The following is a 55158-nucleotide window of genomic DNA, read 5'->3' on the forward strand; positions in this document are numbered from 1 at the left end:
GCTGCGGCTGTACCGGTGCGGGTGTGGGGCGCCCTGACCGACTACGGCACCCCAAGCCCGAGCCGAACCACCCCCACCCCGGCCACGACACCCCGAACCCGAGCCGAACCACCCCCACCCCGGCTACGGCACCCGAGCCCGGGGCGGCCCGTCCAGTCCCGCCTGGGCGATCCGCACCCCCAACTGCGTACGGCTCGCCGCGCCCAGCGTCTCCGACAGCCGGGCGATATGGGCCCGGCAGGTGCGCACGCTGATCCCCAGCCGCTCGGCGATCACCGCGTCCTGGTGCCCCTCCGCCAGCAGCGCCGCGATGGACCGCTCCCGGTGCGAGATGCCCTCGATGCCGGTGTCGGGCAGCGGAGCGGTGATCGGCAGCGCCAGCCGCCACAGCCGTTCGAAGACGGTGACCAGGTACTCCACCAGCGCCGGGTGGCGCAGCTCCAGCGCCATCGTCCGCTCCGCGTTGGCCGGCACGAACGCCACCGTACGGTCGAAGAGGATCAGCCGGTCGATCACCTCGTCCAGCGTCCGCGCCTCCACCGCGTCGCCCATCAGCTCCATGTAGTGCAGCAGTCCCTGCCCGTGCCGGGCGACGTGCGTGTACAGGTCGCGCATCCGCACCCCGCGTCCGCGCAGCGCCAGCGCCCGGTGCAGCCCCTCGGAGAGCTCGTGCTCGCGCCGGATGCCGCCGGGCTGCACGGTCAGCACCTCCGTGGTGCACGCCTGGGTCGCCTCGTCCATCGCGGCCTGGATGCGGGCCAGCCCGTCCAGCACCCGGATCGCCGTGCCCTCGGCCCCCGCCGCAGGCCGCCGCTGTCCGCTGCCCCCGCCCAGGGCGGCGTACCGCTCGATGGCGGCCACCGCCGACCCCACCCGCCGCTGACCGGCGCTGACCTCGTCGTACACCTCGCGCAGCAGCCGGGTCACGACCTCCCGCGGAGCGGTCGGCACCAGCCAGTCCATGGCGTCGGGGTCGGGGTGCAGCAGCGCCAGGTCCAGCAGACAGGGCGCCGCCTCGGCCTCCCGGCGCTCCACCCGGCCGCGCCGCACGGCCCGGGAGTACACGCGGTCCCCGGCTTCGCACAGTCGGTCAGCACCGTGTGGATGCCCGTCCGTCCCGTGCCCGGCCATCGCCCAGCCCACCCCCGCATCCCGCCCGCTCTCCGCAGCGCCACTATGCGCGGGCCGGGACCGGCTGTGCAACAAGGGGCCTACTTCAGGCCGATCTCCGCGCACCGCGCCTCGTACGCGGCGGTGCAGATGTCGGAGATCTTGTGGATGCCGTCGGCGACGACGGTCTCCTCGATGTTCTTCTTGGTCAGGGCGGTGACGGAGACCAACTGGGCCGGGATGTCCTGGTGGGTGGGGCTGTCCACCCGGTCCGTGGTGAGCGCGTCGAACTGGATGTCCTTGCCCTGCACCCGGGCCACGGCCATCTCGGCCGCGTTCTCCGCCTCCTGCGGGTAGGACTTGTACACGCTCATGTACTGCTCCCCGGAGACGATCCGCTGCACCGCCTCCAGTTCCGCGTCCTGCCCGGTGACCGGCGGCAGCTCCGTGACACCGGCGGCCTTGAGCGCCTCGATGACGCCGCCCGCCATGCCGTCGTTGGCGGAGTAGACACCGGCGATCCGGTCCGCGCCGAGCTTCTGGATCGCCTCGGCCATGTTCTGCTCGGCGTTCTCCGGCTTCCAGTCCACGGTGTCGTACTCGGCGCCGACCCGCACGTTCCCGGCCAGTTCGGTCAGGGCTCCGGCCTTGAACTGGCGGGCGTTGGGGTCGGTGGAGGAGCCGTTCATCATGACGATGGTGTCGGTGGCGGCGTCACCGCCGAGCGCCTCCAGGAGGGAGCGGCCCTGGACCTCGCCCACCAGTTCGTTGTCGAAGGAGATGTAGGCGTCGATCGGGCCCTCGGCCAGCCGGTCGTACGCGATCACCGGGATACCGGCGTCCTTGGCCTTCTTCACACTGTCCGCGATGGCGTGCGAGTCGACCGCGTCCAGCACGATGACGTCGACCCCGTCGTCGACCATCTTCGCCATCTGCTGGGTCTGCTTGCTCGCGCTCGCCTCGGCGTTGGCGTACTGGACCATGCCCTGGCCGTCGGTCAGCGCGTCCACCTTCTTCGTGAAGATGGGCCGGTCGAACTCCTCGTAGCGGGTGTTGTCCCGCTCCGGGAGCAGCAGCCCCACCATGAGGTCGTCGCCCTTGGTCGGGCTCGCGTCGTCACTGCCGCCCGACACGTTCAGCGCTCCGCAGGCCGTCAGCGAAACGGTCATCGTGGACGCCGCCACGGATATGGCGATACGGCGCATGCAGGAGATCACTTCTGGTGCCTTCCGGACGCGGTGGCCGCTTTGCGACCCAGGTGACTGAAAAGACAACGCGCACACCCGCCCACCCGTCAAGCGATACCACTTAACGAGATCGCAACATCACGCTGCGCAGCCGACCTGAAGCACAGGCGGCCGGGCCCTCAACTTTCCTTCACACAACGGTCGTTGCATGATCACAGCCGGTTGCACAAGATCCGTACAACCAAGTCCAATCGTCACGAGTCGTGATCACGGAGGCCGCTCCCCGCCTCCGTTTTTTCGAGCAGAGGACCGAATGAACTCAGCCAGACGCACGACCACGGCCGTCGCCTCGACGGTCGTCGTGCTCGCCACCGCGGGCGGACTGCTCACCGTCGCCGCCGCGCCCGCCTCCGCAGCCGTGAGCTGCTCCTCGCCCGTCTTCAAGCGGCAGTTCTTCGCGAACACCACGTTCTCGGGGACACCGAAGAAGACCGACTGCGACTCCGCGATCGACCAGAACTGGGGCACCGGGGCACCGGCCACGGGACTGCCGGCGAACAACTTCGGCGTCCGCTGGTCCGTCACCCGCGACTTCGGCTCCGGCGGCCCGTTCTCCTTCGCCGCCTCCGCGCAGGACGGCATCCGCGTCTACCTCGACGGCACCCGCGAGGTCGACCTGTGGAAGAACGTGTCGTCGACCCGGAAGAAGACGGTCAACGTCACCGTCCCCAAGGGCAAGCACACCCTCCGCATCGACTTCGTCAACTGGACCGGCAAGGCGGACGTCAAGTTCTCCTACACACCGAGGACCTCCGCCTCCGTCGACAAGGTCAAGCCCCTCACCCCGGCCGGCATCGCCGTCGCCCACGACCCGGCCACCGGCAAGGCGAAGATCACCTGGTCCAAGAACAAGGAGATGGACCTCGCCGGCTACCGCGTCCACCGCCGCCTGAAGGGCACCTCGTACGCCGCCGAGCCGCTCGCCACGACCACCTCGACGTCGTACACGGACACCACCCTCCCGAAGACCGGCCAGACGTACTACTACGAGGTCCGCGCCTACGACAAGGCGGGCAACGAGTCGACGGGGACGGCCGACCAGGGCGTCACCACGGTGGACAAGACCCCGCCCGCCGCACCGTTCGTCGAGATGGACGCCTGCCCGGCCGACCAGCCCTACGCGGCCCCGGAACTGGTCACCACCGCGGCCAACGCCGCCGACATCGCCCTGTACGAGCTCCAGCGGCGGGACGCGGCCACCGGTGCCTGGACGACCGTCGCCACCGGAACCAAGGGCGCCTTCTGCGACACCGGCACACCGGCCGACGGCGCCAAGGTCACCTACCGCGGCCGGGCCCGCGACGCCGCCGGCAACTGGTCGCCGTATTCGGCCGCCGCCACCTTCACCACCTCCGACCGGACCCCGCCGTCCGCCGTCACCGACGCCCGCGTCGAGTACCGTTCCGGCGTCCCGCACCTGGTCTGGTCCCCCGTCGACGGCGCCACCGCCTACCAGGTCCTCCAGTACGACCCGGCGACCGGCGGCTGGCTCGACGCCCTGCCCGTACCGGGCACCACCGACGGCACCGACATCGTGCCGCGCCAACTGGCCGCCGTGAGCGGTTCCTACCGCTACGCCGTGCACGCGGTGGACGCCAAGGGCAACGCCGCCGCACCCACGGAGATCACCCTGGAGATGGCCGCCCGCCCGGAGGCCATCCCCGCCTTCCGCACCACCGCCGTGCCGTTCGGCGAGGGCGTGATGGTCGAGTGGAGCGGCACCGACCCGTGGGCGTACGACGGGAACGGCCCGCTGCCCACCTACCGCCTCGTCCGCACCGACCCGGCCACCGGCGAGAGCACCACCGTCGACCTGTGCAAGCCGAACAACGCGGTCGACCTGCCGCTGGAAGCGCCGCGGACGTACTGGACCTGGTCGGGCTCGGACGCTCCCGCGTACGCCGGCCGCAAGCAGGTCAACGGGGTCTGCTGGGACGTCTCCGGCAGGTCCGAGACCACCTACGAGTACCGGGTGGTGACGACCGGCCCCCAGGGACACGACTCGCGGCCCGGTCCGGCCGCCACCGCCACCACCCCGGACACCGAACGCCCGGCCCCGGTGGAGAACCTGACCGCCGAGACCATCCCGCTCGGCGTCCACCTGACCTGGACCCCGCCCGCCGACGACGACGTGCAGAAGTACCACGTCTGGCAGGGCGTCACCGACCCGGACACCGGGGAGACGGTCTGGGAGGAGAACTGCTGGACCGGCAGTTCCCTGACCGCCACCGAGATCTACTGCCCGACGGTGCCCGACGGCGCCGCCCACGTCTACCGGGTGGCCGCCTCGGACGGCTCCGGGCTCATCGACCCGTACGCCGGTCCCGCCGCGTACAACACGGCCGACATCACCGTCACCCTGCCCGACACCCGGCCGCCCGGCTGGACCGGCACCTCGGTCCGCGAGGACCAGTACCCGGAGCTGTACGTGGGCTGTTCCGAGTCCTCGGGCCTCGGTGACTGCGCCCGGTTCGCCGGTTACCGCGTGGAGCGCTGGGACCCGGCCACCGCCTCCTACACCGTCCTGACGCAGGGGACGGCGGGCGACGCCGCCTACTTCATGGACACCACGGTCAACGAGGACCGGCTGGGCCTCTACTACTACCGTGTCGTCCGCACCGACGCGTCCGGCGCCGACGCCGTCACCACGTCGCAGGCGTACGGCATCTGGGACTCCTGGCTCTGACCGGCCGCGCGGGCGGAGAAGCGCAGACAGAACGCGGCCGGGAAAGCACCGGCAGGAAACAGGAGAGGGGCCCGGACGTCTCCGGGCCCCTCTCTCCGTTCTCTCCGTGCGGACGCGGCGTCAGTCCGACGCCTGCCGCCCCTTCGGCCGCCACACCACCAGCGCGCTGGTCTGCTGGACCTCCTGGTACGGGACCAGGTCCCGGCGGTACGACGCGTGCACCGCCGCCTCGCGCTGGCGCATCGCCGCCGCCGCGCCGTCCAGGGCGGCCTCCATCTCGGCCACCCGGGCCTGCAACGCCGCGACCTGGTTCTCCAGTTCGATGATGCGCTTGATGCCGGCCAGGTTGATGCCCTCGTCCTGCGACAACTGCTGCACCGTACGGAGCAGTTCGATGTCCCGGGCCGAGTAGCGGCGCCCCCGGCCGGCGGTGCGGTCCGGGGAGACCAGGCCCAGACGGTCGTACTGACGCAGGGTCTGCGGGTGCAGACCGGACAGCTGGGCCGCCACCGAGATGACGTAGACCGGGGTGTCCTCGGTCAGTTCATACGGATTGCGTCGACGGCCGTCCATCCCCATCAAGCTCCCTTCGCGGCCTGGAACAGCTCCGCCCGCGGGTCCTCACCCGCGGTCGCCTCGCGATACGCCTCCAGCGCTTCACGAGCCTTCCCACTCAGATCCTTCGGAACACTCACCTCCACGGTGACCAACAGGTCCCCGCGGGTGCCGTCCTTGCGGACCGCGCCCTTGCCGCGGGCGCGCATGGTCCGCCCGTTGGGCGTGCCGGCCGGCAGCTTCAGCGTGACCGGCGGGCCGCCCAGGGTCGGGACCCGGACCTCCCCGCCGAGCGCCGCCTCCGCGTACGTCACCGGGACGGTGACCGTGAGGTTGTCGCCCTTGCGCCCGAAGACGGCGTGGTCCTTGACGTGCACGACCACGTACAGGTCGCCCGCCGGACCGCCCCGCTCGCCCGGCGTGCCCTTGCCGCGCAGCCGGATGCGCTGCCCGTCCGACACCCCGGCCGGGATGCGGACCTGCATGGTCCGCGACGACTTGGCACGCCCGGAGCCCTTGCAGACGTCGCAGGGGTCCTCCGCGATCAGACCGCGGCCCTTGCAGTCCGGGCAGGGGTCGGTCAGCGAGAACCCGCCGCCCGAGCCCCGCGTCACCTGGCCGGTGCCGACACAGGTCGGGCACACCCGCGGGGTGCCGTTCTTGTCGCCGGTGCCCGAACACGCCTTGCAGGGAGCCTGCGAGGACATCCTGAGCGGCACCGTGGCGCCCTCGATGGCCTCCGTGAAGCTCAGGGTGACCTCGGACTCGATGTCCTGGCCGCGCCTGGGCTGGGTCCGGGCGCCGCCCGCGGCACCGCGGTTGAACAGGCCCCCGAACACGTCACCGAGTCCGCCGCCGAAGCCGCCGGCTCCCTGTCCGCCGCCCTGGGCGCCCCCGAAGAGGTCGCCCAGGTCGAAGTTGAAGGTGCCGCCGCCCGCGCCGGGCCCGGGGCGGAAGCCCCCGTTGCCGAAGAGCGCGCGGGCGTCGTCGTACTCCTTGCGCTTCTTGGGGTCGCCGAGGACGTCGTTCGCCTCGGAGATCTCCTTGAAGCGCTCCTCCGCCTTGGCGTTGCCCTTGTTGGCGTCCGGGTGGTTCTCGCGGGCGAGCTTCCGGTACGCCTTCTTGATCTCGGCGTCGGTGGCGTCCTTGGGGACGCCGAGGACCTTGTAGTAGTCCTTCTCGATGAAGTCCTTGGTGCTCATCCCCGACGTCCCTCCTTCCTCCTGCTCACAAGCTCAGCCCTCGTCCGGGCCACCGCTCTCCTTGTCGTCGGCGGAGTCCGCGCCGGCCGCCTTCTCGCTCTCCTCGGCCGGCTTGACCGTCTGCGCCCCGGGCTGGGGCTCGGCCACGGCCACCCGCGCGGGGCGGATGGTGCGCTCGCCGATCCGGTACCCGGGCTGCAGGATCGCCACGCAGGTCGTCTCGGTGACGTCCGGCGCGTAACTGTGCATCAGGGCCTCGTGGATCGTCGGGTCGAAGGGCTCGCCCTCCTTGCCGAACTGCTGGAGGCCCAGCTTGGCCGCGACCGCCTCGGTCGACTCCGCCACCGACTTGAAGCCGCCGACGAGTTCGCCGTGTTCCCGGGCGCGGCCGATGTCGTCGAGCACCGGGAGCAGCTCGCTCAGGAGGTTCGCCACGGCGATCTCCTTCACGGCGACCCGGTCCCGCTCGACCCGGCGGCGGTAGTTCTGGTACTCGGCCTGGAGCCGCTGGAGGTCCGCGGTGCGCTCGTTGAGCGCGGTGCGCACCTGGTCCAGCTGGGCCACCAGACCCGCGTCCTGGCTCGCGTCCCCGGCCGGGGCCGCCCCCGCCTCCGAAGAGGAGGGGGCGGCCTTCGGCTCGGCGTCTTCGGGGGTGGCGCCGGAGGGGACGTCGGGCTTCTCGTCAAAACCCGGGGTCTCCTCCGTCACGCGGCACCGTCCTTGCGCTCGTCGTCGACGATCTCGGCGTCGACGACATCATCGTCGGCCTTGGACTGGCCGGCACCGGCACCCGCGCCCGGAGCCTCGCCGCCGGCGGCCTGCGCGCCCTGGGCGTCGGCGTACATGGCCTGGCCCAGCTTCTGCGAGACGGCGGCGACCTTCTCGGTGGCGGTGCGGATCTCGGCGATGTCCTCGCCCTTGAGCTTCTCCTTCAGCTCGCCGACGGCGGTCTCCACCTCCGTCTTCACGTCACCGGGGACCTTGTCCTCGTTGTCCTTGAGGAACTTCTCCGTCTGGTAGACGAGCTGCTCGCCCTGGTTGCGGGTCTCGGCGGCCTCGCGGCGGCGGTGGTCCTCCTCCGCGTACTGCTCGGCCTCCTGGCGCATCCGGTCGACCTCGTCCTTCGGCAGCGAGGAGCCGCCGGTGACGGTCATCTTCTGCTCCTTGCCCGTGCCCAGGTCCTTCGCGGTCACGTGCATGATGCCGTTGGCGTCGATGTCGAAGGAAACCTCGATCTGCGGGACGCCGCGGGGCGCCGGCGGCAGACCGGTCAGCTCGAACATCCCGAGCTTCTTGTTGTACGCCGCGATCTCGCGCTCGCCCTGGTAGACCTGGATCTGCACGGACGGCTGGTTGTCCTCGGCGGTGGTGAAGATCTCGGACCGCTTGGTCGGGATCGTCGTGTTCCGCTCGATCAGCTTGGTCATGATGCCGCCCTTGGTCTCGATGCCGAGGGACAGCGGGGTGACGTCGAGGAGCAGGACGTCCTTGACCTCGCCCTTGAGGACACCGGCCTGCAGGGCGGCGCCGATGGCGACGACCTCGTCCGGGTTGACGCCCTTGTTGGCGTCCTTGCCGCCGGTCAGCTCCTTGACCAGCTCGGCGACGGCCGGCATACGGGTCGAGCCACCGACGAGGACGACGTGGTCGATCTCGCTGAGCTGGATGCCCGCGTCCTTGATCACGTTGTGGAACGGCGTCTTGCAGCGCTCCAGGAGGTCCGCGGTCAGCTGCTGGAACTGGGCGCGGGTGAGCTTCTCGTCCAGGTGCAGCGGGCCCTCGGCGGAGGCCGTGATGTAGGGCAGGTTGATCGAGGTCTCGGTGGACGAGGACAGCTCGATCTTCGCCTTCTCGGCGGCCTCGCGCAGGCGCTGGAGCGCCATCTTGTCCTTGCTCAGGTCCACGCCGTGACCGGACTGGAACTGCTTCACCAGGTAGTCGACGACGCGCTGGTCCCAGTCGTCACCACCGAGGTGGTTGTCACCGTTGGTGGCCTTCACCTCGACGACGCCGTCGCCGATCTCCAGCAGCGAGACGTCGAACGTACCGCCACCGAGGTCGAAGACGAGGATCGTCTGGTCGTCCTTGTCGAGGCCGTACGCCAGGGCGGCGGCGGTCGGCTCGTTGACGATGCGGAGCACGTTCAGACCGGCGATCTCGCCGGCCTCCTTCGTGGCCTGCCGCTCGGAGTCGTTGAAGTACGCCGGGACGGTGATGACCGCGTCGGTCACCTTCTCACCCAGGTACGCCTCGGCGTCCCGCTTCAGCTTCTGCAGCACGAAGGCGCTGATCTGCTGGGGGTTGAAGTCCTTGCCGTCCAGGTTGATCTTCCAGTCGGTGCCCATGTGGCGCTTGACCGACCGGATGGTCCTGTCGACGTTCGTGACCGCCTGACGCTTGGCCACCTCGCCGACCAGCACCTCACCGTTCTTGGCGAAGGCGACGACGGACGGCGTGGTCCTGGCGCCCTCGGCGTTGGTGATGACGGTGGGCTCGCCGCCCTCCAGAACGCTGACGACGGAGTTAGTCGTGCCCAGGTCGATGCCGACCGCACGTGCCATGGTTGATTCCTCCAGCTGACTTGAGTGGAACAGGCTCAAGTGTGCACGACGGCTCCCGCTGGGTCAACAGACCTGAGTCCAGCAGACTCAACTCTTATCCGTTCCTTACGCGCAACAAGTCGCTGACCTGCACAGATGCCGTGCGGCGCGTCTGCCGCACCGGGAAATTCCCCACCCGCCAGGGCGCCCGGGATGCCTGTGGCGCGTCGAGCGGGGGTGCTTGCCGCGGCCCGTACGGGGGTGCCGGGCGCTTTTCGCGCGGGGCCGATACCTTCCCGGTCCCGTACGACGACAGCCTCCGCGCCCTGAAGGGCGACGGCAGCTTCCGGGTCTCGTACGGCCGCGGCGCCTTCTGGGTCTCGTACGGCTGCGACACCTTCCGGGTCCCGTACGGCTGCGGCATCTTCTGGGTCTCGTAGGGCCGCGACACCTTCTGGGTCTCATACGGCCGCGACACCTTCCGGGTCCCGTACGGCGACAACCGCCGCGCCCCGTACGGCGGCGACAGCTTCCGCGTCTTACGCAACGGCGCCGCCCGCTCCGTCCGGCAGGACGGCGGCGTCCGCTCCGCCCCGCAGGAGGGCGGCACCCGCCGCGCCCCGTACGGCGGCGACACCCTCCGCACCCCGTACGACCGCGCCCGCCGCACCTCGTGCACCCCCGCCCGCGCCAGCGAGAGCACGCCGACGATCCCCACCCCGGCCACCCACAGCACGGCGGTCTCGTGCAGCCGGCCGAGGTGCACGAGCACCCCGACGAGCACCGAGCCGAACGCCCCGGCGGCCGGCAGCAGCACCGCGCCCCGCGCGGTCAGCCCCAGCCGCCGCAGCCGGTGGGCGAGGTGGTCCGGGGCGGAGCGGCGCGCGGGCCGCCCGGCCGGACGCCGCGCCATGAGGACCAGTACGGCGTCGGCGCCCACCACGGCGGTGAGCGCGCCCAGCACCACGGCCCCGTCCCCGGCCGCGTGCCCCGCACGAACGAGCACCGCCGCCGAGGCCAGCGTGAACCCCGCGGACAGCGACCCGCACGCCCCGAGTCCGCTCCGCGCGGGCGGCCAGTCGTAGGACAGCACCCCGGCGAGCGCGGCGGCCAGCACGCACAGCAGCACCGCGAGCCCGTCCATCAACTCCGCCGCCGCGCACACCCCGAGCCCGAGGGCGGTCACCACCCCCACCGTCCCGGCCAGCCCGTCGGCATGGTCGAGCCCCCGGAAGGCGAGGGTGACCAGCACGATCCACACCACCGCCGCCGCCCCGGCCACCACCCCCGTCTCCTCGTACGGCACCACCCAGGCCGCCGCCACCGCCGTGCCCGCCGCCTGCCAGCGCCGGCGCAGCCGCCACACGTCGGCGGCCAGCCCCAGCAGGCCGACCCCGGCTCCGCCCGCCAGCAGCGCGGCCAGCGGCGTGCCGAGCGGGACGACGCCGGCCCGCTCCCCGGCCCAGGCGGCCAGCCCGGCGCCGGCCACGGCCGCGATCCCGCCGGACAGCGGTACGGGCCGCCGCGCCGCCGGTCGCCGCCCCACCACCCCGGCCCGCAGGGCGAGGGGCCGCAGCAGCGGTGCGAGCAGGGCGGCGAGGAGGGTGACGGACACGATCCCGTAGAGCACGGCCTTAAACTAAGCCGAATATCGCGATATGCGATGAATGTTCCGTCCGGTTCGGCGTGGCGACGCCAGGCCGAGGGCAGGGGACCCAGGGGACCCAGGGGACCCAGGGGACCCAGGGGACCCAGGGGACCACTCAGGGTCGCCTCAGCGACACAGATCACCACACGCCCGACTACAGTGCGGCGGAGGATAGGGGTAGTCTCGAACGGACTGCATAAGCTACCGCTCAGTAACCCAGTAGCACCGACCCACCACTCACCCACCCCCTCGAAACCCTCGCAGGCCCGAGGAGCCCCCAAATGCAACTCGCCGCGATCATCGTGTCGCTGGTTCTGATCGTGGTCGGCGTGGCACTCTTCGCCCGCGCCGTCCTCCAGATCGTCCGCTACATGCGGCTGGGCCAGCCCGTGCCGGCCGGCACCCGGACCGACCAGCCCGCGCAGCGCACCCTCACGGTGGTCAGGGAGTTCCTCGGCCACACCCGGATGAACCGCTGGGGCGTCGTCGGCGTCGCGCACTGGTTCGTGGCGGTGGGCTTCTTCTCGCTGCTGCTGACCATCGTCAACGCCATCGGCCAGCTCTTCCAGGCCGACTGGCTGCTGCCGGTCCTGGGCGACTGGGCGCCGTACAACGTCTTCGTCGAGTTCATCGGCACGATGACCGTGCTCGGCATCCTCGTCCTGATCGGCATCCGGCAGCTGAGCCACCCGCGCAAGCCGGGCCGCAAGTCCCGCTTCGCCGGCTCCAACTTCGGCCAGGCGTACTTCGTCGAGGCCGTCATCCTCATCGTCGGCGTCTGCATCTTCATGCTGCACGCCCTCGAAGGCGCCCAGCACCACGTGGACAGCTACGAGGCGTCCTTCTTCATCTCGTACCCGGTGGTGTCGTGGCTGGAGGGCATGGACCTCTCCACCCTCCAGAACCTCACCTACTTCTTCGCCGGCCTGAAGATCGCGACCTCCTTCATCTGGATGATCACGGTCGCCCTGAAGACCGACATGGGCGTGGCCTGGCACCGCTTCCTGGCCTTCCCCAACATCTGGTTCAAGCGCGACGCGGCCGGCGGCACGTCCCTGGGCGCCCTGCTGCCGATGACGTCGGGCGGCAAGCCGATCGACTTCACCGACCCCGGCGAGGACGACGTCTTCGGCGTCTCCCAGGTCGAGCAGTTCTCGTGGAAGGGCCTGCTGGACTTCTCCACCTGCACCGAGTGCGGCCGCTGCCAGTCCCAGTGCCCGGCCTGGAACACCGGCAAGCCCCTCTCCCCCAAGCTCCTGATCATGAGCCTGCGCGACCACGCGCACGCCAAGGCCCCGTACCTGCTGGCCGGCGGCGGCAAGACGATGGAGGGCGAGGAGAAGGCGTCCGCCGAGCAGCTGAAGGACGTCCCCGCGGCGGCACTGGCGGAGGCCGGACGCCCGCTGATCGGCACCCTGGAGGAGAACGGCGTCATCGACCCGGACGTCCTGTGGTCCTGCACCACCTGCGGCGCCTGCGTCGAGCAGTGCCCGGTCGACATCGAGCACGTCGACCACATCGTCGACATGCGCCGCTACCAGGTCATGATCGAGTCCTCCTTCCCCTCCGAGGCGGGCACGATGCTCAAGAACCTGGAGAAGAAGGGCAACCCCTGGGGCCTGGCGAAGAAGCAGCGCCTGGAGTGGACCAAGGAGGTCGACTTCGACGTCCCGGTCGTCGGCAAGGACATCGAGGACCTCACCGAGGTCGAGTACCTCTACTGGGTCGGCTGCGCCGGCGCCCTGGAGGACCGCGCCAAGAAGACCACCAAGGCCTTCGCGGAGCTGCTCCACATGGCGGGCGTGAAGTTCGCCATCATGGGCGGCGACGAGAAGTGCACCGGCGACTCCGCCCGCCGCCTGGGCAACGAGCCGCTGTTCCAGGAACTGGGCATGGAGAACGTCATGTCCCTCAACGCCGCCTTCGGCGAGGAGATGGACGACGACGGCAAGGTCCTGCCCGAGTCGGCGAAGCCCAAGTCGGCGAAGAAGATCGTCGCCACCTGCCCGCACTGCCTCAACACCCTGGGCAACGAGTACCCGCAGCTCGGCGGCGACTACGAGGTCATCCACCACACCCAGCTGCTCCAGCACCTGGTCGACGAGGGCCGACTCACCCCGGTCACCCCGGTCGAGGGCATCATCACGTACCACGACCCCTGCTACCTGGGCCGCCACAACAAGATCTACACGCCGCCGCGCGAGATCATCGCCGCCGTCCCCGGCGTCCGCAACGAGGAGATGCACCGCCACAAGGAACGCGGCTTCTGCTGCGGCGCGGGCGGCGCCCGGATGTGGATGGAGGAGCGGATCGGCAAGCGCATCAACAACGAGCGCGTCGACGAAGCCCTCTCCGTCAACCCGGACATCGTCTCCACGGCCTGCCCGTTCTGCCTGGTCATGCTCACCGACTCGGTCAACGGCAAGAAGAACGACGGCAAGGCGAAGGAGTCGATCCAGGTCGTCGACGTCGCCCAGCTCCTCCTGGACTCCGTGAAGACCCCGGCCGACCCGACGGGCGAGGCGGAGCCGGAGACGGCGCCGGAACCGGAGCCGGTGAAGTAACTCCCCGCTTTTGGCGCCCCGTGTCCCCCCGGAAACGGATGACACGGGGCGTCGGCATGTCCGGACGACATCCCTCAGTTGAGCGAGCCCAGCCGTCCTCCTCGGCTCTCTGCGATCCGGAGGACCTGCTGAAGGGACTCGGCCAACCGCACGGCGAGATACCGCAGCTCCCCGTCGGGGGCACTGGGCAGCATCCCGCGCGCATGCACGAGCAGCCGCTCCCCCATCTCCAGCTGCACCGACTCGGTGACGTCCGCGAGCCGGGAGACGGTCCCGCCGTGCCGGTCGGTGATGAGGTAGGCGGGCTTGGCGCCTTCGGCGGCGAAGCAGGGCAGTAGGCGGATATGGTCGGTCATTGTCATCGGCCCTCTCAGTTGTTACGGGTGTGGGCTGCTGACCACACCCCCGGACGGCTCCACCCGTCGCGGGGGCTTTGTACGCGGTCTACCGCAGTCTACTGCGGTCGCGCGGTAGACCGCAGAGTTTTAGCGTCAACCGCATGACTCCTGACCTCGACCGGACCCGGCCCGTCTGGCGTCAGGTCGCCGCAGCGATCGCGGACCGCATCGCCGACGGCCAGTACCCCGTGGGCGCCCGCGTCCCATCAGTCGTCGAACTGTCCGCCGAGTTCGGCATCGCCGCCTCGACGGCGCAGAAGGCTCTGAGCCATCTCAAGGCGGAGGGACTCATCCGTGCCGAGGTGGGCCTCGGCTCCTTCGTCGCCCGGCGTCCGGAGGACACGCCGCCCTCCCCCTAGGGGATATGAGATGACCCCGTAAGGGATGTCACAGCTCGGCCGCAAAGGGCCCTCCCCGGGCCCGGGTCCGGCACGCCACTCACCGGGACCAGGTACGTTCGGATGCGTGGCTGGATTCAGGATCGGACGCGGCCGGGACAACGGCGCTCCTCAGACGCGACCGCAACACCCCCCGCACGGGCAGCAGACACCGCCGGGACAGCCGTACGGCTATCCCCCGGCGCCGCAGCCGTACCCCCCGCAGCCGCCGTACACCGGCGGCGGCCAGTGGCCGCAGGCGAACGGCGGCGGCTACGGCGGCCAGGGCGGCGGACACGGCGAGCCGGAGTACTTCGGCGACGGCGGCTACCCGCAGGGCGGCCCGCCCGGCGCCGCCCCGCACGACCCGTACGCCGCCAACACCCCCGGCCACACCCAGGCCTTCTCGATCGGCGAGGACCCCTACACCCAGGGCGACACCTACCGCGCCGGTACGGCGTCCACGCCGCCCGCCGGCCCGATCGGCCCCCGCCTGCACTGGAAGGACCTGCTGAAGGGCATCGTCACCAGCCCCAACCAGACCTTCCTCCAGATGCGGGACTACACGATGTGGGTCCCCGCCCTCATCGTGACCTTCGTCTACGGCCTGATCGCGGTGTTCGGCTTCGACGGCGCCCGCGAGGACGCGATCAACGCGACGCTCTCGAACGCCATCCCGATCGTCCTGGTGACGGCCGTCGCCATGGTCCTCTCCGCATTCGTCCTGGGCGTGGTCACCCACACCCTCGCCCGCCAGCTCGGCGGCGACGGGGCGTGGCAGCCCACGGTCGGCCTCTCCATGCTGATCATGTCGCTGACGGACGCGCCGCGCCTGATCGTCGCCATGTTCGCCGGCGGCGACGCGCCCTTCGTCCAGATCCTGGGCTGGATCACCTGGGTCGCGGCCGGCGCCCTGCTCACCCTGATGGTCAGCCGTTCCCACGATATGCCCTGGCCGAAGGCACTGGGCGCCTCCGCGATCCAGCTGGTCGCCCTGCTGTCGATCGTGAAGCTGGGCACGTTCTGAGACACACGGGACACACGCGAAGGGGCTCCCTCATCCCGAGGGAGCCCCTTCGCACATGCCGTGCCGTGCCGGCCAACCCGGCTCAGGCGTCGAGCACCTGCCCGCTCCGCCGCACCACGGGCTGCTGGACGGACCACGGGAAGTTGATCCAGTCGTCGGTCCGCTTCCACACGTACTCGCACTTCACCAGCGAGTGGGACTTCTCGTAGATCACCGCGCTGCGCACCTCGGCGACGGTCTCGAGGCAGAAGTCACGCACCAGCTTCAGCGTCTTGCCGGTGTCGGCGACGTCGTCGGCGATGAGGACCTTCTTGTCGGAGAAGTCGATGGCGTTCGGGACGGGAGCCAGCATGACCGGCATCTCCAGCGTCGTCCCCACCCCCGTATAGAACTCCACATTCACCAGATGGATGTTCTTGCAGTCGAGCGCGTACGCGAGCCCGCCGGCCACGAACACCCCACCGCGCGCGATGGACAGCACGACGTCCGGCTCGAACCCGTCGTCCGCCACGGCCTGCGCGAGCTCGCGGACGGCGACGCCGAACTGCTCGTAACTGAGATTCTCCCGAACGTCACTCACACCTATGTCCGCTTTCACACCTGGGTCCGATGAAAATTGAGGAAGGACCGGGAGGCGGTCGGCCCCCGCTGCCCTTGGTACCGCGACCCGTACCGCTCGCTCCCGTACGGGTGCTCGGCCGGCGAACTGAGCCGGAACATGCACAGCTGCCCGATCTTCATGCCCGGCCAGAGCTTGATGGGGAGCGTGGCCAGATTGCTCAGCTCCAGCGTCACGTGCCCGGAGAACCCGGGGTCGATGAACCCGGCGGTGGAGTGCGTGACGAGCCCGAGCCGCCCGAGCGACGACTTCCCCTCCAGCCGCGAGGCCAGATCATCGGGCAGCGTGATCACTTCATACGTACTGGCCAGCACGAACTCACCGGGATGCAGGATGAACGGCTCGTCCCCCTCCGGCTCGACCAGCCGCGTCAGATCCGCCTGCTCGACCGAGGGGTCGATGTGCGGATACCGGTGATTCTCGAACACCCGGAAGAACCGGTCGAGACGCACATCAACACTGGACGGCTGCACCATCGAATCGTCGTAGGGATCGATCCGTACCCGCCCGGCGTCGATCTCGGCCCGGATGTCCTTGTCTGAGAGAAGCACGCCCCGAGGATACGCAAGGCGCGCAGAGCGACCACAATCGGCCACTCCGCGCGCCCGGAGCCTTCCTGCTGCTACCGCTTCTCGTAACTCACCGGCACGACGCTGCGCAGCCGCGCACACCTCGGACACCGGACGAGCCGCCCGGGACCGAGCCGCTCGGCCTGCTGCATCGGGAACGAAGAGGTGCTGAACACGTGCCCATCGGCACAGCGGACGACGGTGCGCTCCATCAAGTCCTTCAAGTCCCTTCCCCAAGAGCCGCGTCTGACCAGGTTCACCTGGCGACAAAAGCCACAGTACGGGATGAAAGGAACGGCCCTCCAGGCGGCACTCCGCCCCACCCGACCCTCTCCGGCGGCCCCCACCGTACGCCCCAACTCCGGCCCCCCGCAGCCCCGTCCTCCCACCCACAGAACGCCGACAGGCCCCACGGCACGAACACCGGGAGCCTGTCATGAGGTAGAGTGAGCGAGCACCGGGACACCGGCTCGACCGGCGGTCCGTTGCTTACGCGGGTGTAGTTTAATGGTAGAACATCAGCTTCCCAAGCTGAGAGCGCGAGTTCGATTCTCGTCACCCGCTCCAGAGCTGAGGCCCAGGTCATCGACCCGGGCCTTTTTGCTGTCCGCAGTTTTCCACAGGGGCACATCGGCGTTCGGAAGAGCGGCAGAATGCCCGCATGGCTGTCGGTGGAGATCTCTGGGACGGCTTCGAGCAGCGCGTCGCGACGTTCGACCGGGAGGCCGCGAGGCTTGCCGCCGACAGAGCCGAGGCGGAACGGCGGCACGCCCGTGGCGGTAGCAGTGACGCAATGCAGGAAGTGCCGGCCGAGCCGTAGACAGTACGCTGGCTTCAACGAGATCGGACCCGCCGACAGTCTCCGGGAGGCACGTCATGACTGCCGAGATGGTGGCCCCGGCGTGGATGCACGAGCAGATCACGGCGGAGGAGTACGAGTCGTGGTCCGAGGAGCAGTGCTCCGGCATCGAGGTCGTGGATGGAATGGTCGTCGTGAGCCCCAGCGCGTCCAAACGGCACAATCGGCTGGCCCGGCTCCTGGCCAACGCCCTGGACGCCGCCGCGGGGCCGGACTGGAACGCCGACACTGATTTCGACGTCCGACTGCAGGACGTCCCGCTGACCAATCGCCGCCCCGACGTCATCGTCTACCGTGCGGACACGATCGACATCACACCCACCCGCCCCGAGCACGTACTGCTCGTGGCCGAGGTGGTGTCGCCGGGCTCGGAGACCACCGACCGGGTCGTGAAGGTCGACCAGTACGCCAAGGCCGGGATCGGTTTCTACTGGCGGGTCGAGCAGGCAGTGACAGGCGTGCCCCTGGTGTACACATATGTCCTCGATCCAGCAACGAGGTCCTACCGGGAGGCGGACGTCTACACCGGGATTGTGAAGGCCGCCGCCCCCTTCACTGTGGAGATCGACCTCAGTCAGGTCTGAATCGAACTAACGAGCTCGTGCACGGTAGGCGGTGGGACGCCGAGCCCGGATGGTTGATCATGGTCAGGTGGTGCGGAACTCAACGCGTGCGGTGATCATCAGTAATCGGCGGATCACGGGCCTGACTGTGGGAGTCATTGCTGAACTCGTCGAGGAGATCGGCCCGTTGTGGCAAAAGCGCCACCAGGCGCGGCTTGCCGCCCGACCGCGGAAGCGGGCCGTGGGCGCCGGCGCCAAGCACCGGCTGGTGTTCATCGACCGGCTGCTGGCCACGCTCGTCCATCTTCGGCACGGTGTGACCCACGACGTGCTGGCCTGCTGGTTCGGCGTGGACCGCTCCACCATCACCCGGGCCGTCAGTGAGGTGCGGCCCCTGCTCGCCGAGCGCGGCTGCACCGTCAGCCCCGACGTGCGGCTGCGAACTCTGGCCGACGTCGTCGACCACCTCGGCGCGAGCGGGACGACCGCCATCGTCGACGGCACCGAGATCCGGGTCCGTCGGCCCGCCGCCGGACGCAGGGACCGCGACAAGTTCATCTCCGGCAAGAACAAGCAGAACGCCGTCAAGTCCATGGTGGTCACAGACGGCGAAGGCCGCGTGCTGTGGTGCAGCCCAGCGCGGCCCGCAAGCTGCGCGGACATCACCCACGCCCGCCAGTTGGGGCTGGTCGAGCTCTTGGCCGACGGGCCCGCGGTGGAGATCCTCGCCGATGCCGGCTACCAGGGTCTGGGCGCGCAGACCGGCGGCCGCGTGGTGACACCACCGCACCGCAAGTTCAAGAAGGACGTCCCGCACTGGTACGAGGAGATGCACGAGCGTCAGCGCAAGGCACACTCCTCACGCCGTATTCGGGTCGAGCACGGCATCGCTCATCTGAAGAACTGGCGAGCCCTGGCCCGCCACCTCGGCCGCCGCGAGCACATGAGCGACACCGTCCAGGCCGTCGCCGGCCTGCTGTCCCATCAGCAGACCGCGGACCTCACGTCGACACGGCAGAGGTGAACACCGAGCCCCGCCGCCATCCTCGGCGTCCCACCGCCTACCGTGCACGAGCTCGTTAGCCGTAGACCACCGACCACGGGCGCGGGGCGTCGTCCGGGGAAGCCGAGGCGCTGCCGTGTCTCGTCGTCGCCGTGTGGTCGCGGGCCAGGACGTCGGCCGCGAGTTCCGCGAACCGGCGGGCGGCCGGGTGGGCTCCGCGACCGGTGGGCCAGGCCCCGCCGATGCGCGAGGTGAGGGGGCGGCCGGCCAGGGGGCGCCAGGCGACGCGGGGCTCCTTGCGGGCCATCGGCCCTTGGTCGAAGGCGACCGCGTGGCCCGCCGTCACCATGGCCAGCAGGAACTCGGGGTGGGACGCATGGCGCAGGCGGCCGGGGACGAAGCCCTCGGCGCGGCACACGTCGAGGATCCGGTCGTACCAGCCGGGTGCGTGTGCTCTCGGGAAGAGCACCAGGTCGTGGCCGGACAGCTCGCCGAGCGTCACCTCCGGCGATCGCGCCAGGGGCGAGGGACGGGGCAGGACGACCCCCAGGTCCAGTGAGGTCTCGGGACCGAGCCGGAGCCCGGTGGCGTCGACGGGGTGGTGCACGAGTCCGACGTCCAGCCCGCCGGAGGAGAGCAGCCGCACCTGCTCCTCGGTGGTGACCTCCCGCAGGTCGACCGAGAGCCCCGGAGCGTGGTCCGCGCAGGCGGCCAGCAGGGCGGACAGGACGGCTGCCGTGGTGTCGGGCGGTACGCCCGCGCGCAGGGTGCCGATGTCGCCGGCGGCGGCGCGGCGGGCCAGTTCGCGCAGTCTCTTCTCCCGGGCGAGGAGTTCGTGCGCCTCTTCCAGCAGGGCCGCCCCGGCGACGCTCAACCGGACGCCGCGCTGGGAGCGGTCGAACAGCTCCGCGCCGAGGTCCTTCTCCAGCCTCCGTATGGCCTGGCTGAGCGGCGGCTGTGCCATGCCGAGCCGTTCGGCGGCCCGGCTGAAGTGCAGCTCGTCGGCCACGGTGACGAAGAGACGCAGGTGGCGTAGGAGGTCCACGGGCCGGATCGTACGTGAAGCCGCCGCGACCGCCGAGCCGGCGAGGGGCGGGCTGTCGGTGGCTTCCCCGGTGTTCAGGGAGAATCGACGGCAAGGGGGAACGATGATCGAGGAGCGGATCCGGCGGGTCTTCGCCGGTGCGGGCGCCGAGGGGCAGTTGCACGCCGTGCCCGTGCGTCTGAGCACAGGGGTCCACGGGGAGGCCGTCGTCGAGCCGGAGGCCCGTGAGGTCGCCGTGGGGGCCGACGACCTCGTGGTGATCGCCTCGGTCTTCAAGGTGCTGCTGGCGCTGGAATTCGCCCGGCAGGTCGTCGCGGGCCAGCTCGATCCGCGGGAGCGGGTACGGGTGACCGCGGCCGACCGGCTCGGCGGCTGGGGCACCGCCGGCTGTCTGGACGATGTCGAACTGTCCCTGCGCGACCTGGCCCACTTCGCGCTGTCGGTCAGCGACAACACGGCGGCCGACCTGCTGCTGGCCCGGGTCGGCCTGGACACCGTACGCCTGCTCGCGGAGGAACTCGGACTGGAACGGACCCGGATCGTGGGCGGTCCGCGGGACCTGCTGGAGTCGATGCTCCGGGAGGTCGGCGCGCGCGACGAGCGGGAGTTCGCCGTCCGCTACCCCGCCCTGCCGGAGGAACGCAAGAGACGGCTGGCCGTGCTGGATCCGCACCACACCACGGCGAGCACACCCCGCGAGATCACCCGGTTGCTCCGGCTCGTCTGGAGCGACGCCGCCGGGCCGCCGGAAGCCTGCGCGCTCGTACGCGACCTGATGGGACGTCAGGTGTTCCGGCACCGGCTGGTGTCGGGCTTCCCGGACGACGTGACGGTCGCGGCCAAGACCGGGACCCTGCCGGGGCTGCACATGGAGGCGGGCGTGGTCCGCTACCCCGACGGCGCGCACTACGCGGTCGCCGTCTTCGCCCGCACCCGCGACCTGGCCGCCTCCCGCCCCGCGGTGGACGCCGCGATCGGCAGGACCGCCGAGATGGCGGTCGGGTTCCTCCGCGGAGACGGAGATGGAGATGGAGATGGAGCCGGTGACGGCGACGGCGACGGCGACGGCGACGGCCGGTGACCGGGGCGCATATGCGTTCACGTATCACCAGGGCCGTGTTCCGGTCTTGGACGCGCGGTTCCGGTTCCTGTTCTCCTGACGCCATGACCCAGGACACACATGTCACGGGCGGCTCGGGCATGCCCTCCCGCCGCCGGTTCGACCGTCGTACGGTGCTGCGCGGCGCCGCGCTCGGCGCGGCCTCCCCGCTGCTCCCGGCCACCGCCGCCACCGCCTCGGCCGGGGGCGGTGACCGGGGCCGGGGCGGCCCGGCCGCCGGTTCCGCGTCGTTCCGCTGGCTCGGTACCGCCGGCTGGCGCATCGACGTGGGGGAACGGACCGTGCTCTTCGATCCGTACCTCACCCGCTTCCCCACGGGCCTCTTCGACGGCACCTTCGACCCGCGCACCCCGCTGCTGTCCCGGCCCACGGCCGTGGACCCGCACATCGGCCGCGCCGAACTCGTGCTGGTGAGCCACTCCCACTGGGACCACCTCGCCGACGTACCCCACATCGCCGGAACCACCGGCGCGCGCGTCGTCGGCACCGAGACCACGTACCACCTGCTGGTCGCCCTCGGCGTCGACGCGGGGCAGATCTCCGTGGTGAAGGGCGGCGAGGTGCTGGACTTCGGGGGCATCACCGTCGAGGTCGTGCCGAGCCTGCACAGCCGTAACAAGAAGTGCTCCTACTTCGCCCCGGGCACCCTGAACAGCCCGCCCGCGACACCCCCGAGCACCATCGGGGACCTGCCCGAGGGTGACACCCTCGCCTTCCAGGTGACCGCCGGGACGGACGGCCCGTCGGCGTTCCTCATGGGGGCCAGCGACTTCTCCGAGCGGGCGGTACAGGGGCTGCGCCCCGACCTCGCGATGATCGCCGTACCGGCCGGCACCGCGACCCACCGCTACGTACCCCGGCTCCTGAGCGCGCTGGACCACCCTCGCGTGGCCGTCCCCGTCCACTGGGACAACTTCGAGGTGCCGTACGGCGGTTCCCCCGAACGGGACCCGGCCATGGACCTGGACGCGTTCGTCGCCGAGGTCCAGCGGGTGTCCCCGGCGACACGGGTCGTCGTCCCGGACTACGGCACGGTGTACGACGGCGACCTGCGCCCGAGGAACTCGGCCACGGAGAGCACGCCACGATGAGCCGGCCTGGACAGCGGACACCCCGTGGGTCATTGACCTGAGAACGCTCTCGGGCCTGGAGCGCGCCCGCGGTCTTCAGCCACGGCGACGGTTCGCCGCGCGCCGTATGCGGCGGCCTGCGGCGAGAGCCACGAGCAGGGCGACACCGACGGCCGTCGCCGCGCGGCGCGCGGACGCGTCGGCCGTCGGCAGGGCGTCGCGCAGCCGGTCGAAAGCGCTCAGGGGTACGCCCGCGAGTGCGTTGCCGGGTGGCCGTCGGGGAACGGCCGGATGCGGATGGGTGGGGGCGGTGCGTCGCACGGCCTCCCAGACGGCTCCGACCCGGCGAAGTCGCCGGTCGTCCAAGGCGTCGCGCAAGCGGGGCAGGAGTGCGTCCTCCTCGTCCCGGATGTCCTGCCGTACGAGCCGGAACGCTTCCTCGGTCCATTCCTGACGCTCGGCGTCGTCCGCGCTCCTCTCGACCCGGGCGAGCAGGTCGTTGACGGCCTGGTGCTCCTCCTCGACCCGGGTGGTGAGGCCCTCTCCGTCGGGGACGAGGCGCCGCAGCAGGGGCCACAGGACGGTCTCCTCCGCGAAGGCGTGGCCGAAGACGAGGTGCGTGAAGTCCCGCCAGATCTGTTCCCGGCGGGTGTCGCGGGCGTCGGCTGCCCGGTAGGCGTTCATCAGCCGGTCTAGTTCGGCATGATCACGGCGCTGGCGGAGCAGCAGGCTGCCCGGCCCGCCCAGGTCCGCGACGCTCTGCCCGGCGATCGAGACGGTCACGGCGTCTCCCCGGTCCGCTCCGCGTGCGCCTCGGACGGCGGCCGGACTCGGTCCCGATCCCGGTCCCGCTCCAGGGGTACGCCGTGTGCGGCGTGTGCGGCGGTCACCTGCTCCGGCGGACTGGTGTCCCGGTTGTTGTGCTCGGACATCGTGATCTCCCTGGGGACGGTCCGGACCGCTCTGCCCGGCGGCACCCGCCGAGTACCCGACGCCCGCCCGGCCTACCCGGCGCCCAGGGCCACGGCCCGCACCGTCCGGCCGCCGGCACGCGACACGACGTTCCTCACCGGCCCGCGTCGGCCTCGGCTCGTCGCGGCCGACGCGGCCCGAGGCGCCCGTCCGGACGCCGCGGCCCGAGGCGCCCGTCCGGACGCCGCGGGTGTCCCTCGGCGTCCGGACGAGCCCTTGGACCGGGCAGGCCCTCGGGCCCTGACCGGACGGGCCCCCGCCGCTTTCGTGCGACGTGCGCTCCGGCCGTTCCGGCCGTCACCGTGCCCTGACCGCGCCGGGCCCTCGAAGGGGTGGTTCGAGGGCCCATTCGGTGCAATAGCCGCCAAAAACGGCAAAGGGTGAATTAACTTCCTCGCGACCGGTTACGCCTGCCTGTCCGCAGCGCTTCGCATCGAACCGCTGCGCCCGTGGCTCCGACTAGGAATGGTGATGGCGACCCACACCACTGAACCCGTCTCCCCGGTTCCGGCCGCGCAGGGACGCCGCGGCCGGGGCCGGGTGATCGTGTCCTGGCTGACGACCACCGATCACAAGAAGATCGGCCATCTCTACCTGATCACGTCGTTCTGCTTCTTCCTCATCGCCGGCCTGCTGGCGATGGTGGTCCGGGCGGAGCTGGCCCGGCCGGGGATGCAGATCCTGTCCACCGAGCAGTACAACCAGGCGTTCACGATGCACGGCACGATCATGCTGCTGCTGTTCGCCACGCCGACCTTCGCCGGGTTCGCCAACGCGATCATGCCGTTGCAGATCGGATCGCCCGACGTCGCCTTCCCCCGGCTGAACATGTTGTCGTACTGGCTGTTCGCCTTCGGCGGGCTCATCGTGCTGGCCAGTTTCCTGACCCCACAGGGCGCCGCCGACTACGGCTGGACCGCCTACACACCGCTCAGCGGGGCCTTCCGCTCCCACTACGTCGGTGCTGACCTGTGGATCATGGGGTTGGGGCTCTCCGGGTTCGGCACGATCCTCGGCGCGGTCAACTTCATCACCACGATCATCTGCATGCGCGCCCCCGGCATGACCATGTTCCGCATGCCGATCTTCACCTGGAACGTGCTGCTCACCTCGGTACTGGTGCTGCTGGCCTTCCCCGTGCTGGCCGCCGCGCTGCTGGTGCTGGAGGCGGACCGGCGGTTCGGGGCGCAGGTCTTCGCGGCCGAGAACGGCGGGGCGATCCTGTGGCAGCACCTGTTCTGGTTCTTCGGGCACCCGGAGGTGTACATCCTGGCGTTGCCGTTCTTCGGCGTGGTCAGCGAGATCATCCCGGTCTTCTCGCGCAAGCCGATCTTCGGCTACACGGGCCTCATCGGCGCCACCATCGCGATCACCGGTCTGTCGGTGACCGTGTGGGCGCACCACATGTTCGCCACCGGGGCCGTGCTGCTGCCGTTCTTCTCCTTCATGAGCTTCCTCATCGCGGTGCCGACCGGGGTGAAGTTCTTCAACTGGGTCGGCACGATGTGGCGGGGCTCCCTGTCCTTCGAGCCACCGATGCTGTGGGCGGCCGGCTTCCTCGTCACGTTCCTCTTCGGCGGTCTGACCGGCGTGCTCCTGGCATCACCGCCGATCGACTTCCACGTCACCGACAGCTACTTCGTGGTCGCCCACTTCCACTACGTGCTGTTCGGCACGATCGTCTTCGCGATGTTCGGCGGCTTCAGCTTCTGGTGGCCGAAGATGACCGGCACCATGCTCGACACGCGCCTGGAGAAGGTCCACTTCTGGACCCTGTTCGCCGGCTTCCACACCACGTTCCTGATCCAGCACTGGCTCGGCGCCGAGGGCATGCCCCGCCGCTACGCCGACTACCTGGCCGCCGACGGCTTCACCGCCCTCAACACCGTCTCCTCCATCGGCGCCTTCCTGCTGGGCCTGTCCACCCTGCCGTTCCTCTACAACGTGTGGAAGACCGCCCAGCGGGGCGAGAAGGTCCAGGTCGACGACCCCTGGGGGTACGGGCGTTCCCTGGAGTGGGCCACCTCCTGCCCGCCGCCCCGCCACAACTTCTGCACCCTGCCGAAGATCCGGTCCGAGTCCCCCGCCTTCGACCTGCACCACCCCGACATCTCCCAGTTCGATCAGGAGGAGAACGCCGGCCGGCGCGACGTTTTGGACGCGCCGGGACACAAAGGCGACCGCTCGTGAACCGGCCTCGGCCCGCCGCCTCACCGGACCCGCGAGCCGAGGCCCTGGCTCACCAGGTCGAGGGCTACCTCCTGGCCCACACCGAGCGGGAGCGGGCACGGCAGGAGGCCGCGGTCCTCTGCGACCGCCTGCCCTGGCTCACCACCGCGCAGGCCCAGGACCTCACCCGCCACTACACCGAACAGCGGCTCACCCTCACCCGCAGCGCCCTGCGGGCCACCGCGAACCGTGCCGAGAATCTGCGCCGCGAGTACGAGGAGCGCTACGCCGCCCTGCGCCGCACCCTGCTGAGACGGCACGCCGTGGTCGCCTCGCTCCTGCTCCTGGCCACCGGCACCGTGAGCGCGACGAGCGCCCTGCTGGTCCGCTAGCGCGTCCACGGCTCCGACCGGAACGGCCACCGGCCGGCCAGGGGACGCGGCACCGCCCGCCCGGCCGGCCGTAATTCCTGTGCGGCGGCCCGGGACACCCCCGTACGATCCGCTCGTCGCTCGCACACCAGTGCCCACCGGGGCGCCGTCGGGCGTTCACCAGGGGAGGGATCACTTGACCATGTTCTTCGACCTGAGACCCCGTGCGGTGAGACCCCGTGCGGTGAGACCCCGTGCGGTTCTCGCCTCCGCGGGAACCCTCGGCCTGGCGCTGGCCGCCGCGGTGTCGCCCGCGGGGGCGGCCGACGGGACGCCCACCACACCGACCCAGTTGTTCAACGGCTACCGGCACTGCTCGACGGACGCGGACCGGCCCTCGTACCGCCAGGCCGGCGAGGGCCTGGTCGTCGAGGGCGTTCCCGGGGGCACGGGCAGTACCGGCAGCCCCCTCGTCGGCGTGCGGTACCAGGCCTGGCCGGTCGGCGACCCGACGCGGATCACCACGGTCACCCGCGACCACGCCACCCCCGGCTTCGAGGCTCCCGCCACCCTGCCCGCCTCCGCGCTCGCCGACGGCCAGACGTACGCGTGGCAGGCCCGGACGGAGGCCGGGGAGGCGGTCTCGGACTGGTCGGCCCCCTGCTACGTCACGATCGACAACACCCGTCCGGCGAACGCCCCCGTCGTCACCTCCCCGAACTACGCGCCCGGCGTGTGGAACGAGGGCGGCGAGCCGGTCGAGTTCACCCTGGACGCCGGCGGTGTCGACGACGTCGAGGGGTTCGAGTTCTCCTGGCAGCCGGACCTGCCGGTCATCGGGACGAGCATCGGTGACCACGGCATTCCGCGGCCCGTCGACCCGTACGCCGACACCAGGTACTTCAAGCGCGCCGGCGCGCTCGGCGGTTCGGCCACGCTCAGCCTGGTTCCGCCGAGCGGCTCCGGTCCGATGACGCTGTACGTGCGCAGCCTGGACCGGGCCTACAACGGGTCGGCGATCGCCCGGTACGACTTCAACGTCGGTTCCACGGCGCCCAGCGTGACCCCGGCCGTCCCGGAACCCGGGTTCGGTGAGCCGACCGGGTTCACGCTCCGTCCCGATCCCGGACTCCAGGCGAAGAGCCCGGTGGTGAGCTACTCCGTGCGGACCACCGGCGGCCAGGAGGACAAGACCCTGGAGGTCGCCGCCGGGGCGGACGGCACGGCGGTCGTGGAACTCGCGCTGGACGGCATCTACCACCAGAGCGTCCAGGTGACCAGCAAGAGCGCCAACGGCTGGGTCAGCGACGAGGCCCAGTGGTACATCAGCTACGACACCACTCCCACCGTGGCTTCGGACACCTACCCGGAGAACGGCTCGGGCGGCGGAGCCGGTGTCCCGGGCACCTTCACCTTCGCCCCGAAGGTGAAGGACGTCGTGAGCTACACGTACACCTTCAACGACGGTGAGCCGCCGGTCACGGTCCCCGCGGACGCCGACCACACGGCGCGCGTCGACTGGGCCCCGGCCACGGACGGCTGGTACGACCTGACGGTCCACGCGACGACCCGCTCCGGCATCCAGCTGGCGCCCTACGACTACTTCTTCACCGTGAACTGAGGGCTGAGGTCCGGCAGGCGTACAGGCGCCGGGAAACCGGTGGGTGCCCCGCGTGCGTCCTGGCGTTCATGGCACAAGGCGGGAGCACCATGGGCGAGGAGCCGACGTGGGCGGAACTGCTGCTCACCTTCTTCCTCGTAGCGGCCGTCCCCACCGTTCTCGGCGGGGCGGCCGTCGTCTCCCTCGTCGGTCTGACGATGTGGGTGACGGCACCGCTGCGCAGGCGCAGGCGGGAACGGAAGGACCGGGCGGCACGGGTCCGGTGACCCGGGTGCGGGCGACAAGGCGGGGCGGGTGGGTCAGAATTTCCGCAAAGGCCGGTTTCCGCCCCCGCCCGTGAGGGGTTCGACGTGCTCGATGTTCCGTTCTGGCTGTGGGCGGTGTTCGCCGTCACCGTGGTCGTGTCGCTGGCCGTGGACCTGCTGGCGCACCGGCAGGCGCATGTCATCGGGTTCAAGGAGGCCGCCGCCTGGAGCGCGGTGTGGGTCGGCCTCGCCCTCGTCTTCGGCGCGGTCGTCTTCCTGGTCCTGGGCACGACGCCGGGGGTGGAGTACACCACCGCGTGGCTGCTGGAGAAGAGCCTGTCGGTCGACAACCTGTTCGTCTTCGCGCTGATCTTCGCCTACTTCAAGGTGCCGCGCGCCTATCAGCACCGTGTGCTGTTCTTCGGCGTCATGGGCGCGCTGGTGTTCCGAGGTCTCTTCCTGGCCGCCGGTGTGGCCGTGGTCAGCCGGTTCACCGCGGTGCTCTTCGTCTTCGCGGCCATCCTCTTCTACAGCACCTACAAGATCCTCAAGGGGGAGGAGGAGAGCTTCGACCCGGGCAAGAGCATCGCCGTACGGCTGCTGCGCAAGGCGGTGCCCGTGCGGGACGAGTACGCCGGGATGAAGTTCTTCGTGCGGGAGGCCGGCAAGCGGGTCGCCACCCCGCTGCTCGCCGTCGTGGCCGCGATCGAGGCGGCCGACCTGGTCTTCGCCGTGGACAGCGTGCCCGCCGTCCTCGCGGTCAGCGACGACGCCTTCATCGTCTACACCAGCAACGCGTTCGCCATTCTGGGCCTGCGGGCGCTGTACTTCCTGCTCGCCGGGCTGCTGGACCGGTTCCACTACCTCAGCAAGGGCCTCGCGCTGATCCTCTCCCTCATCGGCGTGAAACTGATCCTCCAGGCGTCCCACAAGATGTTCAGCAGCAGCATCCCGGAGATCCCGTCGCCCATCAGCCTCGCGGTCATCGCCACGATCCTGGCCGCGTCCGTCGTCCTGAGCCTGCGGCGGCCCGCCCCACGGGATTCCGGTGACCGGCCGCCGGAGGACGGCTGACCTGTTCCACGGGTTTCGTAAAATTTATCCTATATTTCGCCTATCGGCGTATGTTGGACATATGGGTAGAGACAAGCATGCGAACGCGCCGCAGGCCGAGCATGAGTGCCCGGCCTGCCACCACCCCGTCCACGAAGAGATCAAGCGGCACAAGACGATGGGCATCTACGTCCCCGTCTGGCGGCCGGGCCACTGCCGCAACCCGAGCTGCCCGGAGTACACCCGGACCTCCGCCCCCGAACTGCACGGTCACCACTGAGTACGACATACCGGTCGGCGCCGCCCGAGGGCGGCCGGGCGGGAGCCGGACAGAGAATCTCCCGCAGACATGTGTGAATGCCCATAAAACAGTCACTCTTCAAGAAAACCGGCTTACCGACGCGTCAGCGTGTGTCGAAGAGGAGCGGCTGATGAGTGACGCAGTGCAAGGCAACGCGACGAGGTTGCAGCAGACCGGAGAGACGGCCAGGGCGGAGGCGTCGGCCACGGCCGGGCAGGCCAAACAGGCCGCGGGCCAGGTCGCGGGTACCGCCGCCGATCAGGCCAGGGCGGTGGCGGGGGAAGCGCAGCGTCAGGCCGGCGTGGTCGCCCAGGACCTGTGGGGCCGCGCGTGGGACGAGGCCGACGCCCAGGCCAAGCGGGCCGCCGGGACGCTGCGCCACTGGGCGGACGACCTGGCGGGAATGGCCGAGAAGGCCGAGAGCGGTTCCCCTGCCCGCAGTCTCGCGGCCCAGGCTGCCGACGGCGGTCACCGGGCGGCCGACTACCTGGACCGCCAGGGAGTCGAGGGCGTCATATCCGAGGTGCAGGACTTCGCCCGCCGCCGCCCCGGCGCCTTCCTCGGCGGCGCGCTGCTGGCGGGGCTGGCCGTCGGACGCCTGGTGAAGGTGGCGGCCAAGGCGGACCAGTCCTCCGGAGACGGACAGCGGACGTCCTCCGGAGACGGACAGCCGCCGTTCCACGGAGACGGACAGCCGTCGTTCTCCGGAACGCCGGGTACGGCGCGGGGCGCCACCCGGAGCGCGCCGGGAGGCGCCACGCAGGGGCCGCCGGTGGTGCCGCCGTCCGTCGGCACACCCGCGCGCGAGACGCCGGGCCGTCCGTATCCGGAGGTGTGAGATGGCCTCCATCTCGCCCGACCGCGTCCGCGTCAGGACGCGCGACGACGACAGCTCGGTGGGCGAACTGCTGTCCGCCGTGACGTCGGACGTCCAGACCCTGTTCCGCCAGGAAGTCGAACTGGCCAAGACCGAGGTCCGACAGGAGGCGACCAAGGCCGGCAAGGCCGCCGGCATGTACGGCGGCGCGGGGTTCGCGGGCTACATGGTGCTGCTGTTCCTGTCGCTGGCCGCCGTGCTGGGACTGGCCAACGTGGTGGACGGAGGCTGGGCCGCGCTGATCGTGGCAGCGGTGTGGGCCGTGGCCGCGGCCGTCCTGTACCAGCGGGGCCGTGCACGGATGCGCACCGTGGCACCGAAGCCCGAGCAGACCGTCGAATCGATCAAGGAGAATGCGCAATGGGCACGTCACCCGACCAGATGAGGGCCGAGATCAACGCCACTCGGGAGCGGCTGTCCGCGGACGTGGACCAGCTCGCCGACCGGGCCGCCCCCCGACGTGTGGTCCGCCGCCGCGCCAGGAGGATGCGGGGTGCCGTCTCGGGCGTACGTGAACGGGTCATGGGCTCCGCCTACGACACCGCCCACGGGGTCAGGAACAGTGCGCAGTCCGCGGCCGGTTCGCTGCAGGAGGGCACCCATCAGGCGGCCGACACCGCGCGTGAGGCGGCCGGAACGGCGCGTGAGGCGGCCGGGACGGCCGGGGAAGCGGTACGGCAGGCCCCCGACCAGGCGATGCGCCGGACCCAGGGCAGTCCGCTGGCCGCCGGTCTGATCTCCTTCGGGCTCGGCATGCTGGTGTCCTCGATGCTGCCCGCGTCCCAGGCGGAGCGGGAGAAGGCCGGCGACCTGATGCAGCGGGGCGGCGAGGCGCTGGAGCCGGTGAAGCAGGCGGCCGCCGACTCCGCGCAGCACCTGAAGGAGAGCGCCAGGGAAGCCACGCAGAGCGCGGCGCAGGAGGTGAAGGACACCGCCGCGGAAGGGGCCCGCGCCACGCAGGACGAAGCGCGCGACCAGTCCGGCCGGGTGACCGGCCAGGCACGCGAATCGGGCCGGCAGGTCGCCGACGAGGCCAGGCACCGGTCCGGACCGGCCTGAACCCCGTGAGTCCGCATAGTCCGCAGAGTCCGTGGAGTTTGTGAGAACGGGACCGGCCCGAGCTCCGTGGGAGCCGGGCCGGTCCGTTCGTCCGGTTCCGGGCACCGGCCGCCGGCCGGTGCCCGGTCGTGGTGTCCGGCCGCGGATCAGACGGAGGCGCTGACGCCGACGTAGGCGCACTGGCCGACCGTGGCCAGAACCTCGTCCGTGGCGGCCCCGGCCTGCGCCACCACGTCGGCGCCGACGACGACGCCGGCCTGCGCGTTCAGGCCGCCGGCGACGTTGTCGAGGTCGGCGTCGGAGATCTCGGCGGTCTCGATCCCGGGGGCGGAGTTCATCATGAAACTTCCCTTCGTATGGGTCATCCACAAGGGGGGTGGCCCCGCTGGAGGCAGCCTGCGGGTCGTGCCGTGGACGCGCGGACCGGTCGCCCGGAACTCCCGCCCGCCCTTCGCGGCGCAGGGATCAAAACACGCCGCGCACCGCCGTATCCAGCCAACCGGCCCGCACCCCGGCCGAGTCCGGCGGACACGCGGCGGGTCCGTGCAGGCGGGCACACGGCATGGCGGCACCTTCTCCACATACCGTGCGGTACTCGGGCGCGACGTCCACGGCGCCCGGGTGCGCGAAGAGGACACTCCGGACCGCTCCGGATGAACGGACCGTCACCCTCCAGTCACTTGTGGAGATCTCTCGGTGACCGGGCCGGGGTTGCGCTTTCGGTGTGCAAGTTCATGGAAGCCCGTCCGCGACCCCACCGATCGACCCCACCGATCAATCCCGCCGACCCATGTGACGCATCTCACTCAAGAGGGAAAACCCGTGCGCCGGACCGGGCGTCTAGCGGGTGTGAGAGCAGTCAGGAAGGCACCGGGCGAACCGGACGAGGAACGTCTCGTCCGGCTGGTGGCCAGGGGCGACCGCGCGGCGTTCGAGGAGCTGTACCGGCGCACCGCGCCGTGGCTGGCGGTGCGGTTGCGCCGTCGCTGCGCCGATGAGCAGATCGTCGCCGAGGTCATGCAGGAGACGTATCTGGCGGTGTGGCGCGCGGCGGGCGCGTTCGCGGGCGACGCGGTGGGCGGGACGGCCGTCGGCTGGCTGTGGACGATCGCGGCGCGCCGCCTCGTCGACGCCTTCCGGCGCCGGGCCCACCACGCCGCGCCGCCGTCGGCCGCCGCTCCGGCCGCCGCGGCGCCGGCCGCCGAGGAGGAGGCGCTCGCGGCCACCGTCGGCGAGGACGTCGGGGACGCGCTGCGGCGCCTGGCACCGGAACTCAGGGACGTACTGCAGGCCTTGGTGCTCGACGGGCTGTCCGTCCGGGAGACCGCGGTCCTGCTCGGGCTGCCCGAGGGCACGGTCAAGACCCGTGCCCGCCGGGCCCGGATCGCGATGCGGAAGGCGCTGGTATGAGGGTGGAACACGCGTCGTCGCGGGACCTCGACGCGTACGCGCGCGGCGGCACGGACCTCGCCGCCGACGACGTATGGGCCCTGGAGGCCCATCTGGAAGCGTGCCGGGTCTGCCGTGACCGGCTGTCGGACGCCGTCACGGCCCGGGCGCCGGCCGTGGCGGCCCTGGTCGGCACCGTGTGGTCCGGCCTCGAACCCCGGCTGGCCGCCGTCGCCCCGGCGCCGCGCCGACGGTGGTGGTCGGCGCGGCGGTCGAGCCGGCTGACGCCCGCGATGGTGCCGTGGCTGGCCATGGTCGTGAGCGTGACCGTACTGGCGCTGCTGCTCGACCTGGCCGGTGCCGGCACCCGCATCGGCACCGGCACCGGCACCGGCACGGGTTCCGGCTCCGGCTCCGGCGACGTGTCCCTGGTCCTGCTGCTCGCCCCGGTCCTGCCCGTGCTCGGCGTCGCGGCGTCGTGGTCGCGCGGGCTCGACCCGGCGTACGAGCTGACGGCGTCGGTGCCCAGGGCCGGGCTCCATCTGGTGCTGCGGCGCACCGCGTCCGTGCTCGCCGTGGTCGTCCCCGCCCTGCTGGGCGCCGGCCTGCTGACGGGGGTGCCGGGCGTGACGGCCGCGCAGTGGCTGCTGCCCTGTCTGGCCTTCACGGTGACGACCCTGGCGCTCGGCGGTGTCGTCGGGGTGTCCCGGGCCGCCGTCGCGCTGGTGGCCGTATGGGCCGCCGTGGTCCTCGCGCCGACCCTCGCCGCGAGCCGCGCGACCTTCGTTCTGCAGACGGGCGGCCTGCCGGTGTGGGGGCTGGTCTGCGCGCTCGGCATCGGTGTCGTGATCGCCCGCAGAGGCGCGTACTCCGTGCTGGCAACCCATCGTTGACCCTCGTTGATCCTCGGAAAGGACCACCACATGACGTCCGCGGTGAGCGCGGCCGACCTCGCGCCGACGCCCTACGCCTGGGAGATCCGGGCCACCGGGCTGCGGGTCAGGGCGGGCCGGAAACGGATGGCCGTCGACGGCCTCGACCTGTCGCTGGGCACCGGCGTGCACGGCCTCCTCGGCCCCAACGGGGCGGGCAAGACCACCCTCATCCGCGCGCTGGCGACCGTACTGCGGCCCGCCGGGGGCTCCTTGGAGCTGCTCGGCCGGCCCGTGAGCGGCACGAGCGGCGCGGGCGGCACTGGCGAGCAGCGTGCGCTGCGCCGCCGGATCGGCTATCTGCCGCAGGAGTTCGGGTACTACAAGCGCTTCACCGTGCGCGAGTTCGTCGAGTACATGGCGTGGCTGAAGGAGGTGCCCAAGGCGGAGATCCCGGCGGCGGTGCAGCGTGCCGTGGAGCGGGTGGGCCTGGCGGACCGCGCCGATTCCCGGCTGAAGACACTGTCGGGCGGCATGGTGCGGCGGGTTGGCATCGCCCAGGCCGTCGTCAACGATCCGGCGGTCCTGCTGCTGGACGAGCCGACGGCCGGCCTCGACCCGGCGCAGCGGCTGCGCTTCCGCGAGCTGTTGCAGGAACTGGGCACGGACACCTGTGTGGTCGTCTCGACGCACCTGGTCGAGGATGTCGCCGCCGCCTGCAACGACGTGGTGCTCTTCGCCGAGGGCCGGCTGGTCTTCCAGGGCACCCCGGACCAACTGGCCGCGGCGGGCGGCCCGGAGCACGTGGGCGACAGTCCGCTGGAGCGCGGCTACTCGGCGCTGCTGCTGGCCCCCGAGCGGGAGAGGGGCACCTGGTGAACATCCGTGTCCTGCGCACCGAGCTGCGGCGCTCCGTCGCCCCGTGGGCCGGGACCGTGGTCCTGACGTCCGCGCTGGCGTTCCTGTACCTCGTCGACGGCGCGTGGTGGCGGGGCAGTACGGCGTGGACGGCCCAGTGGACGTCCCTGGCCCTGTGGACCCGCGGCCTGCTGTTCTACCTGTGGCCGCTCACCGTGGGGCTCGGGGCGCTGCAGGGCCTGCGCGATCACCGCTCCAGGATGACCGAGCTGCTGACGAGCACCCCGAGGCCCGCCCGGCACCGCGCCGCCGCGCTGACCGGTGCGACGGCCCTCACCCTGGCCGCGGCCTTCGCGCTCCTCGTCCTGGTGGGCGCCGTCCAGGTGATCGCCGGCTCCGGGTACCCGCACCTCGGATGGCTGCCGGTCTCGCTGGTGGGGGCGCTCTTCCTGGTCGCGGGTGCCGTACTGGGCATGGGCGCCGGGCGGGCCCTGCCGTCCGCGCTCACCCCGCCCGCGCTGGCCATGGGCGCCTTCGTGTTCACCGCCCTCCTCCAGTCGACGCTGGGCCGCACGGAGACGACCACGGCGGACGGGTACCCGGCCACGGAGCCGAACCGGCTCTCCCTGCTGTCACCGGCGGTGCAGGAGGTGCGCGACGTACTCGTCACGCTCTCCGTGCCCGTGCACGTCGGGCAGACGGTCTGGCTGCTCGGCATGGCCGCGACCGGCTTCGCGCTGCTGGTCGCCGCGACCCCGCGCGGCCGGCTGACCGCCCTGGTCCCCGTCGTGGCGGGCGCGGCGCTCGCCCTGCTCGTCCTGCCCTCCGACCCGCGCCGGATGTACGTCGTCGACGAGGCCGCCGCGGAGCTGGTGTGCGACGGCCCGGTGTGTGTCTCCCGGGCGCACCAGGCCCGGCTGGCCGGTCTGGTGGGTCCCGGCGAGGAGGCGCTGCGGCTGCTGCGCGGCGCCCTGGGCGACCGGGCGCCGGTCTCGGTCCGGGAGGACACCGCCGTACTGCCGGACGGCACGCTGCCGCGGTGGTCCCGCACGACCGTGCTGTTCGACTTCGACGACGACGTCGTCGCCGCCGCCTCGACGGACCGGGAGCTGACCCGGGCCCTGGTCGCCAAGGGCATGGTGCCGGGGTGCGCCCCGGCCGGCTGGAGCCGCTTCGGGCGGGAGACGTTCGCGCGGACCGCCGCGGTGGGCTGGGTCCTCGGGGATCTCCGGGCGCTTCCCGGTAACGGCCCGGCGAGCATGCGCCACGAGGCCGACGCCGAGGCCCGCCCGGTGTGGAAGGAACTCACGGCGCTGCCGCGGGCCGAGCAGCTCTCGCGGATCGAGGCGATGCGCGCCGCCGCGTTCTCCTGCGAGGGCGACGCGTTCGACGCGCTGACCGGTGGTGCGTCCCGGTGAGACGGCTGACGGGGCCCGCGCGACGGCTGACGCGGCACGCGGGACGGCTGGCCCCGTACGCGGGACGGCTGACGCGGTACACGGGCAGGCTGACCCCGTACACGGGACGGCTGACCCCGTACGCGCGACAGCTGACCCCGTACGCCCCGTGGCCGGCGCTGTACGCGCGCTCGCGGCAGGTGCCCGCGTCGCTCGCCGTGGTGGTGACCGGCGCGGTGGTGGTGGGGGCACTGGCCCGGGGCGGGGCCGGGGAGCAGGGTGATCCCCGGCTTCCCGCGCTGGTCCTCGCCCTGGGGGTGATGGCCGCGTCGGTCGGGCTGAGCGGGCAGGACCTCGCGCTGGACCGCACGGCCGCGGTCCGCTGGGCGCCCCGCAGAGCGGCGCACGTGCTGCTGGCCGGCGCGGTGGTCGCCGCGGTCGTCGGCGTGGTGGCCGGCACCGTGCTGCCGGACGTGCGGACGGCGGGCGGGGAGCAGGCCACCGCCGCGTTCGTCGTCCGGGACGCCGCCGGCCTGATGGGCCTGGCCGCCCTGGGCGCGGCGCTCGCGGGCGGACGGTACGCGTGGACACTGCCGTTCGCCTGGCTCTCGTTCGCGTTCTTCGCCCCGCCCGCCACGAGCACGCCGACGCGGGTGGCGACCTGGCTGCTGCTGCCGCCCGGCACACCCGCGGGCACCTGGACGGCCCTGGCCCTCGCGGTCACCGGCACCGCGGCCTACGCCGTCGCGGGACCGCGGCGGTGACGTCCGGCGCCGCTGCCCCGCTGTCCGTGTCCGCGATCTCCCCCGGAACTGTCCGTGATCCGTAACGGACGCATCCCCTCGCCGCCTTCCCTCGTCCTGTCAGGTGATCACGGAACGACCGGAGATCGACGGGCACGGGGAACCACGGGAGAGCGGGGCGGGCATGGCACGGCACAACGGCGGGCGGCGCTGGTACGGCAAGGTGTTCGGGGCGGCGCTCGGGGTGACGTTGCTCGCCGCCGGCGCCTCGGTGTGGACCGCGCAGGCCGGCTCCGCGGGCGGCGCCTCCCCGAAGGCGACCGCGTCGGCCACGCCGGCCGGCGTCGAGCCGGTCCCGGTGACCATCGCGCACGCCTCGGACGCGGGGGCGCGCGGCGTCAACATCACCATCGACGACGGCCCGGACCCGGTGTGGACCCCCCAAGTCCTCGACATACTGCGGGAGTACGGGGTGAAGGCCACGTTCTGCATGGTGGGCACGCAGGCCGAGGCCTACCCGGACCTCGTGAAGCAGGTCGTCGCGGAGGGGCACCGGCTGTGCGACCACACCGTGTCGCACGACACCGCCATGGACCAGAAGACCCCGGCCTACCGGGCGAAGGAGATCCTCGACGCCGAACGCATGATCACCGAGGCGTCCGGGGGCGTACGGCCGCTGTACTACCGCGCCCCCGGCGGCGCCTTCACCCCCGACAGCCGCAAGCTCGCCGCCTCCCGGGGCATGCGCCCGCTGGGCTGGAACGTCGACACCAAGGACTGGGAACTGCCGGGCGCGGACGCCATCGTCGCCACCGTCGAGCAGCAGCTCTCCAACGGGCCGACGCTCCTCTTCCACGACGCCGGCGGCGACCGCGCCCAGACCGTCGAGGCGCTGCGCCGCGTCCTGCCCTGGCTCAAGGAGCAGGGGTACTCGTTCGGCTTCCCGGTGCGCTGAGCCGCGTCCCGGGGGCCTCGGTCCGGCTTCAGTCCCCGGCCGCGAGTTCCTTGAGCGCGACGTTGAGTTCGAGCACGTTCACCCGGGGCTCGCCGAGGAAGCCGAGGGTGCGGCCCTCGGTGTGCGCGGCGACCAGGTCCCGGACCCGGGCGGCGGACAGCCCGTTGCGCTCGGCGACCCGGTGGACCTGGAGCTGCGCGTACTCCGGGGAGATGTGCGGGTCCAGGCCGGAGCCGGAGGAGGTGACCGCGTCGGCGGGTACGTCGGCGGGGTCGACGGTGTGGCCGGGTACGGAGTTGTCCTCGACGACGGCGGCCCGCGCGGCCCTGACCCACGCGACCAGTTCGGCGTTGTCGGCGGAGCGGTTGGTGGCGCCGGAGAGGATCAGCTCGTACTGGGTGTTGACGCTGTTGGCGCCCAGTCCGTTGGCCGGCCGGCCCTGGAACCACGTGAGGTCGGGCTCCGGAGTCTCCTGACCGTCCTTCAGCGGCAGGTTGTACGCCTGCCCGATCAGCGACGAGCCGACGACCCGGCCGCCCGACTCGGTCTCGGAGCCGTTCGCCCGGCCGGGGAACAGGCCCTGGGCGATGCCGGTGACGGCCAGCGGGTAGACGATGCCGGTGACCACGGTCAGCACGAGGAGGGCGCGCAGGCCCGCCCCGAGCAGCCGGGCGGTGGTGGTGACGGAGGTGTTCATGGCGTTCAGCCGATCCCGGGGATGAGCGAGACGATCAGGTCGATGAGCTTGATGCCGACGAACGGGGCGACCAGCCCGCCCAGCCCGTAGACGGCGAGGTTGCGGCGGAGCAGCTGGTCGGCGCCGGCCGGCCGGTAGCGCACCCCCTTCAGGGCGAGCGGCACCAGCACGACGATGATCAGCGCGTTGAAGATCACCGCCGACAGGATCGCGGAGTCCGGCGAGGACAGGCCCATGATGTTGAGCTTGTCCAGGCCCGGATAGACCGCCGCGAACAGCGCCGGGATGATCGCGAAGTACTTGGCGACGTCGTTGGCGATGGAGAACGTGGTCAGCGCGCCCCGGGTGATAAGCAGCTGCTTGCCGATCTCGACGATCTCGATCAGCTTGGTCGGGTCGGAGTCGAGGTCGACCATGTTGCCGGCCTCCTTGGCGGCCGACGTACCGGTGTTCATGGCCACGCCGACGTCGGCCTGGGCGAGGGCGGGCGCGTCGTTGGTGCCGTCGCCGGTCATCGCGACCAGCTTGCCGCCGGCCTGCTCCCGTTTGATCAGGGCCATCTTGTCCTCGGGGGTGGCCTCCGCGAGGAAGTCGTCGACGCCCGCCTCGTCGGCGATGGCCTTGGCGGTCAGGGGGTTGTCCCCCGTGATCATCACCGTCCGGATGCCCATGCGGCGCAGTTCGGCGAACCGTTCGCGCATGCCGTCCTTGACGACGTCCTTGAGGTGGACGACGCCCAGCACGCGGGCGCCGTCGGCGTCCTCGACCGCGACGAGCAGCGGGGTGCCGCCCGCCTCGGAGATCCGGGCGACGGTCGCCTCCGCGTCCTCGGCCACCGTGCCGCCGCGCTCCTGGACCCAGGCGATGACCGAACCGGCCGCGCCCTTGCGGACCTTGCGGCCGTCCACGTCCACGCCGGACATCCGGGTCTGCGCGGTGAACTCGATCCACTCGGCGCCGGCCAGCTCCCCCTGGTGGCGTTCGCGCAGCCCGTACTTCTCCTTGGCGAGGACGACGACCGACCGGCCCTCGGGCGTCTCGTCGGCCAGCGAGGAGAGCTGGGCGGCGTCCGCCACCTCGGCCTGTGTCGTCCCGCGCACGGGCACGAACTCGGCGGCCTGCCGGTTGCCCAGGGTGATCGTGCCGGTCTTGTCCAGCAGCAGCGTGGAGACGTCACCAGCGGCCTCCACCGCACGGCCCGACATGGCGAGCACGTTGCGCTGCACCAGACGGTCCATGCCCGCGATGCCGATCGCGGAGAGCAGGGCGCCGATGGTGGTCGGGATCAGGCAGACCAGCAGCGCCACCAGCACGACCATCGTCAGCCGGGTGCCGGCGTGGTCCGCGAAGGACGGGAGCGTGGCGCAGGCCAGCAGGAAGACGACGGTCAGCGAGGCCAGCAGGATGTTCAGGGCGATCTCGTTGGGCGTCTTCTGCCGGGCCGCGCCCTCCACCAGGCCGATCATCCGGTCGATGAAGGTCTCGCCGGGCCGGGTGGTGATCCGCACGACGACGCGGTCGGAGAGCACCCTCGTGCCGCCGGTGACGGCGGACCGGTCGCCGCCGGACTCGCGGATGACGGGCGCCGACTCACCGGTGATCGCCGACTCGTCGACGGACGCGACGCCCTCGACGACGTCGCCGTCCCCGGGTATGACGTCCCCGGCCTCGCAGACGACCAGGTCGCCGACGGTGAGGTCGGTGCCGGGGACCGTGCTGCCGTCGACCCGCCGGGCCACCGTGTCGGTCTTGGCCCGGCGCAGGGTGTCGGCCTGCGCCTTGCCGCGGCCCTCGGCGACCGCCTCCGCCAGGTTGGCGAAGAGCACGGTCAGCCAGAGCCAGGCGCTGATCGTCCAGCCGAACCAGTCGCCGGGGTCGGTGAAGGAGAACACCGTGGTCAGCACGGACCCCACCAGCACCACGAACATCACGGGCGACTTCACCATCACCCGCGGGTCGAGCTTGCGGAAGGCGTCCGGCAGCGAGGTGACCAGTTGCCTGGGATCGAAGAGGCCCGCGCCCGCACGGCCGCCCCCTTCGGACGTACGGCCGCCGGGTGCGTCGCGGTGCGGCGCCCGGGCCGGAGTGGCTGTGGACATCGAGTCCTCGTGCTCCTGCGTGTCGGTGGTCATGCCGCCAGCCCCTCGGCGAGCGGGCCCAGCGCCAGCGCCGGGAAGTAGGTCAGACCGGTGATGATCAGAACGGCGCCCACCAGCAACCCCGTGAACAGGGGCTTCTCGGTGCGCAGGGTGCCCGCGGTGGCCGGCACCGGCCGCTGGGCGGCCAGCGAGCCGGCGAGCGCCAGGACGAACACCATCGGCAGGAAGCGGCCCAGCAGCATGGCGAGGCCCAGGGTCGTGTTGAACCACTGGGTGTCGGCGTTCAGGCCGGCGAAGGCCGAGCCGTTGTTGTTGGACGCGGAGGTGTAGGCGTACAGGATCTCGGAGAAGCCGTGCGCCCCGCTGTTGGTCATCGAGTCGCCCGGGGTGGGCAGGGCGACCGCCAGCGCGGTGCCGACCAGGACCAGCGCGGGGGTGACGAGGAGGTAGCAGGCGGCGTACTTGATCTCCCGGGTGCCGATCTTGCGGCCCAGGTACTCCGGCGTGCGCCCGACCATGAGCCCCGCGATGAACACCGCGATGACCGCCATGACCAGCATGCCGTAGAGCCCGGAGCCGACCCCGCCGGGGGCGATCTCGCCCAGCATCATGCCGAGCAGGGCGATGCCGCCGCCGAGGCCGGTGAACGACGAGTGAAAGGAGTCCACGGCGCCGGTGGAGGTCAGGGTGGTGGACACCGCGAACAGCGACGAGCCGCCGATGCCGAAGCGCAGCTCCTTGCCCTCCATCGCCCCGCCCGCGAGCTCCAGCGCCGGGCCGTGGTGGGCGGACTCGGTCCACATCATCAGGGCGACGAAGCCGGCCCAGATGGTGCCCATGGCCGCGAGGATCGCGTACCCCTGCCGCACCGAGCCGGCCATGACGCCGAAGGTCCGGGTCAGGGCGACCGGGATCAGCAGGATCAGGAAGATCTCGAAGAGGTTGGTGAAGGGGGTGGGGTTCTCGTAGGGGTGGGCGCTGTTGGCGTTGAAGTAGCCGCCGCCGTTGGTGCCCAGCTCCTTGATGGCCTCCTGCGAGGCGACCGCGCCGCCGTTCCACTGCTGCGTGCCGCCCGTGAACTGACCGACCTCGTGGATGCCGGAGAAGTTCTGGACGACGCCGCACGCCGCCAGCACCACCGCGGCCACGGCCGCGATCGGCACCAGGACGCGGACCACCCCGCGCACCAGGTCGGCCCAGAAGTTGCCCAGCTCACCGGTGCGGGACCGGGCGAACCCGCGTACGAGGGCGACGGCGACGGCCATGCCGACGGCGGCCGAGACGAAGTTCTGCACGGCCAGACCGGCGGTCTGCACGACGTGGCCCATGGTCTGTTCGCCGTAGTACGACTGCCAGTTGGTGTTGGTCACGAAGGAGACGGCGGTGTTGAACGCCTGGTCCGGGTCGACGGAGGCGAACCCCAGCGAGCCGGGCAGCACGCCCTGGAGCCGCTGGAGCAGGTAGAGGAAGAGGACACCGGCCAGGGAGAAGGCGAGGACACCGCGCAGATACGCGGGCCAGCGCATCCGCGTGTCCGGGTCGGCACCGATGCCCTGGTAGATCCACTTCTCGACCCGCAGATGCCTGGGGGACGAGTAGACCCTGGCCATGTGATTGCCGAGGGGTATGTAGGCGAGCGCCAGCGCGGCGACGAGCGCGAGCGACTGGAGCACGCCGGCGAGGACGGGGCTCATGGGGCGCTCTCAGAACCTCTCCGGGTGGATCAGGGCGATGACGAGGTAACCGAGCAGGGAGACGGCCACGATGAGGCCGACGACGTTCTCGACGGTCACAGCTTCGTCACCCCCTTGGCGACGAGAGCCACGAGCGCGAACACCGCGATCGTGGTGACGACGAAGGCCACGTCGGCCATCGCGAGCTCCTAATGAGGTGCGGAGAAGAATCTGCCACGTCGAGGAAAGCCCCTCTGTGACCGGATTCGTACCGTCGTTGATGGCTCCCTTACGGCGGCGCGAACACCTTTGACGCTTCCCTTACGACTCCCACGGCTGCGTCGTCCGCGGCTGCGCCCCCGGGGTACCCGCCCGGCCCCTGAGGCCGGCGTCGACGCCCCCGATGAATCCGAGCATGGCCTTCGCCAGTTCCGCGGGGGCCTCCAGCGCGGCGTAGTGCCCCACACCGTCGAGCGACACCGACGCCACCTCGGTCGCCGCGGCCCGGGACAGGGTGGCGGCCGTGAAGGGACCTCCGCCCGCGCCGAACGCGAGGACGGGCACGGTCAGGGCGCGCGTCGGCGAGGGCCCTGATCTCGGAGCACGCTGCTTCCGGGCGGCGCGGGATGTCGAGCCGGCTGGGCGCGTGCCGGCACGCTCGTCCGGCCGGCGGACGGCCGTGATCCGGTCGACGCAGGGGTCGTGCCAAGGACATGCGATCCCCCATCGCTCGTCGCCACACAGGCGGTCGACGAGCGGATTCCCGGCGCCCACGGCACTTTCCTTGCAGGCACCTTGCACCGTGACGCACGTCACAGATCAGTGCCCGAGGGACCGCCGATTAGGCTGAAGACCGTGTTCGACTCCCCCGACTTCGACCTGGCGCCGTACGCGGGGATCGACGCGGACCGGTTCGTGCGGCGGACCTTCTGCAGCTGGGAGGAGGCGGGCTGGCGCTCGGTGCTGGTGCAGGGCTTCGTCCACGCGCCGGAGGCGGAGGCCCTGCCGCTGCCCGGCACCCGCGACCTGCACCTCGTCCTGTGCACGGGCGGGGACGCGGTGATGCGGACGCGCGACGGGGGCCGCACGACGCGGCGCCGCTGGGTCCCCGGGCGGCTGGAGCTGATACCGCCCGGCCGGCCGACCCTGCGCGGCTACCGCGCCGCCGCCCCGCTGCGCAGCGTCCAGGTGCATCTGCCCCGGGCCGCCGTGGAGCGCACCGCCGCCGAACTGGGCGGCCCGGCACCGGACTTCGAGGCGCTCGCCGCCGCCGTCGGCACCGGCGACCCGCTGGTCGAGCAGGTCGTGCGGGCGCTCGCCGCGTCCCCGGACGGGAGCGACCTGTACGCCGAGTCGGCCGCCGCCTTCCTCCTGACGCACCTGCTGACCCGGGGCCGCGCCCGGCCCCTGCCCGGCCCCGAGCACGCCGCCGTGCGGGCCGCCGTGGCGCTGATGCGGGAGCGGCTGGCCGACCCGCTGACCGTCGCCGATCTCGCCGCCGAGGCGCGGCTGAGTACGTACCATTTCATCCGCGTCTTCCGGGAGGCGACCGGCGAGACCCCGCACCGGTACCTGGCCCGGCTGCGGATCGCCGAGGCGCGGCGCCTGCTCACCGGCACCGGTGAGCCCCTCGACCGGATCGCCGCCCGCTGCGGCTTCTCCGGCGCCGGCAGCCTGTCCGCGGCGTTCCTCAAGCACGTCGGCGTCCGCCCCTCCGCGTACCGCAGAATGTGACCGCGTACCGCAGGATCTGACCGGCGAGAGCGCAATCGGGAGCATGTCCGGGCGCCCGGCACCGCACTAGCGTGACCGTATGCCGCGCTCTCCCTCCCGCTCGTACTCCTACTCCGTCACCGCGCACTCCCCGGCGGCCCCCGGCGCCGTGTACGCGGCACTGGTCCGCGCCTCGACCTGGCCGGTCTGGTCACCGATCGACGCCGCCGGGATCGAGGGCGGCGGTGACCCGGCGGCGCCGCAACAGGCGGGCGACGTCCGCGTCTTCCGCACCGGCCGGACGGTCTCCCGCGAACGCGTCATCGACCTGGTCCCCGACCGCCGCCTCGTCTACGACAACCTGGGCGGCCCCTTCCACTCCTACCGGGGCACCGTCGGCCTCGCCCCCGCCCCGGACGGCGGCACCGACATCACCTGGTCGGCCGTCTTCGTGCCGAAGCCGCGCGGGACGGGCCGGTTCTGGCGGTGGTACCTGACCCGCTTCATGGGGCGGATGGCGGACGGACTGGCCGCGTACGCCGCCGGGACCAGCTGAGGAACCCGCCAAATCCCCCCGAAGGGGCCCGAGTCGACGGCTCGGGCCCCTTCGCCGTGCCCGGCTCCCCCCTGCTGTCCCCCACGTGAGCCACACGCAAGTCCGCCCCACGGGGTGACGATCCCGGGCCGCCGTTTCCCTAGATTTCAGGTGTGGCCGCCGGAGACCGGAGAGGCCGCTTCCCCCCTCCTCCCTCGGTCCTTCTTGGAGTTCCTCATGCTGCGCACGATCAAGGCAACCGCGATGGCCGCGCTGTGCTGTGCCGTGGCCGGCACCGGGCTCGTCGCCTGCGAGGAGACGCCCACGGTGGACGGGAAGGCCATCGAGGAGAGCGTCGACGCGGCCGTGGACGACGCCCTCGACGACGCCGACGCCGTCATCGGCGCCACGTTCACCGGGACCAAGAAGATCAAGGCCGAGGGCCGTTCCGTGAACCTCTCCTGCGCCGGCGCCCCGGCCGACGGCCGGCCGGTGATCGTGCTCCTGGCCGGGGCGGGCGACGGGCTGGACAAGATGGCGGACCTGCGGAAGACGCTCGGCGAGCGGGACCGGGTCTGCTCCTACGACCGCCTCGGCGAGGGCGCCAGCGACCAGCCGGCCGCCACCCAGCGCCAGGCCGACAGCGGGAAGGTCCTGACCGCCGTGCTGAACCACGTCGCCGGTGACGGGCCGGTCGTCCTGGCCGGTCACTCGCTGGGCGGACTGATCGCCGCCCGGTACGCCCCCGACCACCAGGACCGGGTCAAGGGGCTGGTCCTGATGGACGCCACGATCCCGGCCCTCGACGCGGGCCTCGCGAAGGCCGTCCCCGACTCGGCCACCGGCCCGGCCGCCGAGCTGCGGGACCAGACCCTCGCGGCCAACCAGGGCCAGAACCCGGAGCGGTTCGTCATCGAGGACGCGAAGGTCCGCTCCGCCGGGGACATCCCCGTAGCGGTCATCCAGCACGAGACGCAGTTCGCCGAGGTCCCCGAGTACGGGCCCGCGCTGGAGGGGATGTGGTCCGCGGGCCAGCAGCAGTGGCTCGCGCTCTCCTCCCGCAGCAAGCTGACCACCGCCGCCGGGAGCGGCCACTACATCTACACCGACCGCCCCGACCTCGCCGTCGAGGCCGTCCGCGACGTCGCCACCCAGGCCGCCGCCGACCAGCGCTGACCGTCCCCCCACACACCCGAAGGAATCCTCATGAAGTTCGTCTGGCAGCTGCTGACCGTGGTGGTCGTCTCGATGGTCGGGGGCCAGGCCCTGATGGCCGTGGAGGACAACCCGTGGCTCCAACTGGTCGCCGGCGCGGTGACCGTCGCCCTCGGGCTGTACGTCTACGGGTGGGTGGTACGGCGCACCGAGCACCGCCCCTCCACCGAAGTGTCCCTGGACGGTGCCGCGCCCGCGTTCGGGCGGGGCCTGCTGATCGGCGCCGCGGTCTTCGGCGCCGTCATCGCCAACCTCTACACCGCCGGGTACTACGAGGTCGACGGCCTGGGGTCGCCGACCGGCGCGGTCGGCCTGCTCGGCTTCATGGCGGGGGCCGCCGTGACGGAGGAACTGCTGTACCGCGGCGTGCTGTTCCGCTACGTCGAGAAGCTCACCGGCACCTGGCTCGCGCTGATCCTCACCGGCGTGCTGTTCGGCGCCTCCCACCTGCTCAACCCGAACGCCAGCGTGTGGGGCGCCGTCGCCATCGCCATCGAGGCCGGCGGCATGCTCACCGCCGCCTACATCGCCACCCGCCGGCTGTGGGTCCCCATCGGCCTGCACTTCGGCTGGAACTTCGTCGCGTCCGGCGTCTTCAGCACCGAGGTCTCCGGCAACGACACCCCGCAGGGCCTGCTCGACTCCGCCACCTCCGGCCCGGCCCTGCTCACCGGCGGCGACTTCGGCCCCGAGGGCAGCGTGTACTCGGTGGTGTTCGGCATCATGGTCACCATCGTCTTCATGGCGCTGGCCCACCGCCGGGGCCACCTGGTCCCCATGCGGCGTGCCGACCGCAAGGCCGCGACCGCTACGCTCGCCCGGTGAGCGCACTGCTGAACGCCGTACCGGCCCGGCTGCGACACGCGGCCGGGCGGTGGCGCGGTGTCGATGTCACCGCCTGGTACGTGGTGTTGGGCCCCCTGCTCCTGGTCACCTCGTTCGTGCCTTCCCTGCACCACCACGGCACGCAGATCGGCGGGGTGGCGGACCGGCCCTTCGACGCGCTGGCGGTGCTGGCGGTCGCCCTGCAGTGCCTCCCGCTGACGGTGTGCCGGCGCTGGCCGACGGCCTGTCTGGCCCTGGCGTCGGCGGGCTTCGCCCTCGACCAGCTGCGCGGCTACCACTCCGTGGCGGGCACCGCGTTCGCCTTCGCGCTGCTGGGCGCCGGTTCCCGGGTGGAACGGCACCGGCGGATCACCGCACTGGCCTTCACCGTGGCGTACGTACCGCTGGCCGTCGCCCTCGCCCGCCTCGGGTCGGTCGACGCGGTGAGCGAGTACGCCATGTTCTACGTGGTGACGGCCCTGGTGTGGGGCATGGGGTCGTGGCTGCGCTCCGCCCGGCACGCGGAGGCGGAACGCCGGCTGCGGGTCGCCGAGGAGACCCGTACCGCCGAGCGCACCCGGATCGCCCGCGAACTGCACGACGTGGTGACCCACCATGTGACGGCGATGGTCGTGCAGGCCGAGGCGGCCCGCTATCTGACCGCCGCGCCCGACCGGCTCGAACAGACCCTGACCGCCGTCTCGGACACCGGCCGGCAGGCCATCAGCGACCTGCGGCACCTGCTCGACCTGCTCAACCCCGACCACGGCACCCGGTCGCCCGAGGACCGGACCCCGCACGTCGGTACCCTCGGCTCGCTGGTGGAACAGACCCGCCGGGCGGGCCAGCCGGTGGAGTTCACCGAGGAGGGCACCGCGCCGGAGTCGACCGGCAGCGCCCACCTGGTGGCCTACCGGGTGGTGCAGGAAGCCCTGACGAACGCACTCAAGTACGCCCACGGCATCCGCACCTCGGTCGCGGTGCGCCACGGCGAGAAGGAGATCACCGTGGAGGTCAGCACGGAGGGGGCGGGCGACCGGTCGGCGTCCCCCGGCGGCAGCGGACGCGGCCTGGCCGGTCTGCGGGAGCGGGTCGACGTGCTGGGCGGCGAGTTCAGCGCGGGCGGCCGGCCGGGCGGCGGCTTCACGGTACGGGCCCGCATCCCCACCGGGAGCCCGTCGTGAGCACCCCCGCCACCAAGGGGCCGGCGGCCCCGACGCGGGTCCTGGTCTGTGACGACCAGGTACTGATCCGCACCGGCCTGGTCACCATCATCGACGCCCAGCCCGACCTCTCGGTGGCCGGCGAGTGCGCCGACGGACAGGCCGCCGTCGACCTCGCCGGCCGGCTGCGCCCGGACGTCGTGGTGATGGACATCCGCATGCCGGGGCTCGACGGCATCGCGGCCACCCGGCTGCTGGCCGGGGCCGGGGTGGAGCACCCCGTCAAGGTCCTGGTGGTGACGACGTTCAACCTCGACGAGTACGTCTACGAGGCGCTGCGCGCCGGCGCCAGCGGCTTCCTGCTGAAGGACGCGCCGCCCGACCGGCTCCTGCACGGCATCCGCACCGTCGCCACGGGCGCGGCCCTGCTGGACCCCGAGGTGACCCGGCGGCTGGTGGGCCGGTACGCCACCCGCATCCGCCCCGCCGAGGAGAGCGCGGACCCGGACGTCCCGCTGACGCCCCGCGAGCTGGAGGTGCTGCGCCTGATCGCGGACGGCCTGTCCAACACCGAGATCGCCGCGGCGCTGCTGATCAGCCGGGAGACCGTCAAGACGTTCGTCTCCCGCATCCTCACCAAGCTGGGCCTGCGCGACCGCGTCCAGGCCGTCGTGTACGCCTACCGGCACGGGCTGGTGACCTGAACGCGGCCGGCCGGCCGTTACTTTCGGCAGTGTTCAGCGGCGGCCCGGCTGCCTAGGGTCACCTCCCGTGAGAGAAGTGATCCGATCGGAGGTACCGCTGCTCGTCGTGGCGGCGGCCACCGTGCCGCTCAGCGGGGCGAGCCCGTGGTGGGCGGTGGCGACGGCGGTGCTGTCGGGCGTGGGCGGCGCGCGTGCGGGCACCGCCCGTGCGGCGGCCGGGGTGCTGGCGGGCGCGGTGGCCGCGGCCGTGGCGGCGGTGGGTGCCGTCCCGTCGTGGATCGCGCACGGCGACCGGTTCGTGGCCGTACTGGCCGGGGCGGGCGTACTGCCGTGGTGCGCGGGCCGGTTCCGGCGCCAGTACCGCGCGCTGGTGCGGGCCGGCTGGGAGCGGGCCGAGCACCTGGAACGGGAGCAGCGGCTGATCGCCGACCAGGCCCGGCTGCGCGAACGCGCCCGGATCGCCCAGGACATGCACGACCTGCTCGGCCACGACCTCAGTCTCATCGCCCTGTCGGCGGGCGCGATGAAGCCGGCGCCCGGCCTGCCCGACGAGCACCGGGAGGCCGCCGCCGGCATCCGGGCCCGGGCCGCCGCCGCGGTGGAGCGCCTCGGCGAGGTGATCGGCGTGCTCCGCGAGGACGACACGGTGCCGTCCGGCGCCCGCGTGGCGGACCTGGTCGAGGGCGACACCGGGTCCTTCGCGTCCGCCGTCAGCCGCTCCTTGTCGGCCTCCTCGTCCTCGGCCAGGGCGGTGAACAGGTCGGCGGCCTGCGGGTACTGCCAGACCACGTTCGCCTTGTCGGTGGCGACGTCGGCCTCGCGGGGGTAGTTGGGGACGGTGAGGAAGGTCAGCCGGTCGCCGGGGATGCCCTTCAGCTGGGAGGCGAGGGAGTGGAAGTTCCGCGCCGTCGGCCAGGGGTACGCCTCGGGCCTGGCGGGCATCGCCGCCGACTTCGGCGTGAACGTCTGACGCGCCCCTCCAGCCCACTCGCCCGGCCGCCCGGAAGGCATACGACCGCGCTTTCCGGGCAGGCGCCCCCGGTCACCGCTCGTGAAGCCGGCAGAGGGGAGACGTCTCCGTCCATGGCCGAGACACCGGACTCGACGACCTCGCGCACGATCGACCCCGGCACGGGTGACGCCTCCGGCAGACCCGCCGCCCCTGCGGCCCGGCCCCACGAGGCCCGGGGCCACCGGGGCTTCCCGTCGGCGCTCGCGCGGCCGGGCCGGATCGACGGACTGGACGGACTGCGCACCCTCGCCGTCGCACTGGTCCTCGTGTACCACGTCGAGCCGGGCCTCATGCCCGGCGGCTCGGTCGCCGTCGACCTGTTCTTCACCATCAGCGGCTTCGTCATCACCCGGCTGCTGCTCGCCGAGTACGTCCGCAGCGGCCGGATCGCCCTGCTCGCCTTCTACCGCCGCCGCTGGGCCCGCCTGGTCCCCGCGCTGTGGGCGGTGTGCGCGGTCTGCGCCGTCCTGGGCGCGGCCACCTCGCTGTGGGCCTTCGACGGCGCGTGGCAGGCGGCCGGCCTGGCCGCGGCGTTCGTCGTCAACCTCGTACGCGCCGGTGAAGCCGGCCCCTACTCCGACCTCACCGCGCCCCTCGCCCACACCTGGTCGCTCGGCGTGGAGGAGCAGTTCTACCTCCTGTGGCCCCTGCTCCTGCTCGCCCTGCTGCACCGGCTCCGCCCCCGCACCGTCCTGCTGTGCGCGGTCGCCCTGTGCGCGCTGCCGGTCCTGTGGCGGTGCGCCCTGTGGGCCCCCGACGCCGCGCACCGCGTCTACAACGGCACCGACACCCGCGCCGACCAGCTCCTGGCCGGTGCCCTGGTCGCCGTACTCCTGGCCCGGCTGCGCGCCGACGACCCCCGCCTGGCGCGGCTGCGCGCCTGGGCGGCCCGGCTGGCCTGGCCCGCCCTCGGGCTGCTCCTCCTGGCGGCCTGGCGGATGCCGGTCACCCAGGACGCCGGCGCCTGGACGGCCGCCTGGTACACCGCCGGCCTCCTCGCCGTGGCGGCCGTCTCCGCCACCCTCGTCACCGACCTGGAACTGCGCCGCGACGGCCGCCTCGCCCGCCTGCTGTCCCTGGCCCCGCTGTCCTGGACCGGCCGCAACCTCAGCTACGGCCTCTACCTCTGGCACTACCCGGTCGTCCGCTTCCTGGCCTCCCTCGGCATGACGGAGGGCCGCCTGGCGGCCACGGTCCTGCTCACCGGCGTACTGGCCCTGCTCTCCTACTACGTCATCGAGGCGCCGGTGCTGCGCTGGGCGGCGCGGCGGCGAGGTACCGGCGGTTCTCGTCGATGAGCCGGTCGAGCGCGGTCCGGGCGGCGGTGAGCGACTCGATGGCGGACGACAGCCGGTCCCGTTCGCGGCCCATGACCTCCAGCGCCCGCTCGGCCCGGGAGGCGCTGGGCTCGGCCATGCAGGGAACCATGGTGGCGATGGTGCCGCTGGACAGGCCGGCGCCCAGGAACGCCTGGATCAGCGCGACCCGCTCGACATGGCCCTCGTCGTAGTACCGCTGGCCGCTGGGGGACCGCGAACTGACCAGCAGCCCCTGCTCCTCGTAGTAGCGCAGCGACCGACGGCTGACCCCGGTCCGGGCGGACAGCTCACCGATCCGCATACCGGTTCCTCGCTCTCACTGCCACTTGCCCCTCACATCGATGTGAGCGTTTAGGTTAACCCCGACCGCCGAGAAGAGGGGCAATCGTGATCAAGTTCGCATTCCTGATCAACCGCGCCGAGGGCATGTCCTTCGAGTCGTTCGTCGAGCACCACCGGGCCCGCCACGCGCCGCTGTTCACCTCCATTCCGGAGGCGCGGCGGTATGTGCGGAAGTACACCGTGTCCCACCCGGTGCCCGCCCCCGCCGGGAACTACCCCGCCCCCGCCTATGACGGCCTCACCGAGATCTGGTTCGAGAACTGGGCGGACCACGACGCCTTCTTCGCGTCCGCGAACTACAGGGAACGGGTCCACCCGGACGAGGCGAACTTCATCGACCTGGCCTCGGTGGCGGTGATGGTCACGGAGGAGAGGGTGGTGGTGGAGGGGTGAGGGAACAGCCGGGAAAGGGCCTGCCCCCCCGTACGCCCGCGCTCTACGGTGACGCCATGAGCGATCACCCGGCAACTCCCGTCACGCCCGTCGAAGCCTACGAACCCCCTTACTACGTCGCCGTGTTCACCACGGTGCGCACCCAGGAGCAGGACGGCTACCGCGAGACCGACGCCCGCATGCAGGAGCTGGTGAAGGACATCCCCGGGTACCTGGGGATGGACCACGCGCAGACCCCCGGCGGGCTGGGCATCACCGTCGGCTACTTCCGCGACGCCGACGCCCTCACCGCGTGGCGGACCGACGCCGAGCACCGTGCGGCACAGCGGCGCGGGCGGGCCGAGTGGTACGAGCGGTACACGCTGCACGTGGCGAAGGTGGAGCGCAGCCACGGGTTCGTGCGGTCGCGTCCGCAGTGAGCCGATCCGGCGGCCGGTCTCCACTGAACTCCGGCTGGAACCCGGGCTGTCGGGCCGTAGACTTCGGCGGTGATCGGCGACGACGTCCGGCCGTCGTACGCCTCTGGGGGAGGACATCGCATGCGGGACACTTCTGACTCGACGACGGCATCGACGGTCCTGGCGGAGGTGCTCCCGGGAGTCGCCGTCGTCTTCGGCGAGGTACCGGCGGAACTCAAGCCGGAACTGGTCGACTTCGGGATCGTGCCGGCCGTCGACCGCGAGCGGCTGTCGACCGTCCTCGCCTCGATCGGGAACACGGCGACCGTGGCCGGCAACCTCGGCAACGCGTTCGCCGGCGCGCAGGGGCTCTACCGGCTCAGCGACGCGACGCAGGCCCTGCTGAAGACCGGCGCGACGCTCGCCGTCAAGGACGGTGCGAACCTGGGGACGCTGATGTTCCCGGGCCGCATCGTCGCCCAGGCCCGCTTCATCCCCGTGACCGCGCTGAGCGCCGCGCAGACCGCGGCCGCGCTCGGGCCGGCGCTGGCCATGGTGGGCCTCCAGATGCAGCTCAGCGAGGTCACGGGTCTGGTCAGGACCAACATCGCGCTGACCAGCCAGGTCCTCACGGCCATCCGCAACGAGCAGTGGTCCGAACTGACGGGACTCGTCACCACCGTCGACCGCGCCGTCGACCAGGCCCGGAAGGTCGAGACGGTCCCCGCCTCCCTCTGGGACAGCGTCGCGGGCGCCCAGGCGGCGCTGGACAAGCAGCGCGAGCTGTACCGGCGCAACGTCCGCGGCCACGTCGGACAGATCGGCCAGAGCGGCCAGAGCGACACGCGGCGCAACCGGGAGTACCTCCAGACCAACGCCGAGGCGATCGTCTTCGACACCTACGCCCTCCTCTCCTCGCTCAAGGCGTGGGCCGGGTACCAGGCGCTGCGCGCCGGCCGGGCGAGGGCCGTCGGACGGGACGACGCCGACGAGGCGCGCTTCGTCGAGGTCGTCGCGCGGGACACCCGTGCGGAGCTGGACTCCGCCCTCACCGAGACGGCGGGCCTCGTCGCCTCGCTGACGCGCGAGCTGAGCATCGTCGCCGAACTGCCCGGCCGCGACGGCCTGTCGCAGTCCCTGCCGGGGAAGCGCAAGGACGCGAAGGCGGCCCGCCAGACCTCCGCCCGCCTCCTGGAGGCGATCCGGCCCCTCGCCGACGCCCTCCGCCCGCCGGCCCCTCCGCTGGAGGCCCCGGACGTCGTCTGCGCACCGGGATCGCCGGACCTCGGGCCCTACCTGCGCATCCTGCGCTGGTTCCTCGAAGACGGTGAGACCCTGCGCGTCCTCGGCTTCGCCGACCAGCTCGACGCCGTCGGCCCGCTCTCGGCGATCCTCGGCGGGGCCAAGGACAAGCTGGCGGCGGCGCGGGACAGGACCACGGCGAAGACACTGGTCGCGGTCACGGACCGGCGCGTCCTCACGGCCCGGACGAACGCCTTCCTGGAACAGGGCGAGATCCGCCAGGACATCCCGGTCGACCAGGTGCGCTACGTCCGGGCGGCGACCGCGCAGGACAGGAGCGCGCGCCTGGCGATCGACCTCGTCACCCGGGACGAGAGCATCCGGTGGCTCTTCCGCGCCGACACGGACACCGACACCGCCCAGGTGGACGCGCTCGCCGCCGTACTCGCCGAGTCGATGACGATCCCGGACGCCGAGCGCGACGCGCTGCGGCGGCGGGGCCGGGCCGCCATCGAGGCGGGCGGGAAGGGCGAGGCGGCCGGGACGGGGGCCGCGGCGCCGTCCGGTCCCGAGGCCACGGACCGCGACGCCGAGTAGACCGGCAGTCCGAAGGCAGCCCGACGGCAGCCCGACAGCCGAGGGCCGAGGGCCGAGGGTTCGGGGCCGCCCGCAGGCGTCAGTTCCCCGCCACCGGCACCAACCGGTACCCCTCCCCCTCCGCCACCACCCGGCCCGCCGTCGGCGGGGGGAAGTGGGTGCCCAGGAGGAGGGTGTCCGTGCCGACGAGGGAGGCGAGCAGGGCGCGGCGGGTGGCCTCCGAGCGGGCCGGGTCGATGTCGACGCAGGCGCCGAGGGCCGGGTGGGCGAACTGCACCGGGTGGTGGACGCAGTCGCCGGTGATGAGCGCGGTGGCGCCGCCGCTGGTGAGCCGGACGGCGACATGGCCGGGCGTGTGGCCCGGCGTCGGCAGCAGGCGCAGGCCGGGGGCGAGGTCGGTGCCGTCCGGCGGGACGTCGACGAGGTCGAGCAGGCCCGCCTCCTCCACGGGGAGCACGGAGTCGGCGAACATCTGCCGCCGGGGTCCGTCCAGGGCGTGCCCCGCCCAGAAGTCGCGCTCGGCGCGTGCGGTGACGTAACGGGCGTTGCGGAAGGTGGGGACCCACGCGCCGTTCACCTCACGGGTGTTCCAGCCGACGTGGTCGGTGTGCAGGTGGGTCAGGACGACCAGGTCGACGGTGTCCGGGGCGAAGCCGGCGGCGGTGAGCCGGTCGAGGTAGCCGGTGCGCAGGCCGTGCCAGGCGGGGTTGGCGCGGGTCTTGCCGTTGCCGATGCCGGTGTCGACCAGGACGCGCCGGCCGTCCGGTGTCTCGAAGGCGAAGCTGTGGCTGCCCAGGCGCAGGACGCCCGCCTCGTCGGCGAAGTCCGGGTGCAGCCAGTCCTGTTCGCGGACGAGGCCGGCGGTGGCTCCGGGCAGCAGCCAGGCGCCGGTCGCGGGCGGCAGCGGGGTCTCGTCGACGCGGTGGACGGTGAGGTCGCCGACGGTCCACGTGGGGGCGCGCATGGGAGGACTTCCCTTCAAAAGCTAATCGTTTGCTTTTAGGCAGGCTAGGCCCTACGGTCACCTAACGCAAATACTTAGCCTTAGCGCCGATCCCCCGGGAGAGCCACAGCCATGTCCCCCGACGACCCCGCCCCCTCCCCGGCGGCCCGCCAGGCCGCCCGGCACATCCACGCCGTCGTCTCGGTCCTGCGCGAGCTGGACCTCGGCGACACCCCGCCCGCCGCCGCCTACCGCGCCGAGGAGCCGAGCCATGACGCCCGCTGAGCTGACCCTCGCCGCCGCCGCGGACGCGATCCGGGAACGGCGGCTGTCGCCCGTGGAGTTGCTGGAGTCGGTACTCGACCGCGTCGAGGAGGTGGACCGGGACCTCGGCGCCTACGTCACCGTCACCGCCGACCGCGCCCGCCGCGCGGCGCTCGCGGCCGAGGCGGAGGCCGCCGCCGGACGCCTGCGCGGCCCGCTGCACGGCATCCCCATGGGGCTGAAGGACCTGATCGACGTGGCGGGGACGGCGACGTCCGCGAGTTCCCGGGTCCGGGACGGCCACCGCGCCGACGCCGACAGCACGGTCGCCGCGCGGCTGGCCGAGGCCGGCGCGGTCCTGGTCGGCAAGACCCACACGCACGAGTTCGCCTACGGGCTGACCACCCCGCAGACCCGCAACGCCCGGGACCGGGACCGGGTGGCCGGCGGTTCGAGCGGCGGCTCGGCGGTCGCCGTGGCCTCCGGTACGGCGACCTTCGCGCTCGGCACCGACACCGGCGGCTCGATCCGCGTCCCCGCAGCCCTCAACGGCGTCGTCGGCCTCAAACCCACGTACGGCCTCGTCCCCCGCCACGGCGTGACCTCGCTGTCCTGGTCGCTGGACCACGTCGGCCCGATCACCCGCACCGTCGAGGACGCCGCCCTCGTCCTGCCCGCCCTGACCGGACACGACCCCCGCGACCCGGCCTCCGTCCCCGCCCCGGCCCTCCACCACCCCGGGCCGGACCCGGACCTGACGGGCCTGCGCGTCGGCGTGCCGCGGAACTTCTACTTCGACCACGTCGACCCGGAGGTGGAGGCCGCCGTCCGCGGCGCCGTCGACCGGCTCCGCGACCTCGGCGCGCGGCTGACCGAGGTCGAGATCCCGCTGACCCGCTACGTCCAGGCGGTCCAGTGGGGCCTGATGGTGCCGGAGGCC

At 72.1% G+C, this 55158-nt stretch carries 57 protein-coding genes, 1 tRNA gene and 3 pseudogenes (1 of these 61 only partly in view); 39 read left to right on the forward strand and 22 right to left on the reverse strand.

Annotated features, from left to right (window positions below):
- Positions 1 to 123 precede the first annotated feature (123 nt).
- On the reverse strand, positions 124 to 1131 hold the full coding sequence (locus J7I94_RS17265) for a helix-turn-helix transcriptional regulator (protein WP_215168010.1): 1008 nt from the start codon (positions 1129 to 1131) through the stop codon (positions 124 to 126).
- 80 nt (positions 1132 to 1211) lie between these two features.
- Positions 1212 to 2315 (reverse strand): substrate-binding domain-containing protein, encoded by a 1104-nt coding sequence (locus J7I94_RS17270; RefSeq protein ID WP_215168011.1) that lies wholly within the window; start codon positions 2313 to 2315, stop codon positions 1212 to 1214.
- 295 nt (positions 2316 to 2610) lie between these two features.
- Here J7I94_RS17270 and J7I94_RS17275 point away from each other — a divergent pair, with 295 nt between their 5' ends.
- On the forward strand, positions 2611 to 5043 hold the full coding sequence (locus J7I94_RS17275; RefSeq protein WP_215168012.1) for a PA14 domain-containing protein: 2433 nt from the start codon (positions 2611 to 2613) through the stop codon (positions 5041 to 5043).
- 120 nt (positions 5044 to 5163) lie between these two features.
- Here the strand turns inward: J7I94_RS17275 and J7I94_RS17280 are convergent, their stop codons facing one another.
- From J7I94_RS17280 to J7I94_RS39240, 5 genes are all read right to left on the reverse strand, one after another.
- The gene (locus J7I94_RS17280; RefSeq protein ID WP_215168013.1) at positions 5164 to 5616 is read right to left on the reverse strand and encodes a heat shock protein transcriptional repressor HspR; all 453 of its coding nucleotides are present in this window, start codon (positions 5614 to 5616) and stop codon (positions 5164 to 5166) included.
- Positions 5617 to 5621: 5 nt separating this feature from the next.
- A complete protein-coding gene (gene dnaJ, locus J7I94_RS17285) occupies positions 5622 to 6800 on the reverse strand; it encodes a molecular chaperone DnaJ (RefSeq protein WP_215168014.1) in 1179 nt (392 codons plus the stop codon).
- Positions 6801 to 6833: 33 nt separating this feature from the next.
- A complete protein-coding gene (gene grpE / locus J7I94_RS17290) occupies positions 6834 to 7508 on the reverse strand; it encodes a nucleotide exchange factor GrpE (RefSeq protein WP_215168015.1) in 675 nt (224 codons plus the stop codon).
- The gene (dnaK, locus tag J7I94_RS17295; RefSeq protein ID WP_215168016.1) at positions 7505 to 9361 is read right to left on the reverse strand and encodes a molecular chaperone DnaK; all 1857 of its coding nucleotides are present in this window, start codon (positions 9359 to 9361) and stop codon (positions 7505 to 7507) included. The genes grpE and dnaK overlap by 4 nt, the downstream gene beginning before the upstream one ends.
- 94 nt (positions 9362 to 9455) lie before the next feature.
- Positions 9456 to 10970, reverse strand: coding sequence for an undecaprenyl/decaprenyl-phosphate alpha-N-acetylglucosaminyl 1-phosphate transferase (locus tag J7I94_RS39240; protein WP_215168017.1), 1515 nt, complete (start codon positions 10968 to 10970; stop codon positions 9456 to 9458).
- Positions 10971 to 11269: 299 nt separating this feature from the next.
- On the opposite strand from J7I94_RS39240, the gene J7I94_RS17305 reads away from it, so the two are divergent.
- Positions 11270 to 13552, forward strand: coding sequence for a heterodisulfide reductase-related iron-sulfur binding cluster (locus J7I94_RS17305; protein WP_215168018.1), 2283 nt, complete (start codon positions 11270 to 11272; stop codon positions 13550 to 13552).
- A gap of 74 nt (positions 13553 to 13626) precedes the next feature.
- Here the strand turns inward: J7I94_RS17305 and J7I94_RS17310 are convergent, their stop codons facing one another.
- Positions 13627 to 13914, reverse strand: a complete 288-nt coding sequence (locus J7I94_RS17310; RefSeq protein WP_215168019.1) for a hypothetical protein — start codon at positions 13912 to 13914, stop codon at positions 13627 to 13629.
- 137 nt (positions 13915 to 14051) lie between these two features.
- On the opposite strand from J7I94_RS17310, the gene J7I94_RS17315 reads away from it, so the two are divergent.
- Both J7I94_RS17315 and J7I94_RS17320 read left to right on the forward strand, forming a co-directional pair.
- Positions 14052 to 14309, forward strand: a complete 258-nt coding sequence (locus J7I94_RS17315) for a GntR family transcriptional regulator (protein ID WP_215168020.1) — start codon at positions 14052 to 14054, stop codon at positions 14307 to 14309.
- A 25-nt stretch (positions 14310 to 14334) separates the two neighbouring features.
- Complete coding sequence (locus tag J7I94_RS17320; protein ID WP_215168021.1) at positions 14335 to 15354, forward strand: Yip1 family protein; 1020 nt, start codon at positions 14335 to 14337, stop codon at positions 15352 to 15354.
- Positions 15355 to 15436: 82 nt separating this feature from the next.
- Here the strand turns inward: J7I94_RS17320 and J7I94_RS17325 are convergent, their stop codons facing one another.
- Together J7I94_RS17325 and dcd are read right to left on the reverse strand one after the other, a co-directional pair.
- Positions 15437 to 15934 (reverse strand): phosphoribosyltransferase, encoded by a 498-nt coding sequence (locus J7I94_RS17325; protein ID WP_215168022.1) that lies wholly within the window; start codon positions 15932 to 15934, stop codon positions 15437 to 15439.
- 14 nt (positions 15935 to 15948) lie between these two features.
- Complete coding sequence (gene dcd, locus J7I94_RS17330; RefSeq protein ID WP_215168023.1) at positions 15949 to 16524, reverse strand: dCTP deaminase; 576 nt, start codon at positions 16522 to 16524, stop codon at positions 15949 to 15951.
- A 511-nt stretch (positions 16525 to 17035) separates the two neighbouring features.
- Here dcd and J7I94_RS17335 point away from each other — a divergent pair.
- From J7I94_RS17335 to J7I94_RS17350, 4 genes are all read left to right on the forward strand, one after another.
- Positions 17036 to 17109, forward strand: a tRNA-Gly gene (locus J7I94_RS17335).
- Between the two features lie 94 nt (positions 17110 to 17203).
- Complete coding sequence (locus tag J7I94_RS17340; RefSeq protein ID WP_215168024.1) at positions 17204 to 17362, forward strand: hypothetical protein; 159 nt, start codon at positions 17204 to 17206, stop codon at positions 17360 to 17362.
- A 56-nt stretch (positions 17363 to 17418) separates the two neighbouring features.
- A complete protein-coding gene (locus J7I94_RS17345; RefSeq protein ID WP_215168025.1) occupies positions 17419 to 17985 on the forward strand; it encodes a Uma2 family endonuclease in 567 nt (188 codons plus the stop codon).
- A 31-nt stretch (positions 17986 to 18016) separates the two neighbouring features.
- On the forward strand, positions 18017 to 18988 hold the full coding sequence (locus J7I94_RS17350; protein WP_308114593.1) for a transposase family protein: 972 nt from the start codon (positions 18017 to 18019) through the stop codon (positions 18986 to 18988).
- A 55-nt stretch (positions 18989 to 19043) separates the two neighbouring features.
- Here J7I94_RS17350 and J7I94_RS17355 read toward each other — a convergent pair whose 3' ends face one another.
- On the reverse strand, positions 19044 to 20012 hold the full coding sequence (locus J7I94_RS17355) for a LysR family transcriptional regulator (protein WP_215168026.1): 969 nt from the start codon (positions 20010 to 20012) through the stop codon (positions 19044 to 19046).
- A gap of 103 nt (positions 20013 to 20115) precedes the next feature.
- Between J7I94_RS17355 and J7I94_RS17360 the strand changes: the two genes are divergently transcribed.
- Both J7I94_RS17360 and J7I94_RS17365 read left to right on the forward strand, forming a co-directional pair.
- Positions 20116 to 21093, forward strand: coding sequence for a serine hydrolase (locus tag J7I94_RS17360; RefSeq protein ID WP_215168027.1), 978 nt, complete (start codon positions 20116 to 20118; stop codon positions 21091 to 21093).
- A gap of 83 nt (positions 21094 to 21176) precedes the next feature.
- Positions 21177 to 22223 carry an MBL fold metallo-hydrolase gene (locus tag J7I94_RS17365; protein ID WP_215168028.1) on the forward strand — a complete coding sequence of 349 codons (1047 nt, stop codon included), beginning with the start codon at positions 21177 to 21179 and terminating at the stop codon, positions 22221 to 22223.
- 75 nt (positions 22224 to 22298) lie between these two features.
- Here the strand turns inward: J7I94_RS17365 and J7I94_RS17370 are convergent, their stop codons facing one another.
- Both J7I94_RS17370 and J7I94_RS17375 read right to left on the reverse strand, forming a co-directional pair.
- On the reverse strand, positions 22299 to 22985 hold the full coding sequence (locus tag J7I94_RS17370) for a hemerythrin domain-containing protein (RefSeq protein ID WP_308114594.1): 687 nt from the start codon (positions 22983 to 22985) through the stop codon (positions 22299 to 22301).
- Positions 22982 to 23134, reverse strand: coding sequence for a hypothetical protein (locus tag J7I94_RS17375; RefSeq protein WP_215168029.1), 153 nt, complete (start codon positions 23132 to 23134; stop codon positions 22982 to 22984). Before J7I94_RS17375 ends, J7I94_RS17370 begins: the two co-directional genes overlap by 4 nt.
- 511 nt (positions 23135 to 23645) lie before the next feature.
- Here J7I94_RS17375 and ctaD point away from each other — a divergent pair.
- The 9 genes from ctaD (at position 23646) to J7I94_RS17420 (ending at position 30870) form a co-directional block, all read left to right on the forward strand.
- Positions 23646 to 25364 (forward strand): cytochrome c oxidase subunit I, encoded by a 1719-nt coding sequence (gene ctaD / locus J7I94_RS17380; protein WP_215168030.1) that lies wholly within the window; start codon positions 23646 to 23648, stop codon positions 25362 to 25364.
- Positions 25361 to 25735 carry a hypothetical protein gene (locus tag J7I94_RS17385; RefSeq protein ID WP_308114595.1) on the forward strand — a complete coding sequence of 125 codons (375 nt, stop codon included), beginning with the start codon at positions 25361 to 25363 and terminating at the stop codon, positions 25733 to 25735. Before ctaD ends, J7I94_RS17385 begins: the two co-directional genes overlap by 4 nt.
- A 223-nt stretch (positions 25736 to 25958) precedes the next feature.
- A complete protein-coding gene (locus J7I94_RS17390; protein ID WP_308114596.1) occupies positions 25959 to 27335 on the forward strand; it encodes a hypothetical protein in 1377 nt (458 codons plus the stop codon).
- Between the two features lie 68 nt (positions 27336 to 27403).
- Positions 27404 to 27601, forward strand: coding sequence for a hypothetical protein (locus J7I94_RS17395; protein WP_215168102.1), 198 nt, complete (start codon positions 27404 to 27406; stop codon positions 27599 to 27601).
- A gap of 84 nt (positions 27602 to 27685) precedes the next feature.
- Positions 27686 to 28654 (forward strand): TerC family protein, encoded by a 969-nt coding sequence (locus tag J7I94_RS17400; protein WP_215168031.1) that lies wholly within the window; start codon positions 27686 to 27688, stop codon positions 28652 to 28654.
- Between the two features lie 61 nt (positions 28655 to 28715).
- Positions 28716 to 28913 (forward strand): hypothetical protein, encoded by a 198-nt coding sequence (locus J7I94_RS17405; protein WP_215168032.1) that lies wholly within the window; start codon positions 28716 to 28718, stop codon positions 28911 to 28913.
- A gap of 151 nt (positions 28914 to 29064) precedes the next feature.
- Positions 29065 to 29772, forward strand: a complete 708-nt coding sequence (locus tag J7I94_RS17410; protein WP_215168033.1) for a hypothetical protein — start codon at positions 29065 to 29067, stop codon at positions 29770 to 29772.
- A 1-nt stretch (position 29773) separates the two neighbouring features.
- A complete protein-coding gene (locus J7I94_RS17415) occupies positions 29774 to 30196 on the forward strand; it encodes a phage holin family protein (RefSeq protein ID WP_215168034.1) in 423 nt (140 codons plus the stop codon).
- The gene (locus J7I94_RS17420) at positions 30172 to 30870 is read left to right on the forward strand and encodes a DUF3618 domain-containing protein (protein WP_215168035.1); all 699 of its coding nucleotides are present in this window, start codon (positions 30172 to 30174) and stop codon (positions 30868 to 30870) included. The genes J7I94_RS17415 and J7I94_RS17420 overlap by 25 nt, the downstream gene beginning before the upstream one ends.
- Positions 30871 to 31016: 146 nt before the next feature.
- On the opposite strand, the gene J7I94_RS17425 is transcribed toward J7I94_RS17420, so the two are convergent.
- Positions 31017 to 31211, reverse strand: a complete 195-nt coding sequence (locus tag J7I94_RS17425) for a hypothetical protein (protein ID WP_251075297.1) — start codon at positions 31209 to 31211, stop codon at positions 31017 to 31019.
- Positions 31212 to 31719: 508 nt separating this feature from the next.
- On the opposite strand from J7I94_RS17425, the gene J7I94_RS17430 reads away from it, so the two are divergent.
- The 6 genes from J7I94_RS17430 to J7I94_RS17455 all read left to right on the forward strand — a co-directional run bounded on the left by J7I94_RS17430 (position 31720) and on the right by J7I94_RS17455 (position 37084).
- Complete coding sequence (locus J7I94_RS17430; protein ID WP_215168036.1) at positions 31720 to 32280, forward strand: RNA polymerase sigma factor; 561 nt, start codon at positions 31720 to 31722, stop codon at positions 32278 to 32280.
- Entirely contained in the window at positions 32277 to 33152 is an 876-nt protein-coding gene (locus tag J7I94_RS17435; RefSeq protein WP_215168037.1) for a zf-HC2 domain-containing protein, read from the forward strand. Before J7I94_RS17430 ends, J7I94_RS17435 begins: the two co-directional genes overlap by 4 nt.
- A gap of 30 nt (positions 33153 to 33182) precedes the next feature.
- Positions 33183 to 34010, forward strand: coding sequence for an ABC transporter ATP-binding protein (locus J7I94_RS17440; protein WP_215168038.1), 828 nt, complete (start codon positions 33183 to 33185; stop codon positions 34008 to 34010).
- On the forward strand, positions 34007 to 35407 hold the full coding sequence (locus J7I94_RS17445; RefSeq protein WP_215168039.1) for a hypothetical protein: 1401 nt from the start codon (positions 34007 to 34009) through the stop codon (positions 35405 to 35407). Before J7I94_RS17440 ends, J7I94_RS17445 begins: the two co-directional genes overlap by 4 nt.
- 131 nt (positions 35408 to 35538) lie before the next feature.
- Positions 35539 to 36150 (forward strand): hypothetical protein, encoded by a 612-nt coding sequence (locus J7I94_RS17450; protein WP_374198397.1) that lies wholly within the window; start codon positions 35539 to 35541, stop codon positions 36148 to 36150.
- A 163-nt stretch (positions 36151 to 36313) separates the two neighbouring features.
- A complete protein-coding gene (locus J7I94_RS17455; protein WP_215168040.1) occupies positions 36314 to 37084 on the forward strand; it encodes a polysaccharide deacetylase family protein in 771 nt (256 codons plus the stop codon).
- Positions 37085 to 37112: 28 nt separating this feature from the next.
- Here the strand turns inward: J7I94_RS17455 and J7I94_RS17460 are convergent, their stop codons facing one another.
- The 5 genes from J7I94_RS17460 to J7I94_RS17480 all read right to left on the reverse strand — a co-directional run bounded on the left by J7I94_RS17460 (position 37113) and on the right by J7I94_RS17480 (position 42117).
- Positions 37113 to 37781, reverse strand: a complete 669-nt coding sequence (locus tag J7I94_RS17460; RefSeq protein ID WP_215168041.1) for a potassium-transporting ATPase subunit C — start codon at positions 37779 to 37781, stop codon at positions 37113 to 37115.
- 5 nt (positions 37782 to 37786) lie between these two features.
- A complete protein-coding gene (gene kdpB, locus J7I94_RS17465; protein ID WP_215168042.1) occupies positions 37787 to 39913 on the reverse strand; it encodes a potassium-transporting ATPase subunit KdpB in 2127 nt (708 codons plus the stop codon).
- A complete protein-coding gene (kdpA, locus tag J7I94_RS17470) occupies positions 39910 to 41574 on the reverse strand; it encodes a potassium-transporting ATPase subunit KdpA (RefSeq protein ID WP_215168043.1) in 1665 nt (554 codons plus the stop codon). The genes kdpB and kdpA overlap by 4 nt, the downstream gene beginning before the upstream one ends.
- A gap of 9 nt (positions 41575 to 41583) precedes the next feature.
- A complete protein-coding gene (kdpF, locus tag J7I94_RS38390) occupies positions 41584 to 41673 on the reverse strand; it encodes a K(+)-transporting ATPase subunit F (RefSeq protein WP_215168044.1) in 90 nt (29 codons plus the stop codon).
- A 201-nt stretch (positions 41674 to 41874) separates the two neighbouring features.
- Positions 41875 to 42117 carry a hypothetical protein gene (locus J7I94_RS17480; RefSeq protein ID WP_215168045.1) on the reverse strand — a complete coding sequence of 81 codons (243 nt, stop codon included), beginning with the start codon at positions 42115 to 42117 and terminating at the stop codon, positions 41875 to 41877.
- Between the two features lie 291 nt (positions 42118 to 42408).
- On the opposite strand from J7I94_RS17480, the gene J7I94_RS17485 reads away from it, so the two are divergent.
- From J7I94_RS17485 to J7I94_RS39245, 7 genes and pseudogenes are all read left to right on the forward strand, one after another.
- On the forward strand, positions 42409 to 43287 hold the full coding sequence (locus J7I94_RS17485; protein WP_215168046.1) for an AraC family transcriptional regulator: 879 nt from the start codon (positions 42409 to 42411) through the stop codon (positions 43285 to 43287).
- Positions 43288 to 43366: 79 nt separating this feature from the next.
- Complete coding sequence (locus J7I94_RS17490) at positions 43367 to 43822, forward strand: SRPBCC family protein (protein ID WP_215168047.1); 456 nt, start codon at positions 43367 to 43369, stop codon at positions 43820 to 43822.
- A gap of 216 nt (positions 43823 to 44038) precedes the next feature.
- Entirely contained in the window at positions 44039 to 44977 is a 939-nt protein-coding gene (locus tag J7I94_RS17495; RefSeq protein WP_215168048.1) for an alpha/beta fold hydrolase, read from the forward strand.
- Between the two features lie 30 nt (positions 44978 to 45007).
- Positions 45008 to 45841, forward strand: coding sequence for a type II CAAX endopeptidase family protein (locus tag J7I94_RS17500; protein ID WP_215168049.1), 834 nt, complete (start codon positions 45008 to 45010; stop codon positions 45839 to 45841).
- A 29-nt stretch (positions 45842 to 45870) separates the two neighbouring features.
- Complete coding sequence (locus J7I94_RS17505) at positions 45871 to 47025, forward strand: histidine kinase (RefSeq protein ID WP_215168097.1); 1155 nt, start codon at positions 45871 to 45873, stop codon at positions 47023 to 47025.
- A complete protein-coding gene (locus J7I94_RS17510) occupies positions 47022 to 47708 on the forward strand; it encodes a response regulator transcription factor (RefSeq protein ID WP_215168050.1) in 687 nt (228 codons plus the stop codon). The genes J7I94_RS17505 and J7I94_RS17510 overlap by 4 nt, the downstream gene beginning before the upstream one ends.
- A gap of 370 nt (positions 47709 to 48078) precedes the next feature.
- Positions 48079 to 48339, forward strand: a pseudogene (locus J7I94_RS39245) (histidine kinase); the annotation flags it as partial.
- A 67-nt stretch (positions 48340 to 48406) separates the two neighbouring features.
- On the opposite strand, the pseudogene J7I94_RS38395 reads toward J7I94_RS39245, so the two are convergent.
- Positions 48407 to 48602, reverse strand: a pseudogene (locus tag J7I94_RS38395) (LytR family transcriptional regulator); the annotation flags it as partial.
- Here J7I94_RS38395 and J7I94_RS17520 point away from each other — a divergent pair.
- Together J7I94_RS17520 and J7I94_RS17525 are read left to right on the forward strand one after the other, a co-directional pair.
- Positions 48598 to 48678: pseudogene (locus tag J7I94_RS17520) on the forward strand (TerD family protein); the annotation flags it as partial. The pseudogenes J7I94_RS38395 and J7I94_RS17520 sit on opposite strands and share 5 nt — an antisense overlap.
- A gap of 113 nt (positions 48679 to 48791) precedes the next feature.
- Positions 48792 to 50018, forward strand: a complete 1227-nt coding sequence (locus tag J7I94_RS17525) for an acyltransferase (RefSeq protein ID WP_215168052.1) — start codon at positions 48792 to 48794, stop codon at positions 50016 to 50018.
- On the opposite strand, the gene J7I94_RS17530 is transcribed toward J7I94_RS17525, so the two are convergent.
- Complete coding sequence (locus tag J7I94_RS17530; protein WP_215168053.1) at positions 49954 to 50340, reverse strand: MerR family transcriptional regulator; 387 nt, start codon at positions 50338 to 50340, stop codon at positions 49954 to 49956. The genes J7I94_RS17525 and J7I94_RS17530 overlap by 65 nt on opposite strands.
- Before the next feature lie 86 nt (positions 50341 to 50426).
- On the opposite strand from J7I94_RS17530, the gene J7I94_RS17535 reads away from it, so the two are divergent.
- The 3 genes from J7I94_RS17535 (at position 50427) to J7I94_RS17545 (ending at position 53011) form a co-directional block, all read left to right on the forward strand.
- Positions 50427 to 50774 carry an EthD domain-containing protein gene (locus J7I94_RS17535; protein ID WP_215168054.1) on the forward strand — a complete coding sequence of 116 codons (348 nt, stop codon included), beginning with the start codon at positions 50427 to 50429 and terminating at the stop codon, positions 50772 to 50774.
- A gap of 56 nt (positions 50775 to 50830) precedes the next feature.
- Positions 50831 to 51193 (forward strand): antibiotic biosynthesis monooxygenase, encoded by a 363-nt coding sequence (locus J7I94_RS17540; protein WP_215168055.1) that lies wholly within the window; start codon positions 50831 to 50833, stop codon positions 51191 to 51193.
- Positions 51194 to 51313: 120 nt separating this feature from the next.
- Positions 51314 to 53011 carry a hypothetical protein gene (locus tag J7I94_RS17545; protein WP_251075298.1) on the forward strand — a complete coding sequence of 566 codons (1698 nt, stop codon included), beginning with the start codon at positions 51314 to 51316 and terminating at the stop codon, positions 53009 to 53011.
- A gap of 79 nt (positions 53012 to 53090) precedes the next feature.
- On the opposite strand, the gene J7I94_RS17550 is transcribed toward J7I94_RS17545, so the two are convergent.
- Positions 53091 to 53975 (reverse strand): MBL fold metallo-hydrolase, encoded by an 885-nt coding sequence (locus J7I94_RS17550; RefSeq protein WP_215168056.1) that lies wholly within the window; start codon positions 53973 to 53975, stop codon positions 53091 to 53093.
- A 111-nt stretch (positions 53976 to 54086) separates the two neighbouring features.
- Between J7I94_RS17550 and J7I94_RS17555 the strand changes: the two genes are divergently transcribed.
- Together J7I94_RS17555 and J7I94_RS17560 are read left to right on the forward strand one after the other, a co-directional pair.
- A complete protein-coding gene (locus J7I94_RS17555) occupies positions 54087 to 54239 on the forward strand; it encodes a hypothetical protein (protein WP_215168057.1) in 153 nt (50 codons plus the stop codon).
- On the forward strand, positions 54226 to 55158 hold the 5' portion of the coding sequence (locus J7I94_RS17560; RefSeq protein WP_215168058.1) for an amidase. Its footprint extends 468 nt past the window's final position; only the first 933 of its 1401 coding nucleotides appear in the window; it begins with the start codon at positions 54226 to 54228; its stop codon lies off the right edge, out of view. Before J7I94_RS17555 ends, J7I94_RS17560 begins: the two co-directional genes overlap by 14 nt.

The sequence above is a fragment of the Streptomyces sp. ISL-12 genome (assembly GCF_018614415.1).
Lineage (GTDB): Bacteria > Actinomycetota > Actinomycetes > Streptomycetales > Streptomycetaceae > Streptomyces.

Excerpts from the sequence above, each read along its gene's own strand:
- dnaK (WP_215168016.1), bottom strand. The coding sequence starts at position 9,361 with ATGGCACGTGCGGTCGGCATCGACCTGGGCACGACTAACTCCGTCGTC.
- kdpA (WP_215168043.1), bottom strand. The coding sequence starts at position 41,574 with ATGAGCCCCGTCCTCGCCGGCGTGCTCCAGTCGCTCGCGCTCGTCGCC.
- J7I94_RS17375 (WP_215168029.1), bottom strand. The coding sequence starts at position 23,134 with ATGTCCGAGCACAACAACCGGGACACCAGTCCGCCGGAGCAGGTGACC.
- J7I94_RS17460 (WP_215168041.1), bottom strand. The coding sequence starts at position 37,781 with ATGAACACCTCCGTCACCACCACCGCCCGGCTGCTCGGGGCGGGCCTG.
- J7I94_RS17545 (WP_251075298.1), top strand. The coding sequence starts at position 51,314 with ATGCGGGACACTTCTGACTCGACGACGGCATCGACGGTCCTGGCGGAG.
- J7I94_RS17410 (WP_215168033.1), top strand. The coding sequence starts at position 29,065 with ATGAGTGACGCAGTGCAAGGCAACGCGACGAGGTTGCAGCAGACCGGA.
- J7I94_RS17500 (WP_215168049.1), top strand. The coding sequence starts at position 45,008 with ATGAAGTTCGTCTGGCAGCTGCTGACCGTGGTGGTCGTCTCGATGGTC.
- J7I94_RS17340 (WP_215168024.1), top strand. The coding sequence starts at position 17,204 with ATGGCTGTCGGTGGAGATCTCTGGGACGGCTTCGAGCAGCGCGTCGCG.
- dnaJ (WP_215168014.1), bottom strand. The coding sequence starts at position 6,800 with ATGAGCACCAAGGACTTCATCGAGAAGGACTACTACAAGGTCCTCGGC.
- J7I94_RS17405 (WP_215168032.1), top strand. The coding sequence starts at position 28,716 with ATGGGTAGAGACAAGCATGCGAACGCGCCGCAGGCCGAGCATGAGTGC.
- J7I94_RS17275 (WP_215168012.1), top strand. The coding sequence starts at position 2,611 with ATGAACTCAGCCAGACGCACGACCACGGCCGTCGCCTCGACGGTCGTC.
- J7I94_RS17360 (WP_215168027.1), top strand. The coding sequence starts at position 20,116 with ATGATCGAGGAGCGGATCCGGCGGGTCTTCGCCGGTGCGGGCGCCGAG.
- J7I94_RS17490 (WP_215168047.1), top strand. The coding sequence starts at position 43,367 with ATGCCGCGCTCTCCCTCCCGCTCGTACTCCTACTCCGTCACCGCGCAC.
- J7I94_RS17455 (WP_215168040.1), top strand. The coding sequence starts at position 36,314 with ATGGCACGGCACAACGGCGGGCGGCGCTGGTACGGCAAGGTGTTCGGG.
- J7I94_RS17265 (WP_215168010.1), bottom strand. The coding sequence starts at position 1,131 with ATGGCCGGGCACGGGACGGACGGGCATCCACACGGTGCTGACCGACTG.
- J7I94_RS17395 (WP_215168102.1), top strand. The coding sequence starts at position 27,404 with ATGGCACAAGGCGGGAGCACCATGGGCGAGGAGCCGACGTGGGCGGAA.
- kdpB (WP_215168042.1), bottom strand. The coding sequence starts at position 39,913 with ATGACCACCGACACGCAGGAGCACGAGGACTCGATGTCCACAGCCACT.
- J7I94_RS17420 (WP_215168035.1), top strand. The coding sequence starts at position 30,172 with ATGGGCACGTCACCCGACCAGATGAGGGCCGAGATCAACGCCACTCGG.
- J7I94_RS17425 (WP_251075297.1), bottom strand. The coding sequence starts at position 31,211 with ATGATGAACTCCGCCCCCGGGATCGAGACCGCCGAGATCTCCGACGCC.
- J7I94_RS17280 (WP_215168013.1), bottom strand. The coding sequence starts at position 5,616 with ATGGACGGCCGTCGACGCAATCCGTATGAACTGACCGAGGACACCCCG.
- J7I94_RS17345 (WP_215168025.1), top strand. The coding sequence starts at position 17,419 with ATGACTGCCGAGATGGTGGCCCCGGCGTGGATGCACGAGCAGATCACG.
- J7I94_RS17270 (WP_215168011.1), bottom strand. The coding sequence starts at position 2,315 with ATGCGCCGTATCGCCATATCCGTGGCGGCGTCCACGATGACCGTTTCG.
- J7I94_RS17305 (WP_215168018.1), top strand. The coding sequence starts at position 11,270 with ATGCAACTCGCCGCGATCATCGTGTCGCTGGTTCTGATCGTGGTCGGC.
- J7I94_RS17550 (WP_215168056.1), bottom strand. The coding sequence starts at position 53,975 with ATGCGCGCCCCCACGTGGACCGTCGGCGACCTCACCGTCCACCGCGTC.
- J7I94_RS17525 (WP_215168052.1), top strand. The coding sequence starts at position 48,792 with ATGGCCGAGACACCGGACTCGACGACCTCGCGCACGATCGACCCCGGC.
- J7I94_RS17555 (WP_215168057.1), top strand. The coding sequence starts at position 54,087 with ATGTCCCCCGACGACCCCGCCCCCTCCCCGGCGGCCCGCCAGGCCGCC.
- J7I94_RS17440 (WP_215168038.1), top strand. The coding sequence starts at position 33,183 with ATGACGTCCGCGGTGAGCGCGGCCGACCTCGCGCCGACGCCCTACGCC.
- J7I94_RS17310 (WP_215168019.1), bottom strand. The coding sequence starts at position 13,914 with ATGACAATGACCGACCATATCCGCCTACTGCCCTGCTTCGCCGCCGAA.
- J7I94_RS17530 (WP_215168053.1), bottom strand. The coding sequence starts at position 50,340 with ATGCGGATCGGTGAGCTGTCCGCCCGGACCGGGGTCAGCCGTCGGTCG.
- J7I94_RS17365 (WP_215168028.1), top strand. The coding sequence starts at position 21,177 with ATGACCCAGGACACACATGTCACGGGCGGCTCGGGCATGCCCTCCCGC.
- J7I94_RS17415 (WP_215168034.1), top strand. The coding sequence starts at position 29,774 with ATGGCCTCCATCTCGCCCGACCGCGTCCGCGTCAGGACGCGCGACGAC.
- J7I94_RS17540 (WP_215168055.1), top strand. The coding sequence starts at position 50,831 with ATGAGCGATCACCCGGCAACTCCCGTCACGCCCGTCGAAGCCTACGAA.
- J7I94_RS17495 (WP_215168048.1), top strand. The coding sequence starts at position 44,039 with ATGCTGCGCACGATCAAGGCAACCGCGATGGCCGCGCTGTGCTGTGCC.
- J7I94_RS17315 (WP_215168020.1), top strand. The coding sequence starts at position 14,052 with ATGACTCCTGACCTCGACCGGACCCGGCCCGTCTGGCGTCAGGTCGCC.
- J7I94_RS17320 (WP_215168021.1), top strand. The coding sequence starts at position 14,335 with ATGTCACAGCTCGGCCGCAAAGGGCCCTCCCCGGGCCCGGGTCCGGCA.
- ctaD (WP_215168030.1), top strand. The coding sequence starts at position 23,646 with ATGGCGACCCACACCACTGAACCCGTCTCCCCGGTTCCGGCCGCGCAG.
- J7I94_RS17435 (WP_215168037.1), top strand. The coding sequence starts at position 32,277 with ATGAGGGTGGAACACGCGTCGTCGCGGGACCTCGACGCGTACGCGCGC.